Annotated in this window: 47 protein-coding genes and 1 pseudogene (1 of these 48 running past the window's edge); 23 read left to right on the top strand and 25 right to left on the bottom strand. The window is 71.0% G+C overall.

Annotated elements, in window-relative coordinates; all coding sequences use genetic code 11:
* The 7 genes in view from ACFYM6_RS14970 to ACFYM6_RS14940 are tightly spaced (at most 22 nt apart) and all read right to left on the bottom strand, a layout consistent with a single transcriptional unit that may run on beyond the window.
* Positions 1 to 253, bottom strand: partial view of an NAD(P)/FAD-dependent oxidoreductase gene (locus tag ACFYM6_RS14970; RefSeq protein ID WP_387275670.1) — the 5' end (the start) only. It extends 1,025 nt beyond the left edge of the window; the window shows 253 of its 1,278 coding nt (coding positions 1–253); it begins with the start codon at positions 251 to 253; the stop codon falls past the left edge of the window.
* 16 nt (positions 254 to 269) lie between these two features.
* Complete coding sequence (locus ACFYM6_RS14965; protein WP_387275668.1) at positions 270 to 1,145, bottom strand: family 3 encapsulin nanocompartment shell protein; 876 nt, start codon at positions 1,143 to 1,145, stop codon at positions 270 to 272.
* 17 nt (positions 1,146 to 1,162) lie between these two features.
* Positions 1,163 to 2,002, bottom strand: coding sequence for a class I SAM-dependent methyltransferase (locus ACFYM6_RS14960; RefSeq protein WP_387275666.1), 840 nt, complete (start codon positions 2,000 to 2,002; stop codon positions 1,163 to 1,165).
* Between the two features lie 22 nt (positions 2,003 to 2,024).
* On the bottom strand, positions 2,025 to 2,855 hold the full coding sequence (locus tag ACFYM6_RS14955) for an SDR family NAD(P)-dependent oxidoreductase (protein ID WP_387275664.1): 831 nt from the start codon (positions 2,853 to 2,855) through the stop codon (positions 2,025 to 2,027).
* Between the two features lie 5 nt (positions 2,856 to 2,860).
* Positions 2,861 to 3,835, bottom strand: coding sequence for a sulfotransferase (locus ACFYM6_RS14950; protein WP_387275662.1), 975 nt, complete (start codon positions 3,833 to 3,835; stop codon positions 2,861 to 2,863).
* Positions 3,832 to 5,004: an MFS transporter gene (locus ACFYM6_RS14945; RefSeq protein WP_387275660.1), complete on the bottom strand. Its 1,173-nt coding sequence runs from the start codon at positions 5,002 to 5,004 to the stop codon at positions 3,832 to 3,834. Before ACFYM6_RS14945 ends, ACFYM6_RS14950 begins: the two co-directional genes overlap by 4 nt.
* The gene (locus ACFYM6_RS14940) at positions 5,001 to 6,326 is read right to left on the bottom strand and encodes a DegT/DnrJ/EryC1/StrS family aminotransferase (RefSeq protein WP_387275658.1); all 1,326 of its coding nucleotides are present in this window, start codon (positions 6,324 to 6,326) and stop codon (positions 5,001 to 5,003) included. Before ACFYM6_RS14940 ends, ACFYM6_RS14945 begins: the two co-directional genes overlap by 4 nt.
* A 643-nt stretch (positions 6,327 to 6,969) precedes the next feature.
* Between ACFYM6_RS14940 and ACFYM6_RS14935 the strand changes: the two genes are divergently transcribed.
* Positions 6,970 to 10,212 (top strand): S8 family serine peptidase, encoded by a 3,243-nt coding sequence (locus ACFYM6_RS14935; RefSeq protein ID WP_387275656.1) that lies wholly within the window; start codon positions 6,970 to 6,972, stop codon positions 10,210 to 10,212.
* 62 nt (positions 10,213 to 10,274) lie between these two features.
* Here the strand turns inward: ACFYM6_RS14935 and ACFYM6_RS14930 are convergent, their stop codons facing one another.
* Positions 10,275 to 11,330, bottom strand: a complete 1,056-nt coding sequence (locus ACFYM6_RS14930) for a S8 family peptidase (protein ID WP_387275654.1) — start codon at positions 11,328 to 11,330, stop codon at positions 10,275 to 10,277.
* 417 nt (positions 11,331 to 11,747) lie between these two features.
* Positions 11,748 to 12,320 carry a histidine phosphatase family protein gene (locus tag ACFYM6_RS14925; protein ID WP_387275652.1) on the bottom strand — a complete coding sequence of 191 codons (573 nt, stop codon included), beginning with the start codon at positions 12,318 to 12,320 and terminating at the stop codon, positions 11,748 to 11,750.
* A 168-nt stretch (positions 12,321 to 12,488) separates the two neighbouring features.
* On the opposite strand from ACFYM6_RS14925, the gene ACFYM6_RS14920 reads away from it, so the two are divergent.
* Positions 12,489 to 13,226: a hypothetical protein gene (locus tag ACFYM6_RS14920; RefSeq protein ID WP_387275650.1), complete on the top strand. Its 738-nt coding sequence runs from the start codon at positions 12,489 to 12,491 to the stop codon at positions 13,224 to 13,226.
* Here ACFYM6_RS14920 and ACFYM6_RS14915 read toward each other — a convergent pair.
* From ACFYM6_RS14915 to ACFYM6_RS14900, 4 genes are all read right to left on the bottom strand, one after another.
* Positions 13,223 to 13,951 (bottom strand): phosphotransferase family protein, encoded by a 729-nt coding sequence (locus ACFYM6_RS14915; RefSeq protein ID WP_387275648.1) that lies wholly within the window; start codon positions 13,949 to 13,951, stop codon positions 13,223 to 13,225. The genes ACFYM6_RS14920 and ACFYM6_RS14915 overlap by 4 nt on opposite strands.
* A gap of 75 nt (positions 13,952 to 14,026) precedes the next feature.
* A complete protein-coding gene (locus ACFYM6_RS14910) occupies positions 14,027 to 14,929 on the bottom strand; it encodes a carbohydrate ABC transporter permease (protein ID WP_387275646.1) in 903 nt (300 codons plus the stop codon).
* The gene (locus ACFYM6_RS14905) at positions 14,926 to 15,768 is read right to left on the bottom strand and encodes a carbohydrate ABC transporter permease (protein WP_387276030.1); all 843 of its coding nucleotides are present in this window, start codon (positions 15,766 to 15,768) and stop codon (positions 14,926 to 14,928) included. Before ACFYM6_RS14905 ends, ACFYM6_RS14910 begins: the two co-directional genes overlap by 4 nt.
* A gap of 182 nt (positions 15,769 to 15,950) precedes the next feature.
* Positions 15,951 to 17,216: an ABC transporter substrate-binding protein gene (locus ACFYM6_RS14900; RefSeq protein ID WP_387275644.1), complete on the bottom strand. Its 1,266-nt coding sequence runs from the start codon at positions 17,214 to 17,216 to the stop codon at positions 15,951 to 15,953.
* A gap of 273 nt (positions 17,217 to 17,489) precedes the next feature.
* Between ACFYM6_RS14900 and ACFYM6_RS14895 the strand changes: the two genes are divergently transcribed.
* Positions 17,490 to 18,656 carry an ROK family protein gene (locus ACFYM6_RS14895; RefSeq protein ID WP_387275642.1) on the top strand — a complete coding sequence of 389 codons (1,167 nt, stop codon included), beginning with the start codon at positions 17,490 to 17,492 and terminating at the stop codon, positions 18,654 to 18,656.
* Positions 18,657 to 18,662: 6 nt separating this feature from the next.
* On the opposite strand, the gene msrB is transcribed toward ACFYM6_RS14895, so the two are convergent.
* Complete coding sequence (msrB, locus tag ACFYM6_RS14890) at positions 18,663 to 19,106, bottom strand: peptide-methionine (R)-S-oxide reductase MsrB (protein WP_387275640.1); 444 nt, start codon at positions 19,104 to 19,106, stop codon at positions 18,663 to 18,665.
* 250 nt (positions 19,107 to 19,356) lie between these two features.
* On the opposite strand from msrB, the gene ACFYM6_RS14885 reads away from it, so the two are divergent.
* Positions 19,357 to 20,019 carry a class I SAM-dependent methyltransferase gene (locus tag ACFYM6_RS14885; protein WP_387275638.1) on the top strand — a complete coding sequence of 221 codons (663 nt, stop codon included), beginning with the start codon at positions 19,357 to 19,359 and terminating at the stop codon, positions 20,017 to 20,019.
* Between the two features lie 211 nt (positions 20,020 to 20,230).
* Positions 20,231 to 21,397: a hypothetical protein gene (locus tag ACFYM6_RS14880; RefSeq protein WP_387275636.1), complete on the top strand. Its 1,167-nt coding sequence runs from the start codon at positions 20,231 to 20,233 to the stop codon at positions 21,395 to 21,397.
* 268 nt (positions 21,398 to 21,665) lie between these two features.
* On the opposite strand, the gene ACFYM6_RS14875 is transcribed toward ACFYM6_RS14880, so the two are convergent.
* A complete protein-coding gene (locus ACFYM6_RS14875) occupies positions 21,666 to 24,857 on the bottom strand; it encodes a patatin-like protein (protein ID WP_387275634.1) in 3,192 nt (1,063 codons plus the stop codon).
* A gap of 236 nt (positions 24,858 to 25,093) precedes the next feature.
* Entirely contained in the window at positions 25,094 to 27,061 is a 1,968-nt protein-coding gene (locus ACFYM6_RS14870) for a BTAD domain-containing putative transcriptional regulator (protein ID WP_387275632.1), read from the bottom strand.
* A 98-nt stretch (positions 27,062 to 27,159) separates the two neighbouring features.
* Between ACFYM6_RS14870 and ACFYM6_RS14865 the strand changes: the two genes are divergently transcribed.
* From ACFYM6_RS14865 to ACFYM6_RS14845, 5 genes are all read left to right on the top strand, one after another.
* On the top strand, positions 27,160 to 28,038 hold the full coding sequence (locus ACFYM6_RS14865; protein WP_387275630.1) for an alpha/beta fold hydrolase: 879 nt from the start codon (positions 27,160 to 27,162) through the stop codon (positions 28,036 to 28,038).
* Positions 28,039 to 28,102: 64 nt separating this feature from the next.
* On the top strand, positions 28,103 to 28,552 hold the full coding sequence (locus ACFYM6_RS14860) for a helix-turn-helix transcriptional regulator (RefSeq protein WP_387275628.1): 450 nt from the start codon (positions 28,103 to 28,105) through the stop codon (positions 28,550 to 28,552).
* Between the two features lie 33 nt (positions 28,553 to 28,585).
* Complete coding sequence (locus ACFYM6_RS14855; protein WP_387275626.1) at positions 28,586 to 28,933, top strand: VOC family protein; 348 nt, start codon at positions 28,586 to 28,588, stop codon at positions 28,931 to 28,933.
* Positions 28,930 to 29,382 (top strand): pyridoxamine 5'-phosphate oxidase family protein, encoded by a 453-nt coding sequence (locus ACFYM6_RS14850; RefSeq protein WP_387275624.1) that lies wholly within the window; start codon positions 28,930 to 28,932, stop codon positions 29,380 to 29,382. Before ACFYM6_RS14855 ends, ACFYM6_RS14850 begins: the two co-directional genes overlap by 4 nt.
* 64 nt (positions 29,383 to 29,446) lie before the next feature.
* Positions 29,447 to 31,846, top strand: coding sequence for an ATP-binding cassette domain-containing protein (locus tag ACFYM6_RS14845; protein WP_387275622.1), 2,400 nt, complete (start codon positions 29,447 to 29,449; stop codon positions 31,844 to 31,846).
* Positions 31,847 to 31,994: 148 nt separating this feature from the next.
* Here ACFYM6_RS14845 and ACFYM6_RS14840 read toward each other — a convergent pair whose 3' ends face one another.
* Positions 31,995 to 33,125 (bottom strand): FAD-dependent oxidoreductase, encoded by a 1,131-nt coding sequence (locus ACFYM6_RS14840; RefSeq protein ID WP_387275620.1) that lies wholly within the window; start codon positions 33,123 to 33,125, stop codon positions 31,995 to 31,997.
* Positions 33,126 to 33,149: 24 nt separating this feature from the next.
* Between ACFYM6_RS14840 and ACFYM6_RS14835 the strand changes: the two genes are divergently transcribed.
* The gene (locus tag ACFYM6_RS14835) at positions 33,150 to 33,875 is read left to right on the top strand and encodes a TetR/AcrR family transcriptional regulator (RefSeq protein ID WP_387275618.1); all 726 of its coding nucleotides are present in this window, start codon (positions 33,150 to 33,152) and stop codon (positions 33,873 to 33,875) included.
* 614 nt (positions 33,876 to 34,489) lie between these two features.
* On the top strand, positions 34,490 to 35,914 hold the full coding sequence (gene rox / locus ACFYM6_RS14830; RefSeq protein WP_387276028.1) for a rifampin monooxygenase: 1,425 nt from the start codon (positions 34,490 to 34,492) through the stop codon (positions 35,912 to 35,914).
* Between the two features lie 261 nt (positions 35,915 to 36,175).
* On the opposite strand, the gene ACFYM6_RS14825 is transcribed toward rox, so the two are convergent.
* The 3 genes from ACFYM6_RS14825 to ACFYM6_RS14815 form a co-directional block, all read right to left on the bottom strand.
* Positions 36,176 to 36,751 carry a dihydrofolate reductase family protein gene (locus ACFYM6_RS14825; RefSeq protein WP_387275616.1) on the bottom strand — a complete coding sequence of 192 codons (576 nt, stop codon included), beginning with the start codon at positions 36,749 to 36,751 and terminating at the stop codon, positions 36,176 to 36,178.
* Positions 36,752 to 37,028: 277 nt separating this feature from the next.
* Positions 37,029 to 37,244: an Lrp/AsnC ligand binding domain-containing protein gene (locus ACFYM6_RS14820; RefSeq protein ID WP_387276027.1), complete on the bottom strand. Its 216-nt coding sequence runs from the start codon at positions 37,242 to 37,244 to the stop codon at positions 37,029 to 37,031.
* A gap of 98 nt (positions 37,245 to 37,342) precedes the next feature.
* The gene (locus ACFYM6_RS14815) at positions 37,343 to 37,492 is read right to left on the bottom strand and encodes a hypothetical protein (protein WP_387275614.1); all 150 of its coding nucleotides are present in this window, start codon (positions 37,490 to 37,492) and stop codon (positions 37,343 to 37,345) included.
* A gap of 135 nt (positions 37,493 to 37,627) precedes the next feature.
* Here ACFYM6_RS14815 and ACFYM6_RS14810 point away from each other — a divergent pair, with 135 nt between their 5' ends.
* Both ACFYM6_RS14810 and ACFYM6_RS14805 read left to right on the top strand, forming a co-directional pair.
* Complete coding sequence (locus ACFYM6_RS14810) at positions 37,628 to 37,849, top strand: AzlD domain-containing protein (protein WP_387275612.1); 222 nt, start codon at positions 37,628 to 37,630, stop codon at positions 37,847 to 37,849.
* 355 nt (positions 37,850 to 38,204) lie between these two features.
* Positions 38,205 to 38,750 (top strand): hypothetical protein, encoded by a 546-nt coding sequence (locus tag ACFYM6_RS14805; protein ID WP_387275610.1) that lies wholly within the window; start codon positions 38,205 to 38,207, stop codon positions 38,748 to 38,750.
* Positions 38,751 to 38,763: 13 nt separating this feature from the next.
* Here the strand turns inward: ACFYM6_RS14805 and ACFYM6_RS14800 are convergent, their stop codons facing one another.
* A complete protein-coding gene (locus tag ACFYM6_RS14800; protein WP_387275608.1) occupies positions 38,764 to 41,370 on the bottom strand; it encodes an AMP-binding protein in 2,607 nt (868 codons plus the stop codon).
* Positions 41,371 to 41,453: 83 nt separating this feature from the next.
* Between ACFYM6_RS14800 and ACFYM6_RS14795 the strand changes: the two genes are divergently transcribed.
* Genes ACFYM6_RS14795 through ACFYM6_RS14785 form a run of 3 tightly spaced genes read left to right on the top strand, consistent with a single transcriptional unit; the run spans position 41,454 to position 45,090 of the window.
* A complete protein-coding gene (locus tag ACFYM6_RS14795; protein ID WP_387275606.1) occupies positions 41,454 to 42,491 on the top strand; it encodes an iron ABC transporter substrate-binding protein in 1,038 nt (345 codons plus the stop codon).
* A 53-nt stretch (positions 42,492 to 42,544) separates the two neighbouring features.
* Entirely contained in the window at positions 42,545 to 44,065 is a 1,521-nt protein-coding gene (locus tag ACFYM6_RS14790) for an ABC transporter permease (RefSeq protein WP_387276026.1), read from the top strand.
* The gene (locus ACFYM6_RS14785; RefSeq protein ID WP_387275604.1) at positions 44,062 to 45,090 is read left to right on the top strand and encodes an ABC transporter ATP-binding protein; all 1,029 of its coding nucleotides are present in this window, start codon (positions 44,062 to 44,064) and stop codon (positions 45,088 to 45,090) included. Before ACFYM6_RS14790 ends, ACFYM6_RS14785 begins: the two co-directional genes overlap by 4 nt.
* Positions 45,091 to 45,152: 62 nt before the next feature.
* Here the strand turns inward: ACFYM6_RS14785 and ACFYM6_RS14780 are convergent, their stop codons facing one another.
* Together ACFYM6_RS14780 and ACFYM6_RS14775 are read right to left on the bottom strand one after the other, a co-directional pair.
* A complete protein-coding gene (locus ACFYM6_RS14780) occupies positions 45,153 to 45,566 on the bottom strand; it encodes a contact-dependent growth inhibition system immunity protein (protein ID WP_387275602.1) in 414 nt (137 codons plus the stop codon).
* Positions 45,567 to 45,706: 140 nt separating this feature from the next.
* Positions 45,707 to 51,244: a carboxyl transferase domain-containing protein gene (locus ACFYM6_RS14775; protein WP_387275600.1), complete on the bottom strand. Its 5,538-nt coding sequence runs from the start codon at positions 51,242 to 51,244 to the stop codon at positions 45,707 to 45,709.
* Positions 51,245 to 51,574: 330 nt separating this feature from the next.
* On the opposite strand from ACFYM6_RS14775, the gene ACFYM6_RS14770 reads away from it, so the two are divergent.
* Entirely contained in the window at positions 51,575 to 52,135 is a 561-nt protein-coding gene (locus ACFYM6_RS14770; protein WP_387275598.1) for a GNAT family N-acetyltransferase, read from the top strand.
* 13 nt (positions 52,136 to 52,148) lie between these two features.
* On the opposite strand, the gene ACFYM6_RS14765 is transcribed toward ACFYM6_RS14770, so the two are convergent.
* Complete coding sequence (locus ACFYM6_RS14765) at positions 52,149 to 53,006, bottom strand: hypothetical protein (protein ID WP_387275596.1); 858 nt, start codon at positions 53,004 to 53,006, stop codon at positions 52,149 to 52,151.
* Between the two features lie 253 nt (positions 53,007 to 53,259).
* Here ACFYM6_RS14765 and ACFYM6_RS14760 point away from each other — a divergent pair.
* The 4 genes and pseudogenes from ACFYM6_RS14760 to ACFYM6_RS14745 all read left to right on the top strand — a co-directional run.
* A pseudogene (locus ACFYM6_RS14760) lies at positions 53,260 to 54,036 on the top strand (ThuA domain-containing protein); the annotation flags it as partial.
* Positions 54,037 to 54,234: 198 nt separating this feature from the next.
* Positions 54,235 to 54,585: a YciI family protein gene (locus ACFYM6_RS14755; RefSeq protein WP_387275594.1), complete on the top strand. Its 351-nt coding sequence runs from the start codon at positions 54,235 to 54,237 to the stop codon at positions 54,583 to 54,585.
* Between the two features lie 23 nt (positions 54,586 to 54,608).
* Positions 54,609 to 55,862, top strand: a complete 1,254-nt coding sequence (locus tag ACFYM6_RS14750; RefSeq protein WP_387276024.1) for an RNA polymerase sigma factor — start codon at positions 54,609 to 54,611, stop codon at positions 55,860 to 55,862.
* A gap of 4 nt (positions 55,863 to 55,866) precedes the next feature.
* Positions 55,867 to 57,003 (top strand): P1 family peptidase, encoded by a 1,137-nt coding sequence (locus ACFYM6_RS14745; protein ID WP_387275592.1) that lies wholly within the window; start codon positions 55,867 to 55,869, stop codon positions 57,001 to 57,003.
* A gap of 146 nt (positions 57,004 to 57,149) precedes the next feature.
* On the opposite strand, the gene ACFYM6_RS14740 is transcribed toward ACFYM6_RS14745, so the two are convergent.
* Complete coding sequence (locus ACFYM6_RS14740) at positions 57,150 to 57,392, bottom strand: hypothetical protein (protein WP_387276041.1); 243 nt, start codon at positions 57,390 to 57,392, stop codon at positions 57,150 to 57,152.
* On the opposite strand from ACFYM6_RS14740, the gene tnpA reads away from it, so the two are divergent.
* Positions 57,274 to 57,597: an IS200/IS605 family transposase gene (gene tnpA, locus ACFYM6_RS14735; RefSeq protein WP_387276022.1), complete on the top strand. Its 324-nt coding sequence runs from the start codon at positions 57,274 to 57,276 to the stop codon at positions 57,595 to 57,597. The genes ACFYM6_RS14740 and tnpA overlap by 119 nt on opposite strands.
* Positions 57,598 to 57,671 lie beyond the last annotated feature (74 nt).

The following is a 57,671-nucleotide window of genomic DNA, read 5'->3' as shown; positions in this document are numbered from 1 at the left end:
ACGGGCTTTCCGGGTCGAGCAGCCAGCGCAGCCCTTTCGCCGGTACGCCCGGCTCGGCCAGCGGCGCGGAGCCCTGGGTGCCGACGAAGCCGGTGTTCCCGGCCGAGCAGGCCGCCGGGTCGCCGATCTCGCCCCGGTCGACGACCGTGACGGTGTGCCCGGCGGCCCGCAGGAACCAGGCGCAGAACAGGCCGACGACACCCGCGCCGATGACCAGGACGTCAGGGCCGTGCCGGGCGGGCGTCGCCGTCATCGTGCCTTCTCGCCCGTCAGATGGTGACGACGAAGAAGCAGGTGGGCAGGTTGACCACGACCCGCTCCCAGATCTGTGCGCACAGCGCCACCCCGGGCTCGGCGAACGTGCCGGGCGGCGGCTCGGCGAACCGGATCACCGACCGGCCGGCGTCGAACAGCAGCGCACCGTGGCCGAAGTCGCCGACGATCGCGGTGCCCGGGTCGACCAGCCGGGTACGCACGATGAAGACCCCGTTGTCCTCCACGTCCCGCAGCAGGGTCCCGGAACCGAGCAGCCGGTAGTAGTCGGCCGGGTTGATGATCAGCCCGTCGGCGGTGCTGCCCATCTGCTCGACCTCGTTGCAGGCGGCCAGGATGGTGGAGGCGAACGGGCCGGGTTCGGTGAGCCGGCCGATGTCCGGCATGTTCAGCAGCCCGCCCTCGCCGCGGAGGATGGTGTGGTTCTCGGCGGTGGCCAGCCGCACGACGAGCCGGTAGTTGATGAACTGCTCGAAGCTGGCCGGGTCGTCCCAGAGCGTGTCGGGCACCTGCACCCAGGCGGTGGTGGTGAGCAGCGGGGGGATGGGGGAGCGGTGGAAGTGGTTGGCCGCCTCGCGGCGCAGGTCCGCGCCGTCGACGGTGGGGTCACCGGGGCGGGGTGGGCTCTCGTGCCAGTAGTGCTCCTGCGGCTCCCGGGACAGGTCCACCACCCTGAGCATGTTTCGGGACGGGTAGCGGGGCTTGCGTCGTGAGCTGGTCAGCGAGTCGGTGATGGTGACGTCGTAGTCGACGCGGGTGTCGAAGCCGTCCTTGGCGAACGCCTCGACGAACACCCCGCCGGGCGACATCTGGGTCTTCCGTTCGGCGACGACCTCGGCGATCGTCCGCTTGATCGTGTCGGTGCGTTGCATAATCCGGATTCCTCCCGTCAGGCCGGCTTGCGGGCGACGAACATGCCCCAGCCGAACTCGTCCCGGTCGATCGCGGCCTGGATCTCGTCGCAGGATTCCGCGAAGTTGCGGATCCAGGTCCGCGCCGCCTCGTCGTCGGTCGCGGCGGCCCGCTCCCGTGCGGTCCGGCCCAGCACCTGGTACGTCTGTCGGATGTGGGTGTCGAGGCTGCGCGCGATCACGTCGACGAAGCCGGCCCGCTGCAGCGCCTCCCGGTAGCCGTCCAGCGAGTAGCCGCTGTTCCAGCGCACCCGGTCGTAGACGTGCCGCCGGGCCGCCTCGCCGATCTCCGACTTCGGCTGCAGGAAGTCGGCGATGGCGAGCACCCCGCCCGGAGCGAGCACCCGGAACATCTCGGCGTGGCTGCGCGGCTTGTCCGGCACCAGGAACAGCGCGTCCTGGCTGACCACGTGGGTGAAGGCCCCGTCGGCGTACGGCAGGGCGGTGGCCGAGCCGTGCCGGAACGCGACGGGCAGCCCGTCGCCCCGCTCGGCGAGCTTGCCCTGGGCGAAGCGGACCCGCTCGATGCTCAGGTCCAGGCCCGCACCGCGGCATCCGGTCCGCTCGGCGAGGCGCAGCAGGAAGTTCCCGCAGCCGCAGCCGACGTCGAGCACGTTCGCCGCGGCGTCGATGCCGGCGTCGGCGGCGAGGATGTCGGAGGTCCGGTCGGCGGCCGCCGCGTAGTCGGAGTCGGCGTCGTCGGCGAAGTAGCCGGTGTGCAGCACGCCCTCGCTGTCCCAGAAGCTGAGGTACGTCTGCGTGGTCTGGTCGAAGAACTCGGAGACGTCCCGCTCGGTGAACCGGCTGGTCGTGGACATGGGCACTCCTTGCTGCGGCGGGTCAGGCGTAGGTGTCCCTGCGGACCCCGGTCAGGTGGGGCAGCTCGGGACCGGTGGCGGCGGCGCCGCCGTCGATCAGGTGCACCCCGGCGGTCACGTAGGACGCCCGTTCGCTGGCCAGGAAGGCGGCCAGCGCCGCCACCTCCTCGGGGTGGGCCAGCCGGCCCAGCGCGCTGTGGTGCCCCATCGCACGCAGCCGGGCCTCGACGTCGCCGCCCTCACCGGCCAGCCGCGCCGCCGCGCGTTCCATCGGCGGCGTGCGCACCCCGCCGGGGGCGAGCACGTTGACGGTGACCCCGCTGCGGCCGACGTCGACGGCGAGGCCCTGGGCGAACCGCACCAGCGCCGCCCGGGTCACCCCGGACAGCGTCAGCGGACCGATCGGCACGCAGGCGGTCTCCGAGGCGACGAGCAGCAGCCGACCCCAGCCGGCGGCCCGCATGTGTGGCAGCGCGGCCAGCGAGACCCGGACCGCGGGCAGGAGTACCCGGTCCACGGCGTCGCGGTAGTCCGCCGTCTCGAACGTGGTGGCGGTGCCGATCGGCGGGCTGCCGCCGCTGACCAGCAGCACGTGCAGACCGCCGAGGTCCGCGGCGACCTGGTCGACCCAGCGCGCGGCGGCGTCGGCGTCGGTCAGGTCCACCCGGCTGGCGCTGACCCGCCCGGTGGCGATCGCGGCCAGGTCCTGTTCGGCGGCGGCGAGCCGGTCCGGGTCGCGGCCGCAGACGGCCACGTGGGCACCCTCGGCGGCGAACTCCCTGGCGCACGCCAGCCCGATGCCGCTGGTGCCACCGGCGACGAGGGCCAGCCGTCCCTTCAGCCCGAGATCCATGTCGGTCACCTCTCCGTCGCGTCGGCCGCCGATGACACCCCGCCGGCGTGCCGGGGCCTCCGGCCCGTCCCGCCGGCCTGGTAGCCGTACCGGGTGAACAGCGGCCAGGCCAGCGCAGTCACCGCCAGCCGTTGGCCGCGGGTCAGCGTCCGCCGCCACGCGTCGTCGGCGTCCCGCACGGTGGTGGGGCCGGTGCGGAACCGGTCCGGGTTGCCGGTCACCGTGTGGTTGCCGTGCAGCTCGACGGTGCGGCCGCGGACCGGGTTGCCGGCCGGGTCGGCCCCGACCAGCCGTAGCAGCGCGTCGACGGTGCCGGCCGGGTCGGCGATGAACTCCTCGTACCGCAGGAACATCGACCGCTGCGGGTGCCGGCGGGTGATCGCCGCCGAGGCCAGGTTGAACCCGTGCCAGTACGCGGTGCTGCGCGCGGCCGACATGGCGTAGACGTAGTCTTTCGGCTCGCGCCACGAGTGCGCCACCGCCCGGGGGTCGCGCACCAGGTGCAGGTAGTACGTGGTGATCCCGGGGACGTGCGGCAGCAGCGCCGCCTCGCCGGGGATCTTGGTGCTGTCCACGATGACGCGCGCGCCGGTCCGCTCGGCGACCGCCCGGTAGACCCTGCTCATCAGCGCCGCGTGCGTCCGGGTCGGTTCGTCGTACGCGCCCCGGCGCAGCAGCCGCCAGGTGTGCCGGGTGCGGACCCGGGTGCGCTGGCGCCGGATGACCTCGGCGGCGTGCGCCTCCAGCGAGCCGCCGGCGGGCATGCCGATCGGCAGGATCTCGGACCACAGCGGGCAGTCGGTCAGCCGTCCACCGCAGCCGCAGCGGTCGTTCACCCCCCGGCCGGTGGCGTTCTTCCACAGAAAGTGCAGTTCGCCGACGTGAAGGAAACCGGGCACCTCGCCCAGGACGTTGCCGATGATGGTGCTGCCGTTGCGGCACCATCCGGTGACGCTGAGCACGGTCAGCGACTCGTTCATGCGACAACCTCCGCTGTTGGCGCCGGGGCCGGGCGGCCGATCCGTACCGCCATCACCGCCGCCACCGCGGCACACGCCGCCCCGGCGGCGAAGACCGCCGGATAACCGAGCCCGGCGGCGACCAGGCCGGTCAACGGACCCCACACCGCCAGGCCGAGATCCCAGAAGGACGTGTACGCCCCGATCGCGGCGCCCTGCCGGGCCGGGTCCGTCCGGTTCAGCACCATCAGCGCCAGCGACGGGTGCAGCAGGGAGAACCCGACGCCCATGACCACGCTGCCGGCCACGGCGACGGGCAGGTTCGGCGCAACCGCGATGACCAGCAGGCCGGCCGCCTCGCCGACGCCGCACCACGCGGCCACCCGCCGGGGGCCGAGCCGGTCGGGCAGGTGGCCGATGACCAGACGGGTGCCGGCGTACACGGCGCTGAAACAGCTCAGCACCACCACGCCGTGCCCGACGCCCCGGGACTGCAGATGCAGCACCACGAACGCGGCCAGGCCGGCGTATCCGGCGGCGCCGAAGGTGAGCGCGACGCCGGGCAGCAGCGCCGGCCGCACGAGCAGCCCGCCGCCCCCGCCCGTCGGAGCGATCCGCGGCGCCGGCGCCAGGGCGACCAGCCCGGCGGCGAGCAGCGGCGCGGCGGCGCTGAGCGCCCACACCGCCGGGTAGCCGGCCGGCTGCACGCTGGCGCCGAGGAAGGTGCCGGCGGCGATGCCGCCCCACATGCTCACCCCGTACAGGCCGATGAGCTGTCCGCGCCGGCTGTGCGGAGCGAGGGAGACGGTCCACACCGCTCCCGCGGTGAACAGCGCGGCCTCGCCGGCACCGAGCAGCAACCGGACCGTCACCAGTGCCGGCACGTTGAGCGGTGCCAGGTAGAGCAGGCCGCCGGTGGCCAGCACGAGCGCTCCGACCAGCATCACGGTGCGGTGCCCGAACCGGTCGGCGAACGCCCCGGCAACCGGACGCACCAGCAGCGCGGTCACCGCGGTGCCGGTGACGACCAGCCCGACGACGAGATCACCGGCCTGGTGGCGCTCGCGCAGGAAGTCCGGGAGCACCGGGATCACCGCGGTCAGCCCGAGGTAGCCGGCGAACAGCCCCCCGAAGATGCCGACCAGGGCCAGCCGGGGCAGCCGGCCCTCCCGCGTGTCTGCGGCGGTCATGGGCGCAGCGGCCGGGCCGGCGCGGCGTCGCGGGCGGCGGCGGCCACCTTGCGGACCGCCCGCATCAGGTCGTCGCAGTCGGCCAGGGTGAGGTTGGAGGACAGTGGCACGTCAACGGTCTCCGCCAGCAGCCGGGCGGTGCGTGGCAGCAGCGCCCGGACATCGGCCGGGTCGGCGCCGCCGTACAGGAAGCGCCAGTTCCAGAAGGCGCGGACGTTGAGGTCGTCGTCGGCGCCGATGTTGCGGGCGTCGACACCCTCCGCCCGAAGCGCGCGGGCGAACCAACCCGCGTCGCCGCCGGGCACCCGGAACACGAACGCCTCGCCAAGGTACGCGCCGGGCGCGACCGGCCGGCGGACCGCGATGCCGGGCAGGTCGGCCAGGGCAGTGGCGACGTGGGCGTAGTTGCGGTGGAACAGGGCCAGCCGTTGGGGCAGCCTGGCCAGTTCGGCGCGGAGCAGGGCGGCCCGGATCTCGTCCATCCGCATGCTGAGCAGGGGCAGGTCGAGGCCGGTGAGCGGCGGTTCGGCGTCCGGGAAATGCCGCCGCAGGCGCCCCTCGTACGCCCCGGACAGGGCGACCGCGCGGGCGAACAGGGTGCTGTCGTCGGTGACCAGGAACCCACCCTCGCCGCAGTTGAGCGCCTTGTCGGACTGGGTGCTGAACGCTCCGGCGGCACCGAACGTGCCGAGCTTGCGGCCGTTGAGTTCCGCCCCGAGCGCCGGAACGGCGTCCTCGATCAGCGGCACCCCCATCTCGACGGCGAAGGCCGCGAGAGCCTCGACGTCTGCGGCGAAGCCGCGCATGTGTACCGCCACGATGGCCCGAATCTCCGGCCGCCACCGCCGGCGCAGGTCGTCGAGATCCATCCGCAGGTCCTCGTCGACCTCGACCAGAAATGGCCGGCAGCCGGCCAGCACAATCGCGCTGGGCGTGGCGACGAAAGTGAATCCCGGGCAGGCGACCAATGATCCGTTCGGCGCCGCCGCGCCCATGATGGCCAGCGCCAGGGCAGCGGTGCCGCTCGAAACCGCGAGAGCGTGCCGGGTGCCGAAATAACGACACAACTCGTCCTCGAACCGGCCGCATTCGGTTTCGTTCTGCGGGCGATGGTCGTATCGGAAGTAGAGATGACTTCGGACGGCGCGAAAAGCGGCTTCCTCATCCTCCGGGTGGACGAAGACAGCGCCCTTGTCGTACGTGGGCCAGACGGTGTGACGGACCGGGCTGCCGCCGTGGAGGGCGAGCTGTCTGCCTGGTTCGGCGCTGTGTGACGCCGGCGTCGGCCGGGTCGGCGCGGGAGCTTCGTTGTTCCCGTTCACCAGCGACTCCTCGGGGCAGCGGCGGCTTTCCGATTCGCGTGACCGGATTTGCCCGCCGCGCCAGGGGCGGGACGACCCGGATGGTCGCGGTGGGAGACGCAATCCCGTCGAGGACCAGGAAGCCGCCGGATCCGACATTGACCGTGTCGCAGATCCAGTGACCAACATGATTGCCCCCCGGGCCCGATACGTCAACCACGCATTCACAAAGATGCGCGGCCGGCCGCTCGTTGGCCCGCTGCGATGTGGATGCTCGATCGGCGGCGGCGGCGACAAATACGAATTGTCGCCTGTGGATGCAAAATGCGACCGACGCATCGTCGGTGCCGCTCCGCTGCCCGCTCTCGACCCGGGCCCTGGCCGAACGCGGCCGACGTCACCCGCCGCGCCAGCGACCAGCCGGTACTGGCCCCGCGGTCGGATCCACCGGTTCCGGCAGCGGCACGTCGTGGCTCGAGATGCGCGTCGCACTGACCGGTGGATGGGCCGGCGGAGAGCCATGCCGCGCCCTCCGCACCTAAGCATTCGGCGGCCTGTCAGGCACCTTCCAAATTGCTCACCTGGGTTCAGCAACTTATCGAGCCGGCCGAGCGTCTCTACAAGCGACAGTCCAGGCGGACTGCTCGAATGAACGGGGAGGCCTATGCGTTCCAGCAGAAGCACAAGAGCATTGCTGGCCGGGGGGATCGTCGCTGCGTTGCTGGCGGGCGCGCCCGGCACCGCGGGCGCCAAGCAGGCGGCCGCACCTCAAGCGGCCAAGTCCGCGCCGGCCACTGGAGAGGCCCGGACCGTGACGCTGATCAGCGGTGACCGGGTGACCGTGCTCGGCAACGGCCGCGTCAGCGCCACGCCGCGAAAGGGCGTCACGTTCCACAGCTACCGGATCGGGGGACACCGGTACCTCATCCCGTCCGACGCCGTGCCGCTGCTGCGGGCAGACCGGCTCGACCAGCGGCTGTTCGACCTGACCGAACTGCTCGCGGCGCAGGCCACAAGCCCGTCGTCGCTGCGGCTGATCGTCTCCGGCGCCACCACCGCACCCGGCCTGTCCGCCCAGCGGCGACTCCCCGCGGTGCAGGGCTTCACCGCCGAGACGCCCACCGCGTCGCTCGCCGACCGCTGGCAGGCGACCCGCACCGGCCTGACCAGGGGCAAGATCTGGCTCGACGCCGTACGCAAACCCGCGCTGGACCAGAGCGTCCCGCTGATCGGCGCGCCCGCGGCCTGGTCCGCCGGCTTCGACGGCACCGGCGTCCGCGTCGCCGTACTCGACACGGGCATCGACACCGCGCACCCTGACCTGGCCGGGAAGATCTCCGCACGGCAGAACTTCACCGAGGGCGAGGAGGACGACCGCGACCACGTCGGCCACGGCACCCACGTCGCGTCCACCATCGCGGGCAGCGGCGCCGGCTCTGGCGGGAAGTACAAGGGCGCCGCTCCCGGCGCGTCCCTGCTCGACGGCAAGGTCTGCGTCGAGTTCGGCTGCCTGGAGTCATGGATCGTTGCCGGCATGCAGTGGGCCGCCGAGTCCGGGGCGGACGTGGTCAACATGAGCCTCGGCGGACCGAACACCCCCGAGGTCGACCCGCTCGAGCAGGCCGTCAACAGCCTGACCGCGCAGCACGGCACGCTGTTCGTCATCGCGGCGGGCAACGACGGCGCGGACGACACCGTGGGCTCCCCGGCCACCGCCGACGCGGCGCTGGCCGTCGCGGCCTTCACCAAGTCCGACGAACTCGCCGAGTTCTCCAGCCGGGGTCCCAGCGCCGACGGCTGGGCCGTCAAGCCCGAGATCGCCGCGCCCGGCGTCGACATCGTCGCAGCGCGTAGCAAGGACGGGTTCCTCGGCGAACCGGGTCAGCTCTACATGCCGCTGGACGGCACCTCGATGGCCACCCCGCACGTCGCGGGCGCGGCCGCACTGCTGAGCCAGGCGCACCCGCAGTGGACCCCCGCCCAGCTCAAGGCGGCGCTCATGGCCTCCGCCAAGCCGGCCAGCGGCGTCGGCGTGTTCGCGCAGGGAGCGGGCCGGGTGGACGTGGCCCGAGCGATCACCCAACAGGTCACGACCACGCCGACGTCGGTGACGTTCGGGTTGCAGGAGTGGCCGCACGCCGACGACGACGTGCGCAGCAGCGTCGTCACCTACCACAACGGCGGCAACTCCGCGGTGACCCTGCAGCTCGCGCTGACCACCGCCGCGCCGGCCGGAATCTTCTCAATCAGCGCCGACACGGTGACCGTGCCGGCCGGCGGGCAGGCCTCGGTGACGCTCACCGCCGACACCCGCCAGGGCGGCGACGTGACCGGCGGCCTCGGCGGCCAGGTCACCGCGACCGCGGCGGGTGTCTCGGCGCAGACGCCCTTCGGCGTGGTACGCGAGGAGCTCAAGCACCCGGTGAAGGTCACCGCGACCGAGCGTGACGGCGACCCGGCCGAAGGCGCGTTCACGGTGATCCTGAGCAAGAACGACCGCCGGGAGTACCTGGCCTTCGGCGCGAGCGCCGACCTGCGGCTGCCGCCCGGCGAGTACTTCGCGTTCAGCTGGGTCAACGAGCAGAACGGGGACAGCTACAGCACCTCGCAGCTGGTGTATCCGAAACTCTCGGTCAGCGGGCCGAACACGGTGGCGATGGACGCCCGCGGCGCGAAGGGCTTCGACGTCACGGTGCCCGACCCGAAGGCGGTGCCCCTGCTGACGTCGTACGGCGCGAGGTATGTCGAAGGCGCGAACTTCGGCCTGGAAGTCGGGGTCTTGGGCAGCGACTTCACCTCGATGTTCACCAAACTGGTCGGGCCCAAGCCGGCGAAGGGCCTGAGCTCCCAGCTCACCGGCACCCTGGCCGAGGTGGACGAGCAGGGTGACCCGACCCGTTCGCCGTACGTCTACAACGTCGGCTGGCACAGCAAGAACGACCTGCTCGGCGGGCTGGTCAAGCACCTGCGGCCGCAGGACTTGGCCACAGTGAAGGCCTCGTACGCGGCGGCGGCGACGGGCACCAACGGCGTGAAGCTGTCCTTCCTCGCCCCACCGGACGGCAGCGGCGGCTGGGCGACCGGCTGGCCCACCCCGCTCCCGTTCACCCGCACGGAGCTTTACACGGGTGACGCGCCATGGCAGAACGAGTTGATCGTGGAGCTGCCGGCCGAGGGTGAGGATTGGCCGGAAATGCTGACCGACCAGGGCGCGCTGGCCACGTACCGCGCGGGGCGCACCTATCAGGAGCAGTGGAACAAGGGTGTGTTCGGGCCGAGCGTGGCGCCGTTCTTCCCCGGCGCCATGCCGGCGCTGCGTGAAGGCGACGTCATGTTCATCTCGCCCGCGCTACTCGGCGACGGCCAGGGACGCGCCGGTTTCGGGAGGATCACCTCGGGGCACGGGGCGCTCTACCGCAACGGCACGCTGATCGCCGAGTCCAACCAGGCTCCGAGCGTGTTCGCCGAGGACGTGGCGCCGGGCGGGGCGACGTTCCGCTTCGACGGCAGCCTGGAGCGCGACACGCGCCTGACCACCAAGCTGTCGGTCAGTTGGACGTTCCGCTCAGCGCACACCGACAGGCTCAAGGCGCTGCCGCTGACCGCGGTCAGCTTCGCGCCGCTGCTTGACGACCACAACGTCGGCAAGGCTGGCGACCTGGGCGTCTACCCGGCGACGATCACCCAGACCGAAGGCTCGGGACGTGTGGTCAAGCTGGCCGTGCAGGTGTCGTACGACGACGGGAAAACCTGGAAGAAGGTGCCGGTGCTGAACCACGGCGGGTCGTGGCAGGTGTCGGTGCCGCACCCGAAGGCGGGCGGCTTCGTGTCGCTCAAGGCCTCGGGCTCGGACGCGATGGGCAACACCTTCGACCAGACCGTCATCCGGGCGTACGAGCTGCGCTGATCATCCGTACATAGCGGCCCCGGCGACCATCACCGGTCGCCGGGGCCGCTCTCTCTACTGGATCAGAAGTTGAGCGTGTAGAGCAGTCGGTTGGGGGTACCGCTGCCCGGCGACGACACCACACCGGTCGTGGCGTTGCTGTTGATTGCCGATGCCACCGTCGCCGGTGACGCCGACGGGTTGTTGGCCAGGTAGAGCGCCGCCGCGCCCGCCACATGCGGCGTTGCCATCGAGGTGCCGCTGATCGTGTTGGTGCCGCTGTCGCCGGAGTTCCAGGACGACGTGATGTCCACACCCGGCGCGAACAGGTCGACGCAGGTGCCGTAGTTCCCCCACGACGCCTTCTTGTCGGTGCTGTCGGTCGCCGAGACCGTCACCGCCTCAAGGACCCGGGCCGGGGAGGAATTGCAGGCGTTCTGCGGCAGGCCGAGGAAATTGCCGTTACCGGCCGCGATCGCGTACGTCACACCCGCCGCGATCGACCTCCGGACGGCGTTGTCCAGCGTGGTGTCCGCACCGCCACCGAGGGACATGTTCGCGACCATCGGCTGGCTCGGGTTGCTGTTCTTCTGTGCGGTCACCCAGTCGATACCCGCCACCACACCGGAGGTGCTTCCACTGCCCGAGCAGTTGAGCACCTTGACGGCGATGAGGCTGACGCCCTTGGCCACGCCGTAGGATGCGCCGCCGACCGTACCGGCGACGTGCGTGCCGTGCCCGTTGCAGTCGGTGTTGTTGCCGTCCCCGGTCGTGTTCGTACCCCAGGCCGCCCGGCCGCCGAAGTCGGTGTGGGAGGTCCGGATACCGGTGTCGATGATGTACACCTTCACGTTGCTCGCCGTGGTGTTGTAGGTGTAGGAGCCGCTCAACGGCCGGTTGCGCTGGTCGATGCGGTCCAGACCCCACGACGGCGGGCTGGTCTGGGTCGCGGTGCTGGTGAAAACCGCGTCCTGCTGCACGTATGCCACCCGCGGGTCGGCGGCGAGCCTGCGTGCCTGCCGCTCCGACATGCGGCCGGAAAAGCCGTTCAGCACGCTGTGGTACTGGTGGGTCACGGACGCGCCGTGCTTACCGGCGACGGCGACCGCCTGGTCACCCGCGCCATCTTTCAGCACCACGATGTAGCTACCCGCTACCGACGCACCGGCCGCAGCCCTGACCGTGCCTTCCGCTGGAGCGGCGTTTGCCGCAGTGCCAACGCCGATCGCTGCGGTCGTGACCACCGCAGCGAATCCGGCTGCCAGAAACCTCCTGGCCCATGCGGAATCTGTCATCTGCTTCCTCCCCTTCTGGTGCCCTCTGGAGCACCGACCGGCTGATCAGCTACTCAACCAATCGATGGAAGGAAGTTAGCTGTTTGGTTAACGGATCGGAAGACTTGCATGTTGCCGGAGGTGGTCCCACGCGAGGACGGGGGTACATGTCCTGGGCCACTCCGGCCCAGGGCGAGCGGACGGGGCACCTGCTTGTCGAGGTGCACACCGCCGGCAGTCAGCTACCCGCCGAACCGCGCGCGCTGGCCCGGCGGGATCGGATCAGAGGTGCCCGGTGTCGTTGAAGCAGACCAGGGTCGGCGGTCGGTCGGTGTCCCACTGCACGATGGTCAGCCCGCAGTTCTCCTGGTTGAGGCCCATCCACCGCCAGGTCGGAGCGTCGAGGACGTGCCGGACGAACCAGCCGATCACGAAGTTGTGCGTGATCACGAGCTCCTGCCGGTCCTCGGCATCGGCGGTACCGAAGTGCTCGACGGCGGCCTGCAATCCGGCAGCGTCCTCGTCGCGCTCCTCGCTCGGCACCCGGTCCAGCCAGGGGAGAATGCGTTCGGGGTACTCGCTGCGGTGTTCGACGGAGGGCACCGGCGTTCGATCCATGGCGAAGTCGCAGGCGTGCCGGGGGACGTCTGGCAGGTAGTCAGCGATCACGTCAGTGGTCTGGACCGCCCGGGGAAGCTGGCTGTGGTGGATCGCCGAGAACGGGATGCCCTTCAGCCGTCGGCCGAGCCGATCTGCCTGATGGCGGCCCAGTTCGGAGAGGTCGCCGTGTGCCGTATGGCCGAGCGTTGGGTCCTGCTCGCCGTGACGGACCAGGTACAAAAGCGTGCGAGTCATCGTTGCTGTCCCTACGGTCGGGCCGACGTTCCAGACGATCATGGCAAACGTCAGGTGGGGATGGGGATCAAGCAGCCTGAGGAGGCGGGCCCCGGTTGGGGGCGCCGGTCGTCGACGGCAGCCGGCCCTGCCTGACGGAGTGCCGCGTCGGCAGGCGATGATCGTGCTATGGGCATTCCAGTACCCCTGCGCGAGTCGTTGCACGATCCTGCATTCTGGGCGCGGTACACCTTCGCGGCGGAGGACGGCCCGGGCGCCGATCGGCTCGGCGTCCTAGCGGAGTTGCTCGACGACGATGACGATGAAGATGACGAGCGGGACACCGCGCTCAACGTCACCTTCGACGTCGGTGGCGGCCATCTGATCCTGCTCGACGTCGACACCCGGCTCGGCTCCTACGAGCTGGGCATCACCGGACCTGGTTTCGCCGAGCCTGCCGAGCTGGGCTGGGACGACTTGGCGCACTGGCACCCGTACGCGCTGCGCTGGTCGGAGCTCGATGTGATCTGCCGGGCAGTCGCCGTGCGGGATCCACTGCTGTCGCACCCCGGGGCGCTGATGGCCTTGCTCTGCCGGTTCGCCGCGGTCTTCGAGGACGACGACGTGGACGCCGCCGTTGCCAGCGTGGACGCGGCGTATGGCGCGCTGCGGCCCCGGGGCTGGCACGGCTACTGGCCCAGTGGCGCCGACTGGCTCGAACGCGCCGACTTCCGCGGCCAACAGGTGGTGTGGCACCGCGACGAGGCAGGCAACCTGTGGGCTGAGCAAGACGACGACCACGACGCCGACTTCTACAGCACCCGGTTAACACCGCCGGCGGAGGCCGAGGAGCGTTTTCCGCATACCCGGCTCAGGAAGCTGCTGGCCGCCGCCGCGACCACGGTAGCGGCCGGATCGCGACCCTAACCCACGGAGTTCAGGGCGGCGGCGAACGTCTCCTGGTTGGCCTCGAAGTAGGCGAGTTCACGTTGGGTCCAGGCGAGCACTTCGGCAGAGCGTGCGCGTGGGTTCGAGGCTCCGTCCTCGAGGATGTCTCGCCAGAACGCCTCATTGCGGCGCAACCGCCCGCAGATGGCGGCCGGCAGGCGGCCACGGTCGGTCGGACATAGGCCGTAGGCGTCTGCCAGGGTCCGCACCTGGCGGGCCTGTCCTATCGCGGGCCCCCGGTCGGGGCGCGACGAGATGCACCACGCCCACGCCATGTATCCCACGTCCTCCAACGGCTGGCCGGGCGCCGCGAAGTCGAAGTCGATGAACGCGACCGGCTGGCCGTCGCGGAAAACCGTGTTGTTCGGACCGGGGTCGTGATGACAAACCACCTCACCCCCGAGGCTGGACGCCAAGTCTCGCGTGGCGTCGTGCAACTGCCGCAGCAGCGTCGCTGCCTGTTTGACCTGGTCGTCGACGAAGTGCTGCCATCGGGGCGGGACATGACCGGGCACGAACGACAACCTGTCGCGACCATGCTGGTCCCAGCCCAGGTGCTGAGGGCAGCCGTCGAAACCCGCCTTGGCGAGATGAGCCAGCAGCCGCGCCACGAAGGGCGACGCGGGCGAGGCGGGACGGCGCACCGTGTCTCCAACCCGGACCACACCAGCCGTCAAGCGCCCGCCGGCCAGGGGTTGCTCCACGTCATGCTCACTGCCCGGGCCCATCTCGCGACCCTAACGGCCGCGGACACTGAATCATCTTGTCGACGGGTGGGCTCAGCTCTTGACCGAGCCTGCCATGAGCCCGCCGATGAACCAGCGGCCCAGCACGATGTACACGAGCAGGGTCGGCAGTGACGTGATGAGCGCCCCGGCCATAGCGGCCGCGTAGTCCGGGGACTGAGCGCCGGCCAGCGCGTTCAGCGCGATGGTGATGGGTCCGTTGCGGGTGTTCGACATGAAGATGGCGAACAGGTAGTCGTTCCAGGCCGAGGTGAACTGCCAGATGATGGTCACCACGAAGCCGGGCGCGGACAGTGGCAGGATCACCGAGGCGAACGTGCGCAGCATCCCGGCCCCGTCGACCCGGCTCGCCTCGATGAGCTCGACCGGCACCGTGGTGGCGTAGTAGTTGCGGAAGATCAGCGTGCAGATCGGGATGCCGTACACGCAGTGGACGAACACCAGCGTCGGGATGCCGGGCGGGAGTCCGATCTCGTGCACGATCTGGCGCAGCGGGATCATGACCGCCTGGTAGGGAATGAACATGCCGAACAGGATGAGCGTGAACACCACGTCGGCACCCGGGAACCGCCACCGCGACAGCACGAAGCCGTTGGCCGCGCCGAGCGCCGAGGAGATGAGCGCCACCGGGATCGCCAGCTCGAAGGTCCGGATGAACGACGGCCGCAGCGCGGTCCACGCCTTCTCCCAGGACGCGAACGTCCACTCCGTCGGCAGGTTCCACTGGCCGTTGACGCCGATCTCCCGCCCCGACTTGAGGCTGGTGACCAGCAGTACGTAGGCGGGCATCAGGACGATGACCAGGAAGATGACCAGGAGCGCGTACGTCGCGGCGCGGCCCAGCGGTGAGCGCCGGTTGATTCCGCCGCGTGGCCTACGGGTCAGCGGCTTGCTGATCGACGCCTCCGGCGCGGGCGTGATGGTGCTGGCGCTCATGAACGACGCTCCACCCGGTTGTTGTAGATGAGGTAGGGCACGATCACCACGGCGACGAGCAGCAGCAGGATGATCGAGATCGCGGCGGCCTTGGCGTAGTCGCTGGTGAGCAGCGTCTGCCAGACGTAGACCGCGGGGACCTCGGTGATCCACTGGGCGCCCGAGACCGACATGATGAGGTCGAACATCTTCATCGACATGTGACCGAGGATGATCATGGCGGAAAGGGCGGTCGGCGTCAGCTGCGGGAAGATCACGTGCCGGTACAACTGGTAGGTGCTCGCGCCGTCCATCGCCGCCGCCTCGCGCAGGTCGGCCGGGATGCCGCGGAACCCGGACAGGAACAGCGCCATCACGTAGCCCGACAACTGCCAGATCGCCGGCAGCGCCATGGCCGCCATGCCCCAGTCGGGGTCGGTCCACCACGGGTTCTCCAGGAAGCCCAGGTGCAGGTCGTGGAGGATCCGGTTGAGGCCACCGGCCTGGTCGCCCGTGCCGGAGTTCATCAGCCAGCGCCACACCACGCCGGACGCGACGAACGACACCGCCATCGGAAACAGGTACACGGCGCGGAAGAAACCTTCGCCCCGCACGCCCCGCTCCAGCAGGAACGCCCACAGCACGCCCATCAGCAGGGCCCCGACAATGAACACGACGGTGAAGATCAGCAGGTTCTTCAGCGAGTGGGTGAAGCGGCCGTTGATGTCCTCGGTGAACAGGGCGACGAAGTTCGACAAGCCGACGAAGCCCTTGTTGCCCAGGGCGTCGTGCTCGTCGGAAAGTGACAGCTTCACGGTCCAGCCGATCAGCCCGTAAACGAAGACCGCCAGCACGATCAGCGACGGGGAGAGCAGCAGCAGACCCGGCAACCAACGGCGCAGCCGGGCCCGCCGTGCTCCCGGGCTCGGTCTCGGTCGGGTCCGTGGCGGCGTCGGCGTGGCGGTTCTCGTGGTCACCGTTCCTCCATCATGGACGACGCGTTGGGACAGGTCAGCGACCTGTCCCAACGCCGCCGTCGGTTCTACTTGCTCGCGTACTGCTTCGCAGCGGCGACGAGCGCACTCTGCAGGGCCGCGACGTCACCGTCGCTGGAGAACTTGCCCTGCGCCGAGGCCACCGCGCCCTGCCAGCCCTGCGAGCAGGCCGAGCCGTGCGGGCAGGACGGGACGGGCTTGCCCTTGGCCCAGTCGGCGATCGCGGCCTGCTGGTAGGCGGGGTAGTCCGTGGCGTTGGCGTCGGTCCGGGCCGGGATCGAGCCCTTCTTGGTGTTGAAGGCCTTCTGTCCAGCAGCGCTGCCCAGCGTCTTCAGCCAGCACTTGGTGCCCTCGGGGTTCTTCGCGTTCTTGGGCAGCACGAACGAGTCGGCCAGCCATTGGTAGGCGTCGCCGTTGCCCGGAAAGACCGAGTAGTTGTAGTCCTTGAAGCCCTTGGCGTCGAGGTCGGCGGCCTCCCAGTCGCCCATGAGCTGGTAGGCGGCCTTGCCCTCCATGACGAGCTTCTCGGCGTCGGTCCAGTCGAAGGTGTCGCGGTCCTTGTTGCTGTAGGACAGCAGCTTCTTGTAGTCGTTGATGGCGTCGGTGATGTCCGCGCCGGCCCAGTCGGTCTGGCCGGTCCAGAGGCCGCTGAACTTCTCCGGCCCCAGCTTCGAGATCAGCACCGCCTCGAAGAGCATCTGCTGCGTCCAGTCCTTGCCGAGCGCGAGCGGCGCCGCGACCCCCTTGGCCTTGAGCGTGTCGAGCTGGGAGAAGAACTCCGGCAGCGTCGTCGCCGGGGCGGTGATGCCGGCCTGGGCCAGCACGGTCTTGTTTCCCCACAGCACGTTGGCACGGTGGATGTTGGCCGGCACCGAGTAGATCTTGCCGTCGACGGTCAGGCTGTCGACGAGTCCCTTGGGGAACGCCGAGTCCAGACCCCACTCCTTGTACTCCGCGCTGAGGTCCTCGATCTGACCGGCCTTGATGTAGTCGGTCAACTCGGCGCCGGCATGGGCCTGGAAGGTGTCCGGCGGATCGTTCTGTTGCAGCCGTGAGGCCAGGACCTGCTTGGCGTTGGACCCCGCACCGCCCGCGACCGCGCCGTTGACGAACTCGTACTGCGCGCAGTCGGTCTTGAACTGGGCGACCAGGCCGTCGAGGCCGGCCTTCTCGCCGCCGTCGGCCCACCAGGTGAAGACCTCGACCTTCTTGCTACCGGCTCCGCCGTCGCCGTCGTCGGCGCCGCAGCCGCTCGCCAGCAGGGCGAGCGCCATGCCGGCCGCGGCAACGGCAGTGCGAGTGCGCAAGCGCATACGTCCTCCATCAGGTTCTCGTGGGTGTGGGGCTGTGATGGAACATGTCCAAGCTTGGTAGAAACGTCTACTGTGACCCTCGCGCTGTCGCCTGAGTTGTGTCAACTGTTGGCAATCAAAATGTGATCCCGAGGCAATGCTCCGGCCAGCTCGGCTGGTTTTGTCGATTCTTGACAGAAATCTGGCGCGGACAGGAAGATTCGCGCCGTGGCCAGGCAGCGGACCGACCCGCGGACCCTGTGGCGCCCCGGCGCCCCCGCGATCATGCGTCGCGTGGCCACCACTCTGCGGGTGTACGGACCGAGCACCCGGGCCGAGTTGGTCGCGCTCAGCGGTCTGTCCCGGACCACCGTCTCGGCCGCCCTGGCCGACCTCGGCGCCGCCGGTCTCATCGGCGAGCGCAGCAGCACACATGGCCCCTCCGGCGGCGGCCGGCCCGCCTCGGTCGTCCGGCTGACCCGTCGAGCCGGGCTCGCCGCCGGCATCGACATCGGCCGCCGCCACGTCCGGCTCGCCCTCGCCGACCTCGCGCACGAGGTGCTCAGCGAGCACGAGACCCGCACCGACTTCGACCTCGACGACCGGCCGGACGACGCGCTCGCGACGGCCGTCGGCCTCTTCGACGCCGCCCTGGCCGGCATCGGCGCCGGCCGCGACGACATCGTCGCCGTCGGTCTCGGCGTGCCGGCCCCGATCACCCGCGATCGGCGTATCGGCTCTCCACCGATGCTGCCCGGCTGGGCCGGCCTGCGTCCGGCCGACGCGTTCGCCGACCTGCTCGGCCGGCCCGTCCGGGCCGAGAACGACGCCAACCTCGGCGCGCTCGGCGAGTACGTCTGGGGTGCCGGTCGCGGCTGCAGCGATCTCGTCTACGTGAAGCTGGCCACCGGGGTCGGCGCCGGCATCGTGCTGGACGGCCGGCTGTATCGCGGCGCCGCCGGCACGGCCGGGGAGCTCGGTCACGTCACCCTCGACGCCCGGGGCGCGGTCTGCCGCTGCGGCAACCGCGGCTGTGTCGAGCTCGCCGTCGGGGGCCGGGCGTTGCTCGCCCACGCCCGCCAGGCCAAACCCGAGCTGGCCGACCTCGCCGCGCTCATCGCCGCCGCCCGGGACGGCGACCCCGGCTGCCGCCGGCTCATCGCCGACGCCGGGACGCAGCTCGGCTACGCCCTGGGCAACCTGGTCAACCTCATCAACCCGCAGCGCGTCGTCCTCGGTGACGAACTCGGCACCGCCACCGACCTGCTTCGCGAGCCGTTGCAGCGCGGTCTCGCCGAGACCGCGTTCGCTGCCGCGGCCGAGGCGGTCGAGGTGGTGCAGAGCGACCTGGCGCTGCGGGCGGCGGCGTACGGTGGGATCGCGCTCGCCCTCGGGGTCGACACCGTTCCGTTCGCCACCCTTCGCCGGGCAGAGCCGGCTGACCGGCCGGGGGTGCCGTAGCGGTGCTCAGCCAAACAACGCGCGGTACTCGCCGTAGCCTTCACGCTCGAGGTCGTCGCGCGGTATGAACCGAAGCGCCGCCGAGTTCATGCAGTAGCGCAACCCGCCCGCCTCCGGGGGGCCATCGTCGAACACGTGGCCGAGGTGGCTGTCCCCGTGCGCCGACCGGACCTCCGTGCGGGCCATGCCCAGGCTCGACTCCTGTGCTTCGACCACATTCTTCGTTTCGATGGGCCTGGTGAAACTCGGCCAGCCGGTACCACTGTCAAACTTGTCGACGGAGGCGAACAGCGGTTCACCGGAGACGACGTCGACGTATATGCCCGGCTCCTTGTTGTCCCAATAGGCGTTGTCGAAGGCCGGCTCTGTCCCAGCTTCCTGAGTGACCCGGTACTGCTCCGGCGACAGCCTGGAAATTGCCTCGGCGCTCTTGCGGTACTCGTGCGGCACGGCGCTTCCTCCGGATATCGGTCAGCGGCAGAAATCCTTCACCCGCCCCCGGCAGGGCACGGCCCGAATGCCTACCCGGCGTGCCGTCGAGTAACCACCAATCCCACCGCCGCCACGTCTCGGCTCCTGTCGGCTGCCACCACCCACCTCGGCGTTTGCCGAACTGGCAAGATTCCTTGCCGTTTCGTGTCCCGGCGGCGCACCATCGCCCGGTCGGGGCGGCGGGCGTCCGCCCGGCGAGGAGGGCATCATGATCGAGCACGACGCGTACCCGGTGGACCCGGCGGTGGACGACGCCACCGCCCGGTTCTGGGACGAGTTGTACCAACAGCGCGAGCGGGTGTGGAGCGGCCGGGTAAACGCCGTCCTGGCCGAGGTGGTGGAGCCGCTGCCGCCCGGCACCGCGCTCGACCTGGGCTGCGGTGAGGGCGGCGACGCGATCTGGCTGGCCGGCCAGGGCTGGCAGGTCAGCGCCGTCGACATCTCGACCACCGCCCTGGACCGGCTCACCGCCGAGGCGGCCCGGGCCGGCGTGGCGTCCCGGATCACCGTGGCCCGGCACGACCTGACCCGGACCTTCCCGGCGGGCCGGTACGACCTGGTCTCGGCGCAGTTCCTCCAGTCCCCGCTGGAACTGCCCCGGGAGGCGGTGCTGCGTGCGGCGGCGCGCGCGGTCGCGCCCGGCGGTCGGCTTCTGGTCGTGGAGCACGGCGCGCCGCCGCCGTGGGCCCGCGACAGCCATCCGCACGCCCGCTTCGCCAGCCCCCAGGAGATCCTCGCCGCCCTCGACCTCGAGCCGGACGGCTGGCACACCGAACGGCTCGGGGCCGCGCACCGGACGGGCATGGGCCCGGACGGCGAGACGGGCAATCTCGTCGACCACGTCGTCCTGGTCGGCCGCGAGCAGCGCTGAACCACGCCAGCGAATTCGGACGAACAAAGATCGCTGCCTGGGGGAGCGGCCTACGCGAAAGACTGCGGTCGCAGTTCCGGGCGTACGAGCACTATTCTTGCCCGCCGTACCGGTAAGGCCGGCGCCCAGCGCGAAAATATGGCTGGAAGCGCCGGCCAGGACAAAGCCGTCCGAGACTGCCCCCAATGCGACCGACGCGGCGTGGAGAGACATGACGAAGAAGATGCGAGGTTTGGCCGCTGTCCTGCTCGTTGCCGTTTCTGCCGCGATAATCGTCGGCCGTGCCGCCGACGCGAGCCCGTTCGAAACGGACGTCGCGACAGCGTGGTCCCATAGCGGTGCGCCCGACCCGGATGTGACGAACAACGACGGGGCGACGGCCGAGCCGGCCGATCTGTTCAACGGGACGGCAACCCTGAACCAGCCGAGCCGGTCCCCGTTCCCGGAGGCCATCGGCAGTCACGCCGAGAGCACCTCGATCATCTGGAACGGGCAGTACCTGATGTACTACCGGACCTTCATCAGCCCGACCGGGACCACCTGCTCCATTCCGCAAGGCGTGGCGATGGCGACCTCGAACGACCGCGGAGCCACCTGGACACCGGTCAACGGAGGACGTCCGTTGTCGGCCCTGCAGACGGTCCAGCAGGGCCAGAGTTGCCGCTTCGACGACAACGTCACGAGCACCTGGGTGTACTCGCCCGACGTCATCGCCGACGGATCCCGCTTGGTCATGGTGTTTGAGCAGCGTGACCACGACCCGAACTACGTCGCTCCAGGGCAGGGACGGAGCCTGCACTCCGTTCGATATGTCACCAGCACAGACGGGCGCAACTGGTCGAACAGCGCCCTGCTGCTTCGGCCCGGGGCGGTAGGTGCGTGGGACGACGAGGTCGGCACGCCCGATATCGAGAAGGACGGAACCGGCTACCTCCTGACGTTCCACGGGCACGACGCGACCGGGCGCCTGAAGCAGACGCGCGGGGTGGCCCGGCTCGACACGCTGGCCAGTGAATACACCGGCGTCCGTCAGAAGATCGACCTGTCGCCGACCCCGGACTGGGCCAACTTCGGCGTGGGTATGGCGGACATGACCCGGGAGCCCGACGGCTACTGGTACATCGTCTTCGAGGCCTTCTCGGGCGCCAGCGGAGCGTGCGGCCGGACGGACACCAGGACGGTGGTGGGCATCGCGCGTAGCGCTGACGCCGTGATCTGGTCGGTGTCCCCGACGCCGTTGATCTACGGCCGCGACGGGCTCAGCTGCGGTTACGACATGCCCGCCTGGCAGCTCCTCGGCGATGTTCGTGGCATCGTCACGCCCAACGACCCGCCGGAGGGCGGCAGCCTGGTGCGCTGGGACATCCTCGCCAGGTAGCGCCGGCAAGCAGGAAACCACTCGCGCCCGCCTGCTCAAGCGGCAACCAGCGGGCGAAGCCCCTTGAGCAGGCAGGCGCCCGCACGCAGCCAACCGCCGAGGCCCACCGTCGGCTCCCCGGTCGTCCGGCGCTACCGCCGTCGACGTGATCCGCAGCCAGGTGAGGGCACCACTCACTGCCACGACGCCCGCGTCGATCGCCCACCGCCGCATCCGGTCACCGTACGAAGGCAGCACATTGGACGCGTACCGCAAGCGCGGTATCCGCCTATCGCCGGTCGCGTCCGGGCCGGCGGGGCTGTGCACGGGCGACCCACCAGCCGAGCAGGACGACGAGCACCGAAACCCCGAGCTTGATCGAGAGACTCCAGATCAGCGCCGCCGAGCCGGTGCGGGCCCAGTCCCACCACAGAACGCCACCGAGAGCGAGGAGGGCGACGAGCGCCGCCGCTGCCAGGCGCACACCGACCGGCCTGGCCCGGGGCGAGAGCAGGGCAGCAGACGAGAAGCCGGCCAGGAGAAGGAGCACAGCGAGCAGGGTCAGGGCGACCGGTACCGCAGGCACCAGCAGTGTGACGGCGAGGAGGACTCCGCCGGCCGCCACCGCGATCTCCACCGCACGCGTACCCACGGCGCTGCCGCGGGTGAGCATGGCCACCATCGCCCAGACGGCGAGGGCGTAGCCGCGGAAGGCGGAGAGGACCGCGGTCACCGGCTTGATGCGAGCCGAGTCCCCGGCGACATTGGCGAGGACGGTGGCGGTGTGCGACACAGTTCGCGCGAACGTGTCACTTCCGACATCGCCCTCGATGCGTTCCCTGCCGATCTTCGCGGCCTCGTCCCACAGCCGCCACAGCTCCTCGGCCGGCAGGTTCTGACCGGCCTTACGGTCGGCGGCGTCAAAGGACTCCAACCAGCTGCTGCTCGTCCGGGACCGGTCATTGCCCTCACCGCGCACCGCGATGGCGAGGCTGGGGAGGTCTTCCCTGAGCACTGCGGTCTGGATCGGTCGGGCCATGGCTCGGGGGCAGGCGCACAAGGACGGTGCATCCGGGCCAGCAATGATCTGTTCCACCTCGCGTTCGCATGCCGCCCGGTCCTGTGCCCACTGCTCGGCCAGCCACCGTCGGTCCGGTGACTGGTCGGGAACCGCGCAACCTTCGAGTGCCGCCATGAGCTGGGCCACGGCCTCCGAGCGAGCCGGCCCAGGACCGGCGGCGGCCGCAGAGCCGGGTGTCAGCAGGCACTGCCGCAGCCGCTCCGGTGCCAGCAGGATCCGGATGAGCTGTTCGACCGCGTCCATCCGACCGTGCAGCCAGTCGTTCATTCGCCAGGAGCCGCGGTAGAAGGCGCCGAAATGGTGCAGCTGGATGCCGGTCAACCGGTCCGGGTTCACCGAGGAGACCTTGGCCAGTTCCACCTCCTGCTCCGGCTCGGGGCTGGCGCTGGTGAACGCCAGTTGTACGACGTCGAGGCGCAGCATGTTCTGCAGCACGGTCTCGTCGCTCGCCCGCGCCGAACTGCTGGCAGGGCCCGCATCGGCCGTCGCCGTCGGGTGCATTGCCCCGCTCGCGGCCTGGGCGGATTGCGTCGGGACGAGGAACCGGTGGAGTGCGGCAAGCCGCTGCGCCCACTCGCCGTCCGGATCGAGGACATCGTTTCCTGCCTCGCTCACCGCCCGTACTGCCGGGGCGACCTCGCGGAGGCGCCGGGCCAGTTCGAGGGCCTGCCGGTACAGACGAGCCCGCCGGGCGGCGTCGTCGGACGCGGGTAGGGCATCCCACGCCACCAACGCAGCTGCGAGCCATCGTTCCAGTTCTGGGGGGTTCTCGGCGGTCCGGTTCAGCGAGCCCCGGCGTGCCGGCATCGGGCCGATGCCGTACCGCGTCGGTCCGGTCGGCGCCGTGGACCAGTAGCGGTTGAGATCTTCCCGGTCGGCGTGGATCTCCTTCAGCGTGGCAGCCACCTCTTCGCGGCAGCGCACGATGGCCGCGCGCTCCGGCGACCCGAGGTGGGCCAGCCACACCGCTCGTTTGAGCAGGTCGACGGTCATGTCTGCCAGCCGTTGGACCGTGGTCTGCCCCCAGTCCCAGCTCACCCCGACTCTTCCGAGCGCCTCCGGCAAGGCGCCCTGCGGGATAAACGACATCGGCTGTCGCCGTAGCGCGGTAAGGAGTTCCTGCCCGCTCCACTGCTCGGCGGGCCGGCCGCGTTGCCCGGCCGCCAGCAGCGGGGCCAGCGTTCGGGCTGCGTGCTCGGCGCGAACCTCCAGGTAGGCCGGCCACGCCCGTTCGGAAAGCTGGTCGGCGACGTCCGTCATGGTCATCGCGAACCGGTCACGTGCCCGGCGACGCTGACGCGCATTGGCGTTGCGGTTGCGAATCTCCGTGAGCTCCCGGGAAACGGAGTCTGTCGCCCGCAGGCGGGTGAGGACTCCCAGCAGCACCTCGCGAGCCGACGGCAGCGGCGACGCCGGCCGGTCGGCCGCATCCGGTTCAAGCATCGCCTCGGCTGCGGGGGAGTAGACCTCGCCCGGATCCGGAGCGACGTAAGCGAGCACTCGACGCACCTGAAAGCCGGCGGTCTGCCGGTACACCGCCTCCAGCGCGGGCCTGATCGGCTTGTTGAGCAGGACTCCGCCGTCCACCACGTACTGCGCTTCGCAGAAGTTGGCTCGACCCGCCGCGGACTCCCACCGCAGGTCCCCGGCCGGGGCTCCGGGGTCCACCCGAACGAAATGCGGCTCGAACGCGCCGGGGAAGGAGGAGGTGCATCGCGCTGCGGCGGCCAACTCCTCGAGTACGGCGTCCGCGGCCAGGTCACCGCTGACGGGCCGACCATCGCGGTAGCCGGCCCGTAGGTCGGCGAACCGGAAGGTGGCGTCGTGGTCGGTTTCGGTGATGGCGACGCCCAGGTCGTCGGTGAACGTCGTGGACCTGCCCTGCCAGAGCGTCCCGGTCAGGACCAGCTCGATCGGCACCCGGTCGTCGTCGGTTCGGCTTGCGGGGCGCCGGACCTCCGAGATCACCTTCTCCAGCGCTTGCCTCACCTTGGGCAGGAAGTAGTCGTCGCCCTTGAGCAAGGACTTCGGGTTGCGGGTCAAGGGATCGCGCAACAGTCGGTCCAGGCTGCCGTGCTCGTGCCACAGGTCGCGCATGACGGACAGGTCCCCGCCCCGGGCGAGCCCGAGCGCCAGAAAAGCCCCGTTGAGACCGCCCGCCGACGTCCCTGAGATCACATCAACGCGGACGTCGGCCCGAAGCAGATCCAGCAGCGATGCGTACGCCGATCCCGCGCCCGTGCGGGCCGTGGCCAGCCGAAAGAGTTCAAGAGTGACGCCGCTGATCCAGACTGCCAGGCTGACTCCACCGGTCATGACCGCGGCAAGTCGAATGTCCTGTCGGTCGGCGTCCTGGGCAGGGGACGGCGCCCACTCTTGATCCTCCGCGGTCGCCGCCATGTACTACCCGGCAGTGACTGAGTGCGCGGGAACTCGCCCGATTCGTGGAGTCATGTCCGGTATGGTACGGCTGACTCGCGGCTTTCGAATTCCTGTCCCAGCCGACACGCCGCGCAGCTGGGCGGGTCATGGGCCTGGCCTGGGCCACTGGCTGATCGTGACGACGGGCAGGCTGTCGTGGCAGCGCACCCGGGAGAGTCGTGGCGGGTCGCCACGGTGCGGCGGACCGGGGTGGCTCATCGACCGCCGAGCGCGGCAGCGAGATCGTCGAGGTGGCCTGCGACGGGGCCGACGGTGAGCATGCCGCTGCCGGCTCCGGCCAGCTCTCTCGCCGCCGGCGCGAGTTCCGTCTGGGCGCGTCGCATCATCGTCCGGTCGTCAAGCGCGATTGCGGCCTGGGCGGTCAGGCACCACAGGGCCTCGAAGAGCAGGTCGGGTGGCGGGTTCGGAGTCTGACGCAGGGCCGCGGCGGCGTCGGGTCGACGGTCCCGGGCCAGCAGGAGCAGCGGGCGGGCCCACGGGGCGTACGGGCCCCAGTCGGTGTCTTCACCGAAGCCGACCGGGAGACCGCGCCACACCCGCAGGCACAACAGGGTCAGCGGCAGGAGGCCCTGCTCGACCCCGGGCATGCCGGCGCCAGGGAGCTGCGCCCCCGCCTCCCGGTAGGCGGCTTCCGCGTCCGGCGGTGACGCCCCGGTCGCGGCCAGCCGCAGCGCGCGGTACCACTGGGTGAACACTCCCACGAGGGGGCGCTCGTGCCGCGCGGCGAGCCGGTCGGCGGCGGCGGCGTGCTGGTCGGCCGTGCGGAAGTCCGCGAGTGCGCTGCGGGCCTGCAGGCGGATTAGGTGCCCGAGGATCTCGAACGAGGCCAGGCCGTGCCGCGCGGAGAGGGCGACGAGGCCGGCGCCGATCTCGTCGCGCTCGGGGGCGAGGCCCGCGCGGTGGAAGGTCTGCATGAAGGCGCCGTTGAGGGCGAAGGCCAGCAGTGCCGGGTCGCCCAGGCGGCGGGCGATCCGCTCCGCTTCCCGGGCCGCCTCGGGGCCGCGTGCCGACCGTGCGCCCCGGGACTCCACCGCGATGGTGGCCAGCAGGCCGGCGCGAGTGGCCTCGGGAGAGGCGGGGTGAAGGGCGGCGAGGGCCCGCTCGGCCGCCGCCACGATCCGCGCCGCCTGGTCCGGATCATCCGAGCGGGTCCAGATCGCCGGTACGTCGTACCCTCCGATCACCCGCGCGGTGAGTTCGGGATCGCCCAGCTGCTCAGCCGCGGCGATGGCCGCGACCCGTTGTTCCCGCGCCGCCTCCAGCCCGCCCGGCCCGGCCACCGCGAGGCTGCGCAGCAGGCCGACCGTCGACTCGAGCCGAGTCCGCGAGCCGGACGCGACGGCACGATCGTAGGCCGCCGCGGCGTCCGCCCACACCCGCTCCGGACCCAGCGCGCCGAGAGCGTCAACCGCTCGTTCGGACTGACGGAGGATGTCGACTTCCAGGCGACGCAGACGGGGCCCCGGATCGACACCGAGCTGCGCCAGGAGCAGGCCGCGGGCTCGGCGCAGCACCGCGAGCGCGTCGCCCTGGCGTCCCGCCCGATACAGGGCCAGCGCGAGCAGCCGCCACGCCTCCTCCCGCCACGGATGCTCCGCCACGTGCGCGTCAAGATCGGGTACGACGTCGGCGGCTCGCCCGAGCGCCAGGAGCGCCTCGGCCCGCCGCTCGACCGCGTTCAGCCGTAGCTGGTCAAGCCGGGAACGCTCCGCGCGCGCCCACGGCTCGTCCTCGAAGCCCGCATAGGCAGGCCCCCGCCACCAACTCAGGGCCCGGTCGAGGCGCTCGAGCGCCTCCTGCGCCGACGCGCCGGCGGCGGCGGCGACCTCGTTCTCGAACCGCCAGGCGTCCACCGTCTCCGGGGCCGCCCGCAGCACGTAGCCCGGCCCCTCGGTGGTCAACAGCTTGGCCGGCTCCCGCGGCGGCCGCTGCGGCTCCAGCGCGCGCCGCAACGCCGCCACGAACGTGCGGACGGCGCTCACCGCTCCGACGGGCGGCTCCGCCCACAGGTCATCGACGAGGCGGCTGACCGGGACGACCCGGACGCGCGCGACGATCAGCCGCGCAAGCAGCGCCCGGTGGCGGGGCCCCTTCAGGTCGATCGGCGTGCCGGCTTCGTCCCAGGCGTCCACCGGCCCGAGAACACCGAACCTGACCTGCACCGATCGACCACCCTCCCGCGCCTGAGAGCAACGTATCGCGCTCATCGGTTGCTCATCCGCAGCCGGCACGCTGAACGAGCCAACGAGAAAGGACAACCATGACAAGCGTCATCCCCGGTTTCGAGTACCAGCGCGTCGCGGTCGCCGACGACGTGACGCTGAACCTGGCGGTGGGCGGCGCCGGCAGCCCGATCGTGCTGCTGCACGGCTTCCCGCAGACCCACCTCATGTGGCGGCACGTCGCCGTCGACCTGGCCACCGATCACACCGTGATCTGCCCCGACCTGCGCGGCTACGGAGCCAGCGACAAACCCGCCGCGCACCGCCCCGACACGTACGCCAAGCGGACGATGGCCGCCGACGTCGTCGCCCTCGCCCGCCGGCTCGGGCACGACCGCTTCGCCCTCGCCGGACACGACCGCGGTGCCCTCGTGGCCATCCGCGCCGGCCTGGACCACCCCGACGCGATCACCCACCTGGCCGCGCTCGACGTCCTCCCCACCCTGGACATGTGGGACATCCTGCACGGTGCGCCCGCCGCGGTCGCCTTCCACCTCTACCTGATGGCCCAGCCGCCGGGCCTGCCCGAACAGATGATCAGCGCGAGCGCGGATGCCTTCTTCGGCTACTTCCTCGACCTGTGGGCGCAGAACCCGCAGGCCATCCCGGCGGACGTGCGCGCCGAGTACCTGGCCGCCTCGCGCGGGGCGGTCGACTCCATCGTCGCCGACTACCGCGCCTCGGCCGGCATCGACATCGAGCACGACCAGGCCGACCGGGCCGCCGGGAACCGGCTGGCCATGCCGGTCGCCGTCGTTGCACAGGACTGGGGTGCCGCGCTCGGTTACGACGCCGCCGCGCTGTGGCGGGCCTGGGCCCCGGACCTGGAGCACCACACCACGTCCGCGGGGCACTTCATGGCGGAGGAGGCGCCGGCAGAGATCGTCAAGAAGCTGCGCTCCCTCCTCACCAGGTAGGCGCTGCGCGGAGTGGAGCCACCGGTGTTGGGCAACTCCGGCGACGCGTGGCACGATTTCGCAGGTGACCAGCAGATCCGCCGCGACACAGCGGCTGTTTGACCTTGCGCGGCTGCGTCGCGTGCGTGATCGGATCGACCGGGAGTACGCGCGGCCGTTGGATGTCGAGGCGCTGGCGCGGGGTGTGAACATGTCGGCCGGGCATCTCAGCCGTGAGTTCCGGGCTGCATACGGTGAGTCGCCGTACGCGTATCTGATGACGCGGCGTATCGAGCGTGCGATGGCGCTGCTGCGTCGTGGTGGCCTGAGTGTCACCGAGGTCTGTTTCACGGTCGGTTGCGCGTCGCTGGGTACCTTCAGTAGTCGGTTCACCGAGCTGGTCGGTGTGCCGCCGAGCGTGTACCGGCGGCAGGCGGCGGGGGCGGCGGCGGGGATGCCGTCGTGCGTGGCGAAACAGGTGACCAGACCGATCAGGAATCAAGAAGCGGGGGGTCACGGGCCGCAACTAGCCTGATCGACGTTGCGATCCACGACCTCAGGAGTGACCATGACTGCCACGCAGGGAATCATGACCGTGCTGCATCCCGTGTCCGACCTGGCGGCGGCCAAGGCGGTGTACACCGCCCTGCTCGGCGTACCGCCGCAGACCGACTCGTCCTACTACGTCGGCTTCGAGGCCGCGGGCCAGCAGATCGGGCTGGTGCCGGGCGGTGGACCGCAGGGCATGACCTCACCGGTGGCCTACTGGCACGTGCCGGACATCGAGGCGAAGCTGGCCGAGGTGACCGCGGCGGGTGCCACCGTGAAGGAGCCCGCGCACGACGTCGGTGGGGGCCTGGTGGCCACCGTCACCGACCCCGACGGCAACGTCCTCGGCCTGCTTCAGGACCGATGAGCGCTGCCCCCCGCTCCCGCGTTCAGCGTCGTCACGACACCGAGCATCGGCTCACCCACGACATCGATGTCTGGGTGGCCAGCGCCTCGACGGACGGCGGGCCGTACCTGGTGCCGCTGTCCTTCGACTGGGACGGCGAGGTGCTGCTGATGGCCACGCCGACGGACAGCCCGACCGGGAGGAACCTGGCCGCCACCCGGGCAGTTCGGCTGGGGCTGGGCCACACCCGCGACGTGTCCATGATCGAGGGGGAGGTCGAGGTCCTCGAGATCGACGCGCTGCCGCGGGAGCTGGGCGACCGGTTCGCCGCGCGCACCGGCTTCGACCCGCGTGCGCTGGCCACGCCGTACCGCTGGTTTCGCATCTCCCCGCGCCGCATCCAGGCGTGGCGCGAAGTGAACGAGCTGCCCGACCGCGACCTGATGCGCGACGGCCGCTGGTTGGTCTGACGCCTCGCCAGGCGGCGCCGACGGGAGCCGCGAAGGCGGTCCCCGCCCAACAGATGGAGACACGATGAGCATTGCCACGAGGACGGACTCGCAGTCGCCTGCGCTGAACGTTGCCGACAGCCACGACCTGATCCGCGTGCATGGCGCGCGCGAGAACAACCTCAAGGACGTCACCGTCGAGATCCCGAAGCGCCGGCTGACGGTGTTCACCGGCGTCTCCGGCTCGGGCAAGAGCTCGCTGGTGTTCGCCACGATCGCCGCCGAGTCGCAGCGGATGATCAACGAGACCTACAGCTCCTTCGTGCAGGGCTTCATGCCGACGTTGTCGCGGCCGGAGGTCGACCTGCTGGAGGGCCTGACGACGGCGATCATCGTCGACCAGGAGCGGATGGGCGCCAACCCCCGCTCCACGGTCGGCACCGCCACCGACGCCAATGCGATGCTGCGCATCCTGTTCAGCAGGCTCGGGCAGCCGCACATCGGCTCGCCCAACGCGTACTCGTTCAACGTCCCGTCGGTGACGGCCAGCGGTGCGATCACCGTCGAGCGCGGTGCCGGCAAGACGAAGACCGAGAAGGCGACCTTCCACCGGCTGGGCGGCATGTGTCCGCGCTGCGAGGGCATGGGCTCGGTCAACGACATCGACCTGACCCAGCTCTACGACGACAGCAAGTCGCTCAACGAGGGCGCGCTCACCATCCCCGGCTACAGCATGGACGGCTGGTACGGCCGCATCTTCCGCGGCTGCGGCTTCTTCGACCCGGACAAGCCGATCCGCAAATACAACAAGAGGGAGCTGCACGACCTTCTCTACAAGGAGCCGACCAAGATCAAGGTCGAGGGGATCAACCTGACGTACGCGGGGCTGATCCCGCAGATTCAGAAGTCGTTCCTGTCCAAGGACGTCGACGCGCTGCAGCCGCACATCCGCGCCTTCGTGGAGCGGGCGGTGACGTTCACGACCTGCCCCGAGTGCGATGGCACCCGGCTCAGCAAGGAGGCCCGGTCGTCGAAGATCAAGGGCAAGAGCATCGCCGACGTCTGCGCGATGCAGATCAGCGACCTGGCCGACTGGGTCCGGGGCCTCGACGAGCCGTCCGTTGCCCCGCTGCTCACCGGGCTGCAACACCTCCTCGACTCGTTCGCGGAGATCGGGTTGGGATACCTCTCGCTCGACCGTCCGGCGGGCACCCTGTCCGGGGGAGAGGCCCAGCGCACCAAGATGATCCGGCACCTCGGCTCGTCGCTAACCGACGTCACCTACGTCTTCGACGAGCCGACGATCGGCCTGCACCCCCATGACATCGAGCGGATGAACAACCTGCTGCTGCGGCTGCGGGACAAGGGCAACACCGTGCTCGTCGTGGAGCACAAGCCCGAGACGATCGCGATCGCCGACCACGTCGTCGACCTCGGCCCCGGCGCCGGCACGGCGGGTGGCACCGTCTGCTTCGAGGGCACCGTCGAGGGGCTGCGCGGGAGCGACACCACCACCGGCCGCCATCTCGACGACCGGGCGGCCCTCAAGAAGTCGGTGCGGTCGTCGTCCGGCGCGCTGGAGGTCCGCGGCGCGTCGACGCACAACCTTCAGGGCGTGAACGTCGACATCCCGCTCGGGGTGCTCTGCGTGGTCACCGGCGTGGCCGGCTCCGGCAAGAGCTCCCTGATCCACGGCTCGGTCGCCGACCGCGACGGCGTGGTGGTGATCGACCAGGGCGCGATCCGCGGTTCGCGGCGCAGCAACCCGGCGACGTACACCGGGCTGCTCGACCCGATCCGCAAGGCGTTCGCGAAGGCCAACGGGGTCAAGCCGGCGCTGTTCAGCTCCAACTCCGAGGGTGCGTGCCCCACCTGCAACGGCGCCGGCGTCATCTACACCGACCTGGGCGTCATGGCCACCGTCGAATCCACCTGCGAGGAGTGCGAGGGCAAGCGCTTCCAGGCATCAGTGCTGGAGTACACGCTGGGCGGCCGGAACATCGCGGAAGTGCTCGCGATGTCGGTGACCGAGGCCGAGGAGTTCTTCAAGGGCGGCGAGGCGCGCACCCCGGCCGCGCACAAGATCCTCGACCGGCTCGTCGACGTCGGGCTCGGCTACCTCACCCTCGGCCAGCCGCTCACCACGCTGTCCGGCGGCGAGCGGCAGCGGCTCAAGCTGGCCACCCAGATGGCCGAGAAGGGTGACGTCTACGTCCTCGACGAGCCGACCACCGGCCTGCACCTCGCCGACGTCGAACAGCTGCTCGGCCTGCTCGACCGGCTCGTCGACTCCGGCAAGTCGGTCATCGTCATCGAGCACCACCAGGCGGTCATGGCGCACGCCGACTGGATCATCGACCTCGGCCCCGGCGCCGGCCATGACGGCGGCCGGATCGTCTTCGAGGGCACCCCGGCCGACCTCGTCGCCGCCCGCTCCACCCTCACCGGCGAGCACCTCGCGGCCTACGTCGGCGCCAGCGATTGAGGCGTCAGGAGCGAGAGCTCGCTCTCGCTCCTGACCCGATCGAGCAGGTGAGAGGTGCCAGAGCCCACAGCCCAACTGGCTATTCGTTGTCGCGGATCTTCCGGGGCAGGAGCGTCTATTAGGGCGAGGCCGGCTGCGTTGCGCGTTGTCAATCTGCGGGTGCCGGCTCGGTGGGCCGTGGCGTGAAGAAGCGGATGATGTCGTCGGCTGCGGTGGGGGACAGCATCATTGCTTGGACTCGTGCGGACATTTCGGCGATCGGGTGGATTCTGGTGAACATCGCCTCCTCGTACGTCCGGATCGCCGAGTCGGCGTCGGCGGGGTTGGTGGCGAGTTCGGCGGCGAGTTCGGCGGCGTCGAGCATGGCTTGGTTGGCGCCCTCGCCGACCGGCGGCATGAGGTGCGCGGCGTCACCGATGAGGGTGATGCCCGGCCGGTGGGCCCAGCGTGTACCGGTGGGCATCGCCTCGATCCTGCGTGGGGTCGGCGGGCTGTCGCCGGCTTCGATGAGTGCGGTGAGGCTGGGGTCCCAGCCATCGAACATGTCCAGCAGAGCGCGCTTGCTGCGGTAGGTGTCCAGGTGGTGATCGTCCGCGCGTAGGGAGATCCCGACTCGGATGCTGCCGTCGCCGAGGCGTTGCGCTGCCAGGATCTGGTTCACGCCGATGCACCAGAGGTTTCCGGGGCCGACCAGCTCGGCGAGATCCGGGTGGCGCCGGTCGACGTCGCTGATGCCGAGCTCCACCAAGGTGGCCACGGAAGACAGTGCCGCGTCGGTCAGCAGCGACCGGACGACCGAGCGTGCGCCGTCCGCGCCGATGAGGACGTCGCAGTCGGCGCTGTGGCCGCCGTCGAACGTCAGCCCGAAGCCTCCGTCGGGTCGTGGCGTCGCCGCGACGAGCCGGTGTTGCCAGGCCACCGCGTCGCCGGGGAGCGAATCGAGCAGAAGATCACGCAGTGCGCTGCGGTCGATCTCGGGGCGTCCGGAGAATGAGCCGGGTTGTGGCTTGTGGTGCACGAGAGTGCGTCCGGCCGGGTCGAGGATGCGATGTTCCTCGCCCTCCGGCCGTGCCTCGGACCGGAATCGGCCGGCGAGGCCCGCATCGGCCAGGGCCCGTTGCCCGGACTCCGGGTGCAGGTCGAGCGATCCGCCCTGTGATCGCGCGGATCGGCTTGCCTCGCGTTCGTACACCACCGCGTCGATGCCGTGCCGGTGCAGGATTCGGGCCAGCGTCAGGCCGCCGAGGCCGCCACCGGCGATCGCAACTCGCATCATCATCTCCGTTACCGTACGCTGTATCTCATGTATACGCCGTACGGTAGCGCACCGCTGCCTGTCTGGGAACGGCCCGAGCCTCAGCCGCGGGCGGCGCCGGTGCCGCTGAGCCGCGCGAAGATCGCCGCCACGGCGATCCGGATCGCCGACGCACACGGCCTCGACGGGCTGTCGGTACGCAAGATCGCCAAAGAGCTCGGTGTCGGTCCGATGCGGCTCTACGACTACGTGATCAACAGATCCGAACTGCTCGATCTGATGGTCGACGCCGTGTATGCCCAGATCGCCGAGGCCGGCCAGCACTCCGGGTGGCGCGCCGCGGTACTGGCCATCGTTCACCGGACCCGCGATGCCGCTCTTGATCATGAATGGTTCGTCGACCTGCTCGGCGCAAGGCCACACTTGGGACCTCACGCGCTCGCCGTGGGCGAATCGACCGCGGCGGCGCTCAGCCAGGCCCCTGGCGTGCGCGGTATCGACGATCTCCAGCGGGCCTTGGGCGCCCTCAACGCGTTCATCGTCGGAGCGCTCCGCAGGGAGATCACCGAGCGACGCACCGCCCGTTTAACCGGCACCGACATGTCCGCTTGGCAGGCCACCCTCGGGCCCTACCTGACCCGCATGCTCGAAACAGGCCGCTACCCCACCATCGCCCGGCTCGTCATCGACGGCGCCCACCTCAACGCCGAGGAAACCTTCCACCACAACCTGATCACCATCCTGGACGGCATCACCAGCCATCCCCGCACGTGACCTACTGCTCGCAGGCCAGTACCGGCTGAACACCGATACACCCCGATCAGCCTCCGGATATGGCGCGATGCGATCGCTACGCTGCGTGACGACTCTGCTCGGCTGGTCGGCTCGCGGACGTCCCCAAGAGCGGATGCCGTACAGCTACAGGTGCCCGGTGTCGTTGAAGCTGACCAAGGTCGGCGGTCGATCGGAATCCCACTGCACGACGGGATCAGACCGTGACCGTGACCGGGACCAGCCGGGCCGCCACGCGGGATTCGCCCTGCAACCGCACTGGCCCGTTCGGAGTCGTGATCACGTGGCGGGGAAAGGACTGGACGGGATGATGCTCAGGCTTGTAACTTGCAGTTGCCCGTGACACCGCCCGAGGAGGTGAGACCCATGAACGCTGTATCGATGTGGGTGCTCCCCCTTCCCGTCACGGTCGGGCGATTGACGTAGGTGTCGCCGGGAGCGCCTCGCCAACAAGGCACTCCCGAAAGGCAACACCTGTGCATGCTCTGCAGTTCACCGCCGAGCCCTCATCGACCGATACGGTCGAGCGCGACTCCACCGCGGGCGACGTCCGCGGACTCCCATCGCCGGCCTCCGGCGCCGATCGCGCGCCCCTCCTGTTCGACGTGATCATTGCCGGGTGCGGGCCGACTGGCGCGATGCTGGCCGCCGAACTGCGGCTGCACGACGTGCGGGTACTCGTCCTGGAGAAGGAAACCGAGCCCAAGTCGTTCGTCCGCATAGTCGGTCTGCATATTCGCAGTCTCGAGCTGATGGCAATGCGCGGACTGCTGGAGCGCATTCTCGAACACGGAAGACAGCGTCCGGCCGGCGGCTTCTTCGCCGCCATCAACAAACCCGCGCCCAAGGGCCTGGATTCCGCGTACGCCTATCTGCTGGGCATCCCGCAGCCGGTCATCGAACGCCTGCTCGAAGAGCATGCGATCGCACTGGGTGCGCAGGTCAGGCGCGGTTGTGCGGTGGCCGACTTCGAGCAGGACGGCGACGGTGTGACCGTCGAGCTGGCCGACGGGGAACAGCTGCGTTCGCGCTATCTCGTCGGCTGTGACGGCGGGCGCAGCACGGTGCGCAAACTGCTCGGCGTCGGCTTCCCCGGCGAGCCCTCGCGGACCGAGACGCTGATGGGCGAGATGGAAGTGGGTGTGCCGCGGGAGGAGATCGCCGCCAAGGTGACCGAGATCAACGAGGCCCATCAGCGATTCTGGCTCCGGCCCTTCGGCGAAGGGGTCTACAGCGTCGTCGTCCCCGCCGCGGGAGTCAGCGATCGCGCGGAACCGCCCACCCTCGAGGATTTCAAACAAGCGCTGCGCACCATCGCCGGAACCGATTTCGGCGTGCACTCCCCGCGCTGGTTGTCCCGCTTCGGGGATGCCACCCGGCTAGCCGAACGTTATCGGGTCGGGCGAGTGCTGCTGGCCGGCGATGCGGCGCATATCCATCCGCCCACTGGCGGACAGGGTCTCAACCTGGGCGTTCAGGACGCATTCAACCTCGGCTGGAAACTGGCCGCACAGATCCGCGGCTGGGCGCCGGAAACACTGCTGGACACCTACCAGGCCGAACGTCATCCGGTCGCCGAGGACGTGCTGGACAACACCCGCGCTCAGATGGAACTGTCGTCCACCGAACCGGGCCCGCAGGCCGTGCGTAGGCTGCTCACCGAACTGATGGACTTCGACGAGGTGAACCGCTATCTGATCGAGAAGATCACCGCGATCGGCATCCGCTATGACTTCGGCGCAGGCCCCGACCTGCTCGGCCGCCGCCTGCGCGACATCGACGTGAAACAGGGCCACCTCTACGGTCTGCTGCATCGCGGCCGCGGCCTGCTGCTGGACCGCACCGAACGCCTGACCGTCGGCGGCTGGTCAGACCGGGTCGATTACCTCGGGGATCCCACTGCGGTACTGGATGTTCCGTGCGTCCTGCTACGCCCCGACGGCCACGTCGCCTGGATCGGCGACGATCAGCAGGACCTGGACAACCACCTCTCCCGCTGGTTCGGCAAGCCCGCCAACTAATTTTGCCGGAGCAACCGAAAATGAATGCGAACACCACCAAGCTGAACCAGCTCGCCGGGTACCTCTCCCGCATCCACTGCCAGCTCACGCAACGCTGACAGTTTGACGGCGCTCCCACTTCACGGGTGGATCAGACCTTGGTTGGATCCTGGACGGGGCACTTGCCGCTACCGGTGGCGCGGGATACTGGGGAACAAAGTATTCGAGAGCCGCGAACCTGGGCTGCACGATGTGGCCGGCTCGGGCCAACGAGCCCGATACTTACCTTCTCGGCTCGTACCGCATCACCACCGCCCCTGAGGCGAACTCCAGCCGGCTCACGAGCTTCAAGTCGACATATTTCGATATCCCCGCGAACAACGTGGGCCCGTGGCCCGCCAGCCGGGGATGCACCACGAACTCGTACTCGTCGATCAATCCCAGCTCCGCCAACGCCAGCGGGAGCGTCACGCCTGACACGAACAGTCCCTTACCCGACTCCCGCTTGAGCTGCTCAACGGCCTTGCCCAGATCCCCGCGCACGAGCTCCGCGTTCCAATCGACCCGCTCCAGGGCGCTTGACACGACGTACTTCTTTGCCGCGTTGATCGTCTGGGCGAACGGTTCCATCCAATCAGGTCTCGACCCCGTCGGCGCCGGCGGCCGCCACGCTGCCTCCATCATCTCGTACATCACCCGGCCAAAGAGAAGTGCATCGGCCTGGGCGAGGTTCTCGGTGTGGTGGCGATGTAAGTCTTCGTCAGCGGGAATTGCACGATGATCGCAGCATCCGTCCAATGTGACGTTGATGGAATAGCGAAGGGGTCGCATTTCGCTCGCCTCGTCGCGAGTGGTCATCGGCGCGGTCTCCTCGTCGCTGGCGGATCCGGTCTGATGAGGGACGAACACCACAAGCGGTGCGTCGCCTCGGTTATGGCCAGCAGCATACGGGGCGCTGCCCCGGTTATGTCGGACGCGGACTGTGGCCCGGACGCGGTATGTGCGGTCTGCCGGTATGGCTTCGAGACAGAGCACCACGCGGCTCACCATCTCCACCAAAGGTCGGATTCGTTGACGAAGGCCGACTGCGCCAAGTCCTCCGGCACGAAGGTAGGTGGTGCGACGGCGTTGATTGTCAGTAAGCGATCTTGATCTTTTTCATGCTGAGGTGGGACTCCACCCGGAGCACGCCGGGCAGGCCGATGAGTTTGCCGCTGACAAAGGCTTCGTACGCGGCGTGGTCGGCGACCGCTACCCGGATGAAGTAGTCAGGACGGCCGAACATCCGGCGGAACTCGATGACCTCGTCGTAGGCGGCCACTGTGTTCTCGAACTGCTCGACCGTGTTCAGGTCCTGGGCGTGCCGACAGCATCACCGGGCTGGACTTCGCGCTGACCGCGCTCTTCACGGTCCTGGCCCTCGACGTCCTGCGGGCCCGGCGCGGCGACCTACCCACCCCCATCCTCGCCCTGCTCGCCGCGCTGGCCGCCCGCCTCATCCTGCCCGGTCAGATGCTCCTGGCCGCTCGCCTCATCCTGCCCGGTCAGATGCTCCTGGCCGCCTTCGTCCTGTTCGCCGCCGCGCTCCTGATCCGCCACCTGATCACCAGCAGGAGGTCGACCCATGGCTTAGGCCCGATACCTGTTCGCGGCGGTCGCCGTGTCCGCCGCGGTCACCTGGGCGCTGCGAGCTCTGCCCTTCGCCGCCCTGAGCCGGTTGCGCGCCAGCCACACGTGCGGTACCTGAGCACCCGCCTGCCGGCCGGCGTCATGGTCATCCTGGTGGCCTACTGCCTGCGAGACCTGCCGCTCGCCGGCTTCACGCGGGCACTCGCACCGCCGCTGGCGCTGACCGTCACCGTCGGCCTGCACCTGTGGCGACACAATGCCCTGCTCAGCATCCTCGGCGGCACCGCCGTCCAGGTAGCCATTGCCAGCGCCCTCCAGACCCACTGAATGCCTACGCGCTGGTCGGGCAGGATGTGGCGGATGAGGAGAGATCCTGTCCTGATGGTTCGCGGTGCCACCGTTGGTGATCTCGATGCCATCGCGCGTGTCGCCGAGGCGGCGGGTCAGCGAGGCGAATGGACCGGCGCAGACCCCGCGTACGTCGGGTACCTGCTGCGGTACGGGCAAGTCGTTGTCACGATCGATGACGACCGGGTTGCCGGATTCGGTGCGACCCGGGACATCGCCGGCCGCGCTGGGGTGACCTCGATGCTGCGATCTGTTCGTCGACCCGTCGCACCATGGCCGCGGCCATGGCAGGGCGCTGCTCGCCGAGCTGTGGCCCGAGCGAAACACCCTGCGGATGACGTTCAGCAGCCAGCACCCACATGCGCTGCCGCTCTACACGAGTTTCGGTCTGGACGCCTGGTGGCCGCTGCTGTATCTGACCGGTGACGCCCGTACCGTGCGGCCGCCTGCCGGTTGGACTGTCGAGCCGTCCTCGCCGGATACGGTCGCTGCGTTCGAGGCGGGCTGGACGGGCCTGGACCGCGCCGACGACCATCACGCGTGGGCCCGGCGGCCGAATGGAGTAGCGCTGGTCGCGGCGCTTGACGGCCAGCCACGGGCCGCCGGGACCGCGGCGGGGGAGGGTGCGGGCTACGGGCTGGTGCACCTGGCATCGGACCCGCGTCTCACCGACGCCCAGGTTGCCGACAGCGTGCTGGCGGTCCTCGCTTCGCTCGACAGCGTGGACGGGTACGCGCAGTTGTGCCTGCCGGCGCCGCACCCCGCAGTCCGCCCCCTGCTCGCAGCCGGTTGGCGGGTGGCCGAGCTGGACGTGTTCATGGCGACCCGCGTCGACCTGCTGGACGCGCGCCGTGCCGTGCCGTCGCCCGCGCTGGCCTGACAGCCTTGCTGACTCATCCCACCGGGGTGCGTCGGGCTGCCGAGGGCGGACGGGCCCTCGATCGTGCCGCGGCACGGGGCGGCAGGGCGTGGGAGCGCACTGATCGGGCCCGCTGTGCGCGGTGGGACGTGCGTAGCCGGCGGGCCGCCAGCCGGGCGAGCGCCGCGCAACCGACCCCGACGGCCAGGGACACGACCAGCGCCGCGCCTCGGGACCACGGGCCGACCAGTGGCATCACCTGCCAGTGGATGAGGTAGATGTACAGCGAACTGCTGGCCAGTAACCCCGCCACCCGGTTGACGGACCGACTGCTCGGCAGCCTGGGTACCCAGATCAGCAGCGCGAACCCGGCTGCGATGAACGCTTCCCGCAGCGGCTGGCCGAAGAAGCCGGGCACCGTGAGCAGCGCGGTGGCGGTGACCACCACCCGCTGGCCGGTCGTGCGGGCCCGGGCCGCCGCCCAGCCGAGGGCGAACAGCCAGAACACCAGGATCGCGGACGGGACGTGGCCGTGGGAGGTCAGCCCCGGCAGGTCGTACCGGGTGATGAGGCCGAGCGCGGCCAGCGCGAGTGGGAGCCCGAACGGCACCCGGCGTTCCAACCGGTCCAGCGCCGGGACCGCCAGGAGCGCTGTCGCGGCGAGCAGGATGTACACCAACGCCTCGATGAACCAGAACTGCCACTCGGTGGCCCCGTCGTGCGGGCCGAGGACGCTGTTGAGCAGCAGCACGTTGGTCAGCGTGTAGTCGCCGGTGACGGCGCCGGCCGCGGCGATCCAGGCCACCGACGGCAACACGATCCGGCCGACCGTGCGCAGGGCGGCGCGTACCCGCTCCTGCCGGGGCGCGGCGGTGAGCTGGAAGCGGGCGAAGTTGAACCCGGCGACGGCGAGCAGCAGGTGCGCGCCGCCCTTGACGGTGAAGAGCGGGATGTGCGAACCGACGATGACGACGATCGCCAGCGTCCGTAGCGCCACGCCGGTCTCCAGCACCCGACGTTCAGCCGGCCGGTCCGGCACCGGCCGGGCCAGGTCACGGATGGGGACGGTGTGCCAGTCGGCGGGCAGGTCCCCGAGAAGTTCCTGCAGCCGGATGGACGCCGCCACGTAGGAGAGCGAATCGCCGCCGAGGTCGACGAAGCTCTGGCCGGGGCTGACCTCGGGCTGGTCGAGCAGTTCGGCGTAGAGCCGGCAGAGCTGCTCCGGGCCGGTCCCGGTGGGTACGGTGGCGGCCGCCGGCGGCGCGGCGAGGGCACGGACGGCCGCCAGGTCCGGCTTGCCGTTGGCCAGCCGGGGCAGCTCGGCCAGCAGTTGCGCGCGGACCACGCGGGCCGGCAGGCCCGCCGCGGCGGCGGCCAGGCGCCGCACCCGGTCGGGGTGGTGGGCGCCGGTCGCGGCGACGACCAGCTCGCGGTCCGTGCCGGCGCAGTACGCCTCGACGCCCGCCTGCCGCAGGTGCTCCTCCACGCGGTGCAGGTCGATCCGCAGGCCGAAGATCTTCGCGAAGTCGGCGACCCGTCCGACGATCTCGTAGAGCCCGTCCGGCCCGCGTCGGGCCACGTCCCCGGTGTGCAGCTCCGCCAGGGTGCGCCCGAGGGCCAGGTCGCTCGGCCGCTCGGCGTAGCCGAGCATCACGTTGGGTCCGGCGTAGACCAGCTCGCCGGTGTCCGGCTCCGGGTGGTCTGGCAGGGGACGCAGCCGGAACGAGCCGCCCGGGATCGGCACGCCGATCGCCTCGGGCCGGTGCTCGGCCAGCTCCGGCGGCAGGTACGCCATCCGGGCGGTGGCCTCGGTCTGGCCGTACATGACGAAGAACCGCCAGCCGCGGCGGCGGCCGAGGGCGGCGTACCGGGCCACCCGTTCCGGGTCGAGCCGGCCGCCGGCCTGGGTGAGGTGGCGCAGGTGGGGCAGGTGCATCCGGTCGAAGTCGACCCGGTCCAGCAGGTCGAAGGTGTACGGCACGCCGGCCAGGCTGGTGCCCTGCCCGGCGCGGAACAGCTCCCAGAAGCAGCGGTCGGTGACCGAGAGTCCGGTGAGGATCAGCGCCGCCCCGCGCAGCAGGTGACTGTTCACCACCGACAGGCCGTAGCAGTAGTGCAGCGGCAGGGTGGTGGCGGCCCGGTCGGTGTCCCGGATGTCGAGGTACTCGGCGATCGCTTCGGCGTTGGCCTGCAGATTCGCCGACGACAGCCGGACCAGCTTGGGGGAGCCGGTCGACCCGGAGGTGCTGAGCAGCAGCGCCAGCTCGGGATGAAGCTGGTGCCGGCTGCCGGGACGGCGCTCGTCGAGGACGACTTCCCCATCGACGCGGCGGATCACGACATCCGGATCGTACGCCCGGGTCAGTTCGGTGGCCGCGGCGTCGTGGTCCCCGGGCACCAGCAGCAGGGGATGCCCGCCGGCCAGCGCCGCCAGGTACGCGACCAGCTCGTCGACCCGGTTCGCGCCGGCGAGCAGCACCAGCCGGCGGACCGGCCCGAGCCGGGCGGCCAGCGCGTCGACCCGCTCGGCCAGTTCGGCGTAGCTGAGCCGACCGTCGGCGGTGATCACTGCCGGCCGGTCGCCGTGCCCGGCCAGGGCGCGGACGAACGGCGCCGGCCCGGTGTCGGGGAGGACGCGCATGGTCGACAGGTTAGGGGAGCCTCACCTAAATTCCAACGGGGGGTGGTTTGCATCGAGGGGGCTGAGTAAGGTAAGCCTTACCTGTGCGAAAGCGTCTCAGTCTCGTTCTGGCCGGCACCCTCGCCGGCCTGTTGTCCCTGACCGCGTGCGGCGGCTCCGACAGCGACCCGGGCAAGCCCGGCGACAAGCGGCTCACCGTCTACAGCGGCCGCAGCGAAGCCCTCGTCAAGCCGGTGCTGGAGAAGTTCGAAAAGGCCACCGGCATCACCGTCGACGTCCGCTACGGCACCACCTCGCAGATGGCCGCCCAGCTGCTGGAGGAGGGCAAGCGCAGCCCCGCCGACGCGTTCTTCGCCCAGGACGCCGGCGCGCTCGGCGCGGTCAGCAAGGCCGGACTCTTCGCGGTGTTGCCCGCCGAGCAGCTCGACCGGGTCCCGGCCACCTACCGCGACGCCAACGGTCGGTGGGTCGGCGTCAGCGGCCGGTCCCGCGTCCTGGCCTACAACGCCGACCAGGTCCGCGCCGCCGAGCTGCCGAAGAGCGTGTTCGAGCTGACCGATCCGAAGTGGCAGGGCAAGATCGGCCTCGCGCCCACCAACGGCTCCTTCCAGGCCTTCGTCACCGCCCTACGGGTGCAGCACGGCGACGCCAAGGCCCGCGAGTTCCTCACCGGCCTCAAGGCCAACCAGCCGCAGGTCCGGGAGGGCAACGTCCAGATCGTCGCCGACATCGACGCCGGCACCCTCGCCGTCGGCCTGGTCAACCACTACTACGTGTACGAGTTGGCCAAGGAGCGCGGCGGCAGCCCCGAGGTGCTGAAGGCGAAGCTGCACTTCTTCCCGGACGGCGACACCGGCGGCCTGGTCAACGCCGCCGGCGTCGGCCTGCTGGAGCGGGCCGGCACGGACCCGGACGCCCGGGCACTGGTCGACTACCTGCTCGGCGTCGAGGCGCAGACCTACTTCGCCACCCAGACCTTCGAGTACCCCCTGGCGGCCGGGGTACCCGCCGCGCCCGGCCTGCCGCAGCTCGCCGCCCTCGAGGCCCCGAAGATCGACCTCAACGACCTCGACACGCTCGACGCCACCGTCACCATGATCAAGGAAGCGGGGCTGGCCTGAGCACCATCCTGGCCGGCGACCGTCGGGGCGCCACCCGACGGTCGCCGCGCCGGCTGATCCGCCGCCCGGCGCTCACCGCCGCCTCGGCCGCCGCCGTCGCGGTCGCCCTGCTACCGCTGGTCTACCTCACCGTACGGACCGCCGAGGCGGGTGGTGAGCGAATCGTCGCTGAGCTGTTCACCGCCCGGGTCGCCGTGCTCGCCGGACGCAGCCTCGCCCTCGCCGCCGTGGTCACCGCCGCCTGCGCCGTCCTCGGTGTCGGCACCGCGCTCCTGGTGACCCGCACCGACCTGCCCGGCCGGCGGGTCTTCGGCGTCCTCGCCGCGCTGCCGCTGGCCGTCCCCACCTACGTGGCCGGCTTCGCCTGGACCGCCACCGTCACCGGATTCGAAGGCTTCTGGGCCGCCGCCCTGCTGCTCACCGTCTGCTCCTACCCGTACGTGTTCCTGCCCGCCGTCGCCGCCCTCAACCGGACCGACCCCGGCCAGGAAGAGGTGTCCCGGTCACTGGGGAAGGGACCGTGGGCCACCCTGTTCGGGGTCACCCTGCGCCAGATCCGCCCGGCCGTCGCCGCCGGCTCGCTGCTGGTCGCCCTGTACGTGCTCAGCGACTTCGGCGCCGTCTCCATCGTCCGGGTCGACACCTTCACCCGGGCCATCTTCACCGCGTTCAACCTCGGCTTCGACCGCACCGGCGCGCTGGTGCTGTCCACCGTGCTGGTGCTGCTCACCGTCCTGCTGATCGGCGCCGAGCTCACCACCCGCACCCGCGACGCCCGCTACGCCAGCACCGCCGTCCGACCCCCCGTACGGCTGCGGCTGGCCCGGTGGCGCGGGCCGGCGCTGGCCGGCCTGCTCGCGGTGAACGGGCTCGCCCTCGGCGTGCCGGCCGCCGGCCTGGCCCGGTGGCTCGCGGCCGGGGTGTCCCGCCCCGGCTCCCTCGCCGAGATCGCCGCCGCCGCCGGCGCGTCCCTGTCGGTCTCCGTCGCCGGCGCCGCGCTGACCATGCTTCTCGCCCTGCCCCTGGGCCTGCTCACCGCCCGAGCACCGGGACCGGTCGCCACCGCCCTCGACCGGCTCACCTACCTGGCCCACGCCCTGCCCGGCGTAGTGATCGGCCTGTCCCTGGTGTTCTTCGCGGTCAACGTGGCGTACCCGCTCTACCAGAGCGCCTGGCTGCTCGCCTTGGCGTACGCGACGCTCTTCCTGCCGCTGGCCGTCGGCGCGGTAGCCTCCGCCGCCGCGCAGAGCCCGCCCGCCGTCGAGGAGGCCGCCCGGTCCCTCGGGCGCGGCCCGTTCACGGTGTTCCGCACCGTCACCCTGCCGCTCACCCTGCCCGGCATCGGCGCCGGCGCGGCGCTGACCTTCCTCACCTGCATGAAGGAACTCCCCGCCACCCTGCTGCTGCGCCCGACCGGGATGGACACCCTGGCCACCGAGCTGTGGACCCACACGTCCACCGCCGCCTACGCCGCCGCGGCTCCGTACGCCGCCATCCTCGTCGCGCTCGCCGCCGTGCCCACCTGGCTGCTCGCAGCCCGCACCGGACTCACCCAAACCGGAGCCACCCGATGACCGACAGCATGCTGACCGTAACCGGCCTGACCAAGTCCTACGGCCCGGTGCCCGCCCTGGCCGGCGTCGACCTCGACGTCACCCGCGGCACGCTGCTGGCCGTACTGGGACCGTCCGGCTGCGGCAAGACCACCCTGCTGCGCTGCGTGGCAGGATTCGAGCGCGCCGACGAGGGCACGATTGCCGTGGCCGGCCGGACGGTCGCGGGCAACCGGCTGCATGTGCCGCCGCACCGGCGCGGCGTGGCCGTCGTCCCGCAGGAGGGGGCACTGTTCCCACACCTGTCCGTCGCCGACAATGTCGGTTACGGGCTGGACCGGGCGGCCCGCCGCTCCGGCCGGGTCGAGGAAACGCTCGAACTGGTCGGCCTCGCCGCGTACGGCGCGCGGATGCCGCACCAGCTGTCGGGCGGCCAGCAGCAACGGGTCGCCATCGCCCGGGCGCTGGCTCCCCGGCCAGCGCTGGTGCTGTTGGACGAGCCGTTCAGCGCCCTGGACGCCCGGCTGCGCGCCGAACTGCGCGCTGACGTGCGACAGGCGCTGCGCGCCGACGGCGCCACCGGCGTGCTGGTCACCCACGACCAGGGCGAGGCGCTGTCCATGGCGGACGCGGTCGCGGTCATGGACGCCGGGCTGATCGTCCAGTGCGGCGCTCCCGCGGCGGTCTACCGGGACCCGGCCACCCCGTGGGTCGCCCGGTTCGTGGGGGAGGCCGTGCTGCTCCCGGCCACCGTCGACGCCGACGTGGCGACCACCCCGCTCGGCCGGCTGCCGCTGCGCGGGTTCGCCGCCCGCGGCGCGGCGACCGTCCTTGTCCGGCCCGAGCAGATCCGGCTCACCCCGTCCGGCGGGGCGCCGGCCACCGTGGTGCGACAGGACTTCCACGGCCACGACGCGCTGACCACGGTCCGCCTCGACGACGGCACGGTGCTGACCGCGCGGATGCTGGACGAGGACAACGGCCTGACCGCCGGCACCCGGGTCGCCATCACCGTCCGCGGGCGGGTGCGGGCGTACGCGGAGTAGCGGCAACACGCGAGTGCACCAGTACGTCTACGTCGCCCGCTGCCCGAGGAGGGATTCGCTTCTCAAGAATCAAGAAACCGCAGAATGGCGTCGCGGAGCAACCGGTCCGGGTCGCGAGGCCCAAGGGCAGGGTCGGCGAACGGGGGACCGGCAACGAGCTCAGCCAGCACTGAGGCCAGTCGCTTCCGTTCCGCACGCAGGTTTGACCACGCCGAGCCGGGTAACCGCAGGACGTTGGCGAGCAGGTCGCCCGGGTAGTAGTCGCCCTCGGCCAAGGGATCGCGGAGCAGGACTTGCACCGCGAGGGGCAGCAGAGCCGGCACGCCGATCTGCTGACCGAGCATGATGCGCAGGTCTTCGATCGCGAACTCAGCCAACGGCTTGCGTCGTAGCTCGAGGCAGCGTCTCACGAGAAAGGTGTCGTCCGGGCCAGGATCCGGCCAGACGTCCCGCTCAAGCTCCTCGATCGTGGTCACGGCGATCAGGGTAGTTGGCGCCGTAACTCTGCGTCGCCCGCCAGGTTGGCGGGCGACCCATGGACCAGCCCCCAGCGGCCGCCGCCACGAAGCGGCCCGGCGCGATGATGCGCCGGGCCGCTTGGCGGTGGTTACGCCGATCAGGCCCGCTGATGGCGAGGCCGGTTGCCATCGGCGGCGCTGGCGAGGCCGCGCTCGACGGCCGCGATGATCTGCGGACGCAGCTCCTCCGGCCGGATGATGGCATCCACCGAGCCGACCTCGACCGCGCGCTGAATGCTGTGCACGCCGTCGAACTCGGCGGCCACCTCGCCCAGCTTCTCCGCCCGGACCGTGGCCCGGACGTCCATGAGCTGCGTGACCAGCGCCGCCCGCTCCCCACCGGTCGCCGCGGCGATGCGCGCCTCCAGCTCGGCCACCCGCGGATCCTTTGCCGTGCGGGCGTTGACGTCACCGGCGAACACCACGGCCGCCGCGGGCGCCCCGCCGATGACGGACGCGAACGAGCCCTCCACCGCGAGCACGGTCATGTTCGGGTTGAGCGCCTTGGAGAACACCACGAACGCGCCGCCGTGATACCGCGAGATCACGCAGAACACGATCGGCCCTTCGAAGTTCACGATCGCCCGGCCGATCTCCGCGCCGTACTCCAGCTGCAACTGCCGCATCGACTCCGGTGAGCCGTCGAACCCGGACAGGTTCGCCAGCACGACCAGCGGCCGGTTCCCGCTCGCCGCGTTGATCGCCCGCGCGGCCTTCTTCGACGAGCGCGGGAACAGCGTGCCCGCGGTGTAGGTGTCCGGGCCGTCGGTGGGCGGGAATCCGCGCCGCGGCACCGACCGGGACTCGATGCCGAGCAGGCACACCGGGATGCCGCCGAGGTGCACGTCCTGCACCACCGCGGTCTCGGCGTCGGCCATGCCCGCCCAGCGCTCCAGGACCGCGTGATCCTGGTCGGCCAGGGCCCGCATCAGCGTACGGATGTCGAACGCCTTCTTCCGGTCCGGGTTGCGCTCACGGGAGAAGATCTCGCCGACAGTCGTGAAATCGCTGTCCGGCACCGCGTGCGGGTAGCCGGAGATGTCCCGGTCGACCGGGTCGGACGTGACCGCCCGCCGCGGCCGGGTCTCGCCGGGCGCGATGTAGGTGTGGTCGTGGTGGGTCATCAGCAGATTGCGGGCGGCCCGCAGGTCCGGCGCCCAGTACTGGGCCTGGCCGTTGGGGCCCATCACCCGGTCGTAGCCGCCGATGCCGAAGTTGTCCTCGGCCGACACCCCGCCGGAGAAGTCCAGCGACTGCTTGCCGGTCAGCACCATCGCCGAGTCCGGAGTCATCACCAGGATGCCCTTGGTGTGCATGAGCATCGTGGCTTCGGCGTTCCAATACGGCTGGGCGCCCACGGTGATCCCGGCGACCACGATATTGATCTCGCCGCCCTGCTGGGTGAACTCCACGATCCGCTTGAGCGCGGCGGCCACCCAATCCATGTTCTCGGTGCCCGAGCTCATCGAGATCCGCGCGCCCGCCGACAGCGCGAACCAGTCGACCGGTACGCGCATCCGCTCGGCCAGGTCGAGTGCGGCGATCACCCGCGCGCATTCCGGCTCGGCCAGCGCGCCCAGCGCCTTGGTCGGATCGCCGAGCAGCACCACCCGCGTGACGCCTTCGGGATACCGCTCGGTCGGCGTGCTCACCACACCGGCGACGATGCCCGCCTTGTTGTGCCCCTTCGGCCGGTCGACCGGGGCCAGCGCGCCGGTGCCGTCCAGGTCGTACTCGGTGAACGTGCCGCGCTGACCGGCCAGCATCTCGGTCAGCTCGTACGGGTACGTCGTGCCGCGGCGCCGCGCCGAGAGCACCTTCTGCCGGTAGTCGTCCAGCGGCTGGATCGGCTCGTCCGTCGGCTCGGTGACCGACACCCGCATGCCCGCGTCGTAGGAGATCTGGACCGCGATGTCGGTCAGCTCGCCGGTGACCCCGTCGCGCTGCCGGCCGAGGAACAGCACCTCCTCCAGGCCCGCGCCGGCCGTGATCGGCAGCACGCGCTGGGCGACGGCGTCCAGTTCCTCCATCGTCAGCTCGTTCGGCGGCCAGACGTAGATGGTGATCCGGTTGGTGTCGAACCGCTTCTTCGCCGGCCGCTGCGCCTGGACCTTGCGGATAGCGTCGAGACACGCGTCCAGCGCGCCCTCGACCGCGGGCAGCGCGAGGATCCGGCCGTCGGTGTCACGCAGTGGCGTCAGGTCACGGACCTGGGCCATCGCCGCCAGCCGCTCGTCGGCCGGGTTGTCGGGGGCGACGCAATGGAAGAGATAGACCTCCTCGTCCGCGGACGGCAGCCGGGTCAGGTCGAAGTTCCGCAGCCGCGGCAACTGCAGGCGCTCGGCGATCAGCGGGTGCAGCCCGCGGATGACCCGGTCCTCGCCCACGCCCGGCCGGAACGTGAACTGGTGGTGCATCGGCGTGCCGTTGCGCCCGGCCACCGACACCGTCACCCGCTGGAGCACGTCCAGCAGCCCGGCGCGGTCGACGATCTCCCGCAACGTCGCGGCCATCGCCTCCGTCTCGGGCTGGTCGGCCCAGGTCAGGTACACATCGGCGACCGACGGCTCCGGGTCGCGGCGCGCCGTCGGAGACGCCGGGCCAGAGCCGCCGCCGGAGTCCGAGCCGGACAGTTCGGCGACCTTTGCCAGGGTCGCCGGCAGCTCGGCGAAGTCCGTGGCCGCCGCGATCAGCCGGAAGCGCTCGCCGTCGCGGTCGTACTCCGCAGTGAAGAACGAGCGCCCCGTCACCTCGACCGTTCGCGCGTCGCTCGCGCCGCGGTTGCCGTAGTAGCGCCGGCTGAGCACCTCGAGCATCGGGCCGTGGTCGGCACCCGGCTTGCCGACGCGCTGACCGAGCAGCCGGACCAGCGGCTCGGGCGAGGCGACCATCGTCGTGATCCGCTCGGCGCGGTCGGCCGCGTCCGGGTGCTGGTCGAGGTAGCGCAGGTGGCTACGGACGCCCGCGTACACCTCGGCCCGCTTGCGGCGCAGCATCGGCTGGGCCGCCCACCGGAACACGATGCTGCGGGCCAGGTCGCCGACCACCGGGAACCGGAGCTGGGTGGCGAAGATCAGGTGCTCCAGCGCCTGCCCGACCAGCTCGCGCAGTCCGTCACCGGGCAGCGGCTCGGTCAGCCACTGCTGCAGGAACGCCACGATCACCGAGACATCGGCCGACGCCCGCCGCTGCGCAAGGAAGATCCGGAACACGGCCTCCTCCAGCGCGGGCGTGCGCTCGAAGTCCTTGACGCCGTAGTGGGCGAGCACCCGGGCCAGCCGGTTACGGAAGGCGTCCGGCAGCGCGGCCCGCTCGACGTCAAGGCACTGCAGGTAGGCGTGGAAGTACTCGCGCGGGCTGTGCACCCGGGTGTCGGCCCTGGTCTCCTCGCCGACCGGCCGGTTACGGCTGAGCTCGGACAGGTCGGCGAACAGCTGCAGCAGCTCGACCTCTTCCTCCAGCGGAGGCCGGGTGAGCTCGGACCGCGCGGCCAGGTAGTGGGACAGCGCCCGACGCTCGTCGCGGGGATCGAGGTCGTAGCCGAGCAGCAGGCTGCGCAGGTCGGCGATGCCGCGGGCGACCCGGGCCTCGGCGGACAGACCGGTCGGCTCGGACGGCAGCTCCAGGTCGACGGCCTCGCCCTCCGCGGCCTCGCCCGGGGCTTCGTCGCCGACCGGTTCCAGGCGCAGCAGCGGGGCACCGGCCTCCACCTGGCTGCCGACGGAGACCTGGCACTCACGCAGCTTCGCCCGGAACGGCGCGCGCAGCACGGTCTCCATCTTCATGCTCTCCAGGACGAGCACGGGTGCGCCCGCCTCGACCTCGTCCCCCACTTCGAGCGGGGTGGCGACGACCAGCGCGGGCGCGGGGGAGCGCAGCACGCCGCCCTCGTCGCGGCTGACGCGGTGCGTGATGCCATCCACCTCGACCAGGTGGACGGGCCCGTGCGTGTGGGTGACGAGCCGGAACTGCCGGCCGTTCACCAGGATCCGGCCGGTGTGCTCGTCGTACCGATCGAGTTCGGCATCCACCGCGGACGCCTCCCCGATGCCGACCCGGAACCGGCGCGGCCCGGTCTGCGCGACGGTCACCCGGTAGCTCGCGCCGCGGAGCTTGAGGTCGACCGGCCGGCCGCTCTCGTGCTGGACCTGCGGGCGGCCGCCGTGCGCGGTGGACAGCAGCCGCTGCCGCTCGACGAGTGCCTCGTCCTCGTACGCCTCGATCGCCGCCGCGGCCAGCGCGATGCCGGAGTGCTTGGTGGAGACCAGGCGGCCCTGCGCCCGGACCCGGTCGATCCAGCCGGTGTCCGCGCTGGCGTCGATCACCTCGGGCTGGTCCAGCAGATCGAGCAGGAAGCTCTTGTTGGTGGCGCCACCCTCGATGATCACCGTGGTCTCGGCCACCGCGCGGCGCAGCCGGCCCAGCGCTTCGTCGCGGGTGCGGCCGTAGGCGATGATCTTGGCGATCATCGAGTCGAAGTCCGCCGGGATCACGTCGCCCTCGCTGACCCCGGTGTCCACCCGGATGCCGGGGCCGCTGGGCAGCGCCAGCCGGACGATCCGGCCGGGCGACGGCGCGAAGTCCCGGTCGGGGTCCTCGGCGTTGAGCCGAGCCTCGACGGCATGGCCGGCCTCCGCCGGGATCCGTTCCCCGAGCCGGCCGCCGGCGGCCACGTGGATCTGGGCCTTGACCAGGTCGAAGTCGGTGGTGGCCTCGGTGATCGGGTGCTCGACCTGCAGCCGGGTGTTGACCTCGAGGAAGGCGAACAGCTTGTCGCCGGGATGGTAGAGGAACTCGACGGTGCCCGCACCGCGATAGTTCACGGCCAGCGCGAGCCGCTCGGCCGCCGCCTTCAGCTCGCGGGTCTGGTCGGGGGTGAGAACGGGGGAGGCGGACTCCTCGATGACCTTCTGGTTGCGACGCTGCACCGAGCAGTCCCGGACCCCCAGCGCCCACGCGGTGCCCTGACCGTCGGCGATCACCTGCACCTCGACGTGCCGTGCGCCGGTGACCAGGCGTTCCAGGAACACCACGCCGCTACCGAACGCGCGCTCGGCCTCCAGGCTCGTGCGCTCGTAGGCGTCGGTGAGCTCATCCTCGCTGCGGACGACCCGGATGCCCCGGCCGCCACCACCCGCGGTCGCCTTGAGCATCAGCGGGTAGCCGATGTCGGCCGCCGCGCGCTTGGCCGCGTCCAGGTTCTCCACCGCGCCGCGGCTCCACGGCGCCACGGGGACGCCAACCTCCTCGGCGATCAGCTTCGCGCCGATCTTGTCACCGAGCTCACGCATCGCGCCCGCGCTCGGACCGATGAAGGTGACAGCGACCTTCTCGCAGAGTTCGGCGAACGCCGGGTCCTCGGCGACGAAGCCCCACCCGACCCACGCCGCGTCCGCGCGCGTCTCGACCAGCGCACGTTCGAGGATGCTGTGGTTCAGGTACGGGCGCGCCGACGCGGGCCCGAGGCAGTAGCTGTCGTCCGCTTCGCGGACGAAGGTGGCGGTGCGCTCGGCGTCGGTGTAGAGCGCGATGGTCTCGATTGGCGGGGCCCCGGTCTCGGCGTTGAGCTCGCGAACGGCGTGGATCAGCCGCATGGCGGCCTCTCCCCGGTTGACGATGGCGATGCGGCTGAACACCGAGTAAGCCTCCCAAAAGTGCGTTCACAACATGACGGGGCCTCCCTCGGGGCAGGGGTCCCCGTCACAACTTTGTCCGCTACCGGCCGGTAGGCAAATCGTCGGACCCGCCACCGGGGGGCGGCGAAAGTTGTGGACACCCTCCAACTGCAGTTGTGGACTCCCGCCAACTTCTAGACATTTCGGTTTCAACACCTGAACAGCTGCCAGGCCCGGCAAGTCAGTCACCAGACCTGCGCGGACCGGCCAGATCGGCCGACGCCGCGAGCTATCTGACGAAGCGCCCAATATCCGGTGGCGGGACCGGCCCACGCCGGTGAAGATCGCGACGTGAGTGCCTTCCTGGAAACCGAGCGGCTCGTGCTGCGCCCGTTCACCGACGCCGACGTCGACCACCTGGTCGCCCTGGACAACGACCCCGACGTCATGCGTTTCATCAACGGTGGCCGGCCGACGAGTCGCGACACCATCCAGGAGCGGACCCTGCCGCGCCTCCTGCACGACTACCCGTGCGTCGGTACCCGTGGCTACTGGGCGGCCGAGGAGAAGGCCACCGGCACCTTCCTGGGATGGTTCGAGTTCCGTCCCCTCGACGAGCACAACCCCGAGGTGGTCGAACTCGGCTACCGGCTGAACCGGGCCGCCTGGGGCAAGGGCTACGCCACGGAAGGATCGCTGGCCCTGATCAGCAAAGGGTTCACCGACCTCGGCGTGGAGCGGGTCACCGCGAACACCATGGCGGTCAACAGCCGGTCCCGGCGGGTGATGGAGAAGGCGGGTCTGTCGTTCCTGCGGAACTTCACGGGGGACTGGCCCGACGTGATCGAAGGCTCCGAACACGGCGAGGTCGAGTACGCCCTCACCCGCGCCGACTGGGAGCAGCGCCGATAACCGCCAGCCGTGCCTACGCCCGGCTGGCGGTGAGCAGCAGCGGGGTGGTGACCCCGTGCCAAGCGCCCAGGTCGGCGAGGAAGCCGCCCAGCCAGCCGAGCGCATCCAGTGACCACTCGGCGAGCGTCCCGTGAAAGGCCACGCGGTGCAGCGGCGGGCCGTTCCAGAGCCCGTCGTCGAACGGGGCCGCCATGGCCAGCGGATCGTGATCGGCCAGGGACTGCGACTCGCACACGAACACGTCCTGGTCCAGCCCGCTCATCCGCTCCCGCATCTCCGATGCTGCAGAGAGGATGGACGCCGCCTGGCCACTGTCCAGCGTGACCCGCACCGGCGTCCTCGACCGCGGGTCACCGCCGCCGAACCACCGGGCGGTGCGGACCGAAGGTATCTGGGCATACTCCGGGCGCGACCCGGGGTCGAGGCCCTGGACGGGTAACAACACCTGCACCGCCCGCAGCTGCAAGGTGCCGATCCGCGCCACCGCGTCGCCGGCGCAGCGGAGGAACGGCTGCACCGGCAGCGGCCGATCGCCGGGCACCGCCTCGACCCCCACCTGAAACCATGCGGCCAGTGACGCCTCTGAAGCGGCGCGCGGGTGAGCTTGCCCGGCGTCGTTCATGCCCCACAGGCCCGCCGCCCCGACCTGTCGCTCCTCGATGCCCCAGGCGGTCTTCCGAAGCACCCCGCCGATGTCGTCGAGCCAGCCCATCGCGAGCGACCTGTCGTAGAACAGCAGGTACGCATCCGGGTCGGCGTCCGGGTCCCGCCACGGATGCGGTGCCAGCTCGCCGTACAGCGCCGCGAACATGGTGCCCACCGGGGAGCGGGCACCGGGTGCCAGGCCAGGGCGGGCTTCCTCGCTGGTCATCGGTTGCCTCTCGAGTTGGCAGGCCACCCCGGCCTGCCTCACCCCCGCAAGGGTGATCTCCCCAGCCTAACGGCGGGCGGAGCCGCGCGGCGCATACGGACGGGACGTTGCGTAACCCGCAGTCGGGCACGTGCCTCGACGTCGCCGGCGACAACACTGTCACGCCGGTGCGTACCAGAAGCCCCGCCCTGACCCGACGGTGCGGCGCCGATACGTCCCGGCCCGGCACCCCGTACGGCCCCTGGAGAGCGAGATGAGACACTTCCGACCGGCCCTCGGCGCGGCCACCGCTGTCCTCGCCGCCCTCGCCTGCACCACCCCGGTCACCCCGACAGCGGCCACGGACGGTCCCTACGACGTGCTGGTGTTCACCAAGACCGCCGGCTTCCGGCACGACTCCATCCCGGCCGGCATCCAGGCCATCCGCGACCTCGGCGCGGCCAACAACTTCACCGTCACCGCCACCGAGGACGCCGCGCAGTTCACCGCCGACAACCTCGCCAGATACGAGGCGGTGGTCTTCCTCAACACCACCGGCGACGTGCTCGACCCCACCCGGCAGGCCGCCTTCGAGTCGTACATCGGCGCCGGCGGCGGCTTCGTCGGGGTGCACTCCGCCGCCGACACCGAGTACGACTGGCCGTTCTACGGCAACCTCGTCGGCGCCTGGTTCGCCTCCCACCCCGCCGTCCAACCAGCCACCATCACCGTCGAGGACCGGACGCACCCCGCCACGGCCCAGCTGCCGACGGCCTGGCTCCGCACCGACGAGTGGTACGACTACCGCACCAACGCCCGCACCACGGCGCACGTGCTCGCCAGCCTGGACGAGTCGTCATACTCCGGCGGCTCGATGGGAAGGGACCACCCGCACGCCTGGTGCAAGTCGTACGCCGGCGGCCGCGCCTTCTACACCGGCGGCGGGCACACCCAGGCCTCCTACGGTGAGGCGGCGTTCCGGGCCCACCTGCTCGGCGGCATCCGCTACGCGGCCGGCCGGACGAAAGCCGACTGCCGCCCCGAGACCGGCTGAGCGCCCCTGGTGAACCGGGACGGACGGGATGCTGGCGTGCCTGGCCGGCCAGCCAACTCGGTGACTTCGCCCAGGAAGCGGAGCGCCACTGCGAGAAAATTCCTACCGGGCGTGTCCATCAGGCCAGGTCCCATCCGTGGTTATGGCGTACGGCGGCCCGCCGTACCCGACAACGGGATAGCGAGGAGTTTGAACATGAAGTACATGCTGCTGATCAACGCCGGCGCGGTCGACGGGGACGGGCAGGCCGCCGGCTGTGACGTCCAGGACTGGATCGCCTTTGACAAGCAGATGCGGGACGCGGGGATCTTCGTCTCCGGGGAGTCGCTGGCGGACCTGGTCACCGCCACGGCGGTGCGGGTTGGGCAGGACGGCCGGCAGATCGTGACCGACGGCCCGTTCGCCGAGAGCCGTGAGGTGCTCGGCGGTTTCTACGTCATCGACGTACCGGACCTTGACGTCGCTCTGGACTGGGCCGCCCGCTGCCCGGGCGCGCGCGGGGGCGGATCCGTCGTGGTGCGGCCGGTCGCCGAGTTCGGGGTCTGAGGGTGGCGCCTGCTGGCTCCGGGATGGCGGGCGAGGCGTCGCCGGCGTCGGTGGAGGCGGTGTTCCGCGAGGAACACGGCCGGCTGCTGGCGGCGCTCGTCCGCCGGTTCGGCGACCTCGACCTGGCCGAGGAGGCGGCCTCCGAGGCGGTCGAGGCGGCGCTGGCGCACTGGCCGGTCGACGGCGTCCCGCCGAAGCCGGGGGCCTGGTTGATGACCACGGCGCGGCGCAGGGCCGTCGATCGGCTGCGGCGCGATCGCGCGTACGCGGCACGGCTCGCGCTGCTGCAGGTGGACGCGGACCGGGCCGATCCCGCCCCACCCGCGGACGCCGACGGCGAGCTACCGGACGAGCGGCTACAGCTCTTCTTCACCTGCGCCCACCCGGCCCTTCCCGCCGAGGACCGGGTGGCGTTGACCCTGCGCTGTCTGGCCGGGCTGAGTACGCCCGAGGTGGCGCGGGCCTTCCTCGTGCCCATCGAGACGATGGCGAAGCGGATCACCCGGGCGAAGAAGAAGATCCGCGAGGCCCGTATCCCGTTCCGGGTGCCGGCCGTGGACGAGCTGCCCGAGCGGGTGCCGGTAGTGCTCCAGGCCATCTATTCGATCTTCACGGAGGGGTACGCGGCGAGCTCCGGCCCGAGCCTGCAGCGGCTGGGCCTGGCCGAGGAAGCCATCCGGCTGGCACGGATCCTGCGCCGGCTGCTGCCCGGCGAGCGGGAGGCCGCCGGGCTGCTCGGGCTGATGCTGCTGGTCCACGCTCGGCGAGAGTCGCGCAGCGGCCCGGACGGCGCGCTGGTGCTGCTGGAGGAGCAGGACCGCGGCCGGTGGGACCGCGCGATGATCGAGGAGGGTCGCGGGCTGGTCGAGATGGCGCTGACCGGCGGGCCGCCCGGGCCGTACGGCGTGCAGGCCGCGATCGCCGCGCTGCACGACGAGGCGGTCGATTTCGCCAGCACGGACTGGCCGCAGATCGTGGCGCTGTACGAGGTGCTGCACGCGTTGACGCCGTCACCGGTCGTCGCGCTGAACCGGGCCGTCGCGATGGCCATGCGGGACGGCCCGCAGGCCGGACTGGCGCTGCTCGACACGCTCGCCGGCGAGCCCCAGCTGCGTGGCCACCATCCGTATCCGGCCGCCCGCGCGGAGCTGCTGCACCGGCTGGGACGCAACGCCGAGGCCGCCGCGGAGTACGCCGCAGCGCTCGCCTTGGCCGGCACCGAACCCGAACGTGCCCTCCTCCGGCGCAAGCTCGACGCGGTCGGGCTGACAGACTGACCGCGTGGAGCAGCAGGCTGCCGGGCAGCGGACGGCGGGAGCGCGAGCCGAGGCGATCGGGTTCCCGCGTCAGGGTACAAGCGGGCCGTTCGGCGCCATCACCGACGTGCCCGGGGTCGAAGTGGGGATGCGGACGCTCATCTCCGGCGACGGGCCGCTGCGGGTCGGGCACGGACCCGTACGCACCGGCGTGACCGCCATCCTGCCCCGGGGGCGCTCCGGCGCCCGGGACGGTTGCGCCGCCGGCGTGCACGTCCTCAACGGCAACGGAGAGATGACCGGCACCGCGTGGATCGCCGAGAGCGGCATCCTGGCCACGCCCGTCATCCTGACCAACACGCACGCGGTCGGCGCCGGCCACCGGGGCGCGATCGACTGGATGCTGCGCGAGCGTCCCGACACCGACGCCTGGCTGCTGCCCGTGGTCGCCGAGACGTTCGATGGTCGCCTCAACGACATCAACGGCGACCACGTCAGGCCGGCGACCGTCGTCGCGGCACTCGATGCCGCCACCGGCGGCCCCGTACCGGAGGGATCGGTCGGCGGCGGCACCGGAATGACGTGCTACGACTTCAAGGGCGGCACCGGCACCGCCTCACGGATCGTCCGCTTCGCCGGCGTCACGTACATCGTCGGCGTGCTCGTGCAGGCGAACTTCGGCGCACGTCCCGAGCTGACGCTCGCCGGCGTGCCCGTCGGGCGGCTGCTCGGCGGCGAGGTGCCCATGCCGGGCGGCGCCCCGCCGCCGGGAGCGGGCTCCGTGATCGTCGTCGTCGCCACCGACGCGCCGCTGCTGCCCGGTCAGTGCACCGCCCTCGCTCGGCGGGTACCGCTGGGCCTGGCCCGCACCGGCACCAGCGGCTCGCACTTCTCCGGGGACCTGTTCCTGGCCTTCTCCACCGCGAACCCCGGCGCGCTCGTCAGCCGCTACCCCGGCCCGTCGACGGAACGGCTCGAGCAGCTCGCCTTCGTCCCGTGGGGACACCTGGATCCGTTCTACGAGGCGGGTGTCCAGGCGGTCGAGGAAGCCGTCGTCAACGCCCTCGTCGCGGGCACCGACATGACCGGCCGCGACGGGCATTTCGTACCCGGGCTCCCACACCGGCGAGTGGCGGAACTGCTGCGCACCGCCGCCCGCTGACCGGCCCGCAGGTCCCGTGACTGGCCGCCGTGGAGAACTGCAGGCCGAGGTTGTTCCTGGCCGGCCGCTCGCCCAATGGGGACAGCGTCCACCGACCCCTCTGTGCCAGACTCTGATCGAAATGCGAAGCGTGCAGACCACCGGCCTTAATCGTGGGGATAGCGGATCCATTTTGCACGGACAGTGGATAGCAGGATGCCGTATATTTCGCGGGTGTCCGTTGCGCTGCGGTCAAACCGCAACGTCGTCTTCCAGTGCGTTTTCCACGTCGTGTGGTGCCCGAAGTGCCGGCGCGAATGCTCGGCGGCCGGATCGAGGAGCGGTGGACGCAGCTCGTCCGCGAGGTGGTGGAGGAGAAAGGGGGCGTGGCTGGTGGTGCTGGACGTCATGCCCGATCACGTCCATCTGCTGGTCGAGGTGGATCCGCAGTTCGGTGTCCACAAGCTCGTGAAGGCGATCAAGGGACGGGCGTCGCGGGTGTTGCGGGAGGAGTTCGGGTCGCTGCGTTCGCGGCTGCCTACCCTGTGGACGGACTCGTACTTCGTGGCGACCGCCGGCGGCGCCCCCACTGGAGCGGTGGATCGGTATGTTTGAGCGGCAGAAGGGCCGCTGAGTGCTGACCGGCCGTCGCTATCTGCTCGCGTTCACCGATGAGCAGGCCGCCTACG

This window comes from Micromonospora sp. NPDC006431 (genome assembly GCF_042870725.1).
Lineage (GTDB): Bacteria > Actinomycetota > Actinomycetes > Mycobacteriales > Micromonosporaceae > Micromonospora.
This window is presented reverse-complemented; position numbering and strand designations above follow the sequence as displayed.

Bases quoted from the DNA above. Each gene is read 5' to 3' on its own strand.
- ACFYM6_RS14805 (WP_387275610.1), top strand. From the start codon at position 38,205: ATGACGTTCAGCAGCCAGCACCCACATGCGCTGCCGCTCTACACGAGT.
- ACFYM6_RS14750 (WP_387276024.1), top strand. From the start codon at position 54,609: ATGGCGGGCGAGGCGTCGCCGGCGTCGGTGGAGGCGGTGTTCCGCGAG.
- ACFYM6_RS14885 (WP_387275638.1), top strand. From the start codon at position 19,357: ATGATCGAGCACGACGCGTACCCGGTGGACCCGGCGGTGGACGACGCC.
- ACFYM6_RS14900 (WP_387275644.1), bottom strand. From the start codon at position 17,216: ATGCGCTTGCGCACTCGCACTGCCGTTGCCGCGGCCGGCATGGCGCTC.
- ACFYM6_RS14855 (WP_387275626.1), top strand. From the start codon at position 28,586: ATGACTGCCACGCAGGGAATCATGACCGTGCTGCATCCCGTGTCCGAC.
- ACFYM6_RS14755 (WP_387275594.1), top strand. From the start codon at position 54,235: ATGAAGTACATGCTGCTGATCAACGCCGGCGCGGTCGACGGGGACGGG.
- ACFYM6_RS14910 (WP_387275646.1), bottom strand. From the start codon at position 14,929: ATGAGCGCCAGCACCATCACGCCCGCGCCGGAGGCGTCGATCAGCAAG.
- ACFYM6_RS14950 (WP_387275662.1), bottom strand. From the start codon at position 3,835: ATGAACGAGTCGCTGACCGTGCTCAGCGTCACCGGATGGTGCCGCAAC.
- ACFYM6_RS14800 (WP_387275608.1), bottom strand. From the start codon at position 41,370: ATGCGCGTCCTCCCCGACACCGGGCCGGCGCCGTTCGTCCGCGCCCTG.
- ACFYM6_RS14740 (WP_387276041.1), bottom strand. From the start codon at position 57,392: ATGACGTCCAGCACCACCAGCCACGCCCCCTTTCTCCTCCACCACCTC.
- ACFYM6_RS14935 (WP_387275656.1), top strand. From the start codon at position 6,970: ATGCGTTCCAGCAGAAGCACAAGAGCATTGCTGGCCGGGGGGATCGTC.
- ACFYM6_RS14955 (WP_387275664.1), bottom strand. From the start codon at position 2,855: ATGGATCTCGGGCTGAAGGGACGGCTGGCCCTCGTCGCCGGTGGCACC.
- ACFYM6_RS14765 (WP_387275596.1), bottom strand. From the start codon at position 53,006: ATGACCAGCGAGGAAGCCCGCCCTGGCCTGGCACCCGGTGCCCGCTCC.
- ACFYM6_RS14785 (WP_387275604.1), top strand. From the start codon at position 44,062: ATGACCGACAGCATGCTGACCGTAACCGGCCTGACCAAGTCCTACGGC.
- ACFYM6_RS14840 (WP_387275620.1), bottom strand. From the start codon at position 33,125: ATGATGATGCGAGTTGCGATCGCCGGTGGCGGCCTCGGCGGCCTGACG.
- ACFYM6_RS14825 (WP_387275616.1), bottom strand. From the start codon at position 36,751: ATGACCACTCGCGACGAGGCGAGCGAAATGCGACCCCTTCGCTATTCC.
- ACFYM6_RS14920 (WP_387275650.1), top strand. From the start codon at position 12,489: ATGGGCATTCCAGTACCCCTGCGCGAGTCGTTGCACGATCCTGCATTC.
- ACFYM6_RS14880 (WP_387275636.1), top strand. From the start codon at position 20,231: ATGACGAAGAAGATGCGAGGTTTGGCCGCTGTCCTGCTCGTTGCCGTT.
- ACFYM6_RS14965 (WP_387275668.1), bottom strand. From the start codon at position 1,145: ATGCAACGCACCGACACGATCAAGCGGACGATCGCCGAGGTCGTCGCC.
- ACFYM6_RS14925 (WP_387275652.1), bottom strand. From the start codon at position 12,320: ATGACTCGCACGCTTTTGTACCTGGTCCGTCACGGCGAGCAGGACCCA.
- ACFYM6_RS14960 (WP_387275666.1), bottom strand. From the start codon at position 2,002: ATGTCCACGACCAGCCGGTTCACCGAGCGGGACGTCTCCGAGTTCTTC.
- ACFYM6_RS14945 (WP_387275660.1), bottom strand. From the start codon at position 5,004: ATGACCGCCGCAGACACGCGGGAGGGCCGGCTGCCCCGGCTGGCCCTG.
- ACFYM6_RS14875 (WP_387275634.1), bottom strand. From the start codon at position 24,857: ATGGCGGCGACCGCGGAGGATCAAGAGTGGGCGCCGTCCCCTGCCCAG.
- ACFYM6_RS14845 (WP_387275622.1), top strand. From the start codon at position 29,447: ATGAGCATTGCCACGAGGACGGACTCGCAGTCGCCTGCGCTGAACGTT.
- ACFYM6_RS14835 (WP_387275618.1), top strand. From the start codon at position 33,150: ATGTATACGCCGTACGGTAGCGCACCGCTGCCTGTCTGGGAACGGCCC.
- ACFYM6_RS14850 (WP_387275624.1), top strand. From the start codon at position 28,930: ATGAGCGCTGCCCCCCGCTCCCGCGTTCAGCGTCGTCACGACACCGAG.
- ACFYM6_RS14865 (WP_387275630.1), top strand. From the start codon at position 27,160: ATGACAAGCGTCATCCCCGGTTTCGAGTACCAGCGCGTCGCGGTCGCC.